This window comes from Streptomyces sp. NPDC050423, assembly GCF_040655445.1.
GTDB lineage: Bacteria > Actinomycetota > Actinomycetes > Streptomycetales > Streptomycetaceae > Streptomyces.
Window position 1 is genome coordinate 56,725 of record NZ_JBFAJY010000013.1, and the last position, 57,671, is coordinate 114,395.

Below are 57,671 nucleotides of genomic sequence, written 5' to 3' on the forward strand. Positions count from 1 at the left end.
ACCATGTTGCCCCAGCGGTCCACGACGTCCACGTGGCAGGTGTCGCCGCGGGTGGCGCCGTCCGCGGCGACGGCCGGTTCACCGACGCGGTCCACGGTCGCCGTCGGCTCCCCGGCACCGTCCTTGGCGACCGTCGGCTCGCCGGTACCGGCGGCCGGTATACCCATCGCGTCGAAGCCGGACTCGCCGGCGGCGACGGCGTGGGCGTGCGCGCTCAGGACGGGGGTGCGTCCGTCGGGGCTGCCCGGTCGCAGCTCGTGCGAGGCCTCGCCGGTGACGAGGGCGCGGCGGGCGGCGTTGTACGGCTCGGAGAGCAGGGTGGCGAGGGGGACCTCGGCGGCGTCGCCGTACCAGGCCTCGCGGTCGGCCATGGCCAGCTTGCAGCCCTCGATGAGCAGGTGCACGTACTCGGCGGAGCCGTACCGGGGCAGTTCGGCGGGGAGCAGCGCGAGCTGTTGGAGGAAGGCGGGGCCCTGGCTCCAGCCGCCGGCCTTGGCGAGTGTCCAGCCGTTCCAGTCGTACGTAGCCGGGGCCTCGTACGACGCGGACCAGCCGGCCAGGTCGGCGGCGGTGAGGGTGCCGGTGTGGCGTTCACCGCTGGTGTCCATGGTGGGGACGGCGGTCTGGCGGACCAGGGCCTCGGCGATGAAGCCCTCGCGCCAGATCGCGCGGGCGGCCTCGATCTGCGCGGTGCGGTCCTGGCCGCCGGTCTCCTCGGCCTCGGCGACGAGCCGGCGCCAGGTCGCGGCGAGGGCCGGGTTACGGAAGAGCTCGCCCGGCTTCGGCGGCATGCCGCCGGGCAGGTACACGGCGGCGGAGGACGGCCACTCGTTCTCGAACAGCTCGCGGACGGTCTCGACGGTCCGGCCGACCCGGTCCACGGGCGCGTGCCCGTCCTCGGCATAGCCGATGGCGTACCGCAGTACCTGGGCGAGTGTCCTGGTGCCGTGGTCGCGCAGCAGCAGCATCCAGGCGTCGAAGGCTCCGGGTACGGCGGCGGCGAGCGGTCCGGTGCCGGGGACCAGGTCGAGGCCGAGCGAGCGGTAGTGGGCGACGGTGGCACCGGCGGGGGCCGGGCCCTGGCCGCACAGCACCTGGACCTCGCCGTCCGCGGGCGCGAGGATCACCGGCACTTCGCCGGCCGGTCCGTTGAGGTGCGGTTCGACGACGTGCAGGACGAATCCGGCGGCGACGGCGGCGTCGTAGGCGTTGCCGCCGTCCTCCAGGACCGCCATCCCGGACTGCGAGGCGAGCCAGTGGGTGGAGGACACCATCCCGAAGGTGCCCTGGAGGGTGGGCCTGGTGGTGAACATACGGGCTCTCACCTCGCTGTTTACGTGCGTCGGACGGTCGAAACTTCACTCAGGATCGAACCTGGGAGTATCTGGGGAGTTCGGACCGAAGCTCTCCTCCGCCCGCTCCCCCAGCAGGCTATCGATTGCCCTGCACCCCTTCTTCCCCGCCTCCGGCATGAAGTGCGCGTAGTGATCGAGCGTGATGGCCGGCGACGAATGCCCCAACCATCCGGCGAGGGTGACGACCGACTCTCCTGCCTCCAGCACGATGGATGCGTACGTGCGCCTCAATGCGTGGAACCCGTCCTTCGGTGCGGCTTGCCACTGCCGAGGTTTCGCCCCCTTGGCACGCGGAGGGATGACACCTGCCTTGGCCGGCGCAGGCTTCCAGATCTCGGTGTTCCACGTGTGGGCGGCGATCGCGTTCCCGTACTTCGTTGTCAGCACGAGGCCGAACTTCTTCCGCTCCCTGTCCGATTCAGGGCCACCCCAGGGAAGCTCGACCTTGTCGCCGGGGTATGCCCTGGCATGCTTCACCAGCTCGTCGGCCACGGAGCGCGGCATGTCTGCAACACGCGTTTTACCACCCTTTGGAAGGGCAAAGCATTTGTGGCCAACTGACACGATCAAGCCGACACCACCCAATCAAGTTCAGTAGCAATCGAGAAAGCACCCGTCGCCCCTGGCCGCACCCCCGGCACCGGCACCGCGCATCACCTACGGCGCGGTATCGCCGCCGAAGCAGCCCAAGACCCGTCAAACCCGGTTACGCCGCCCGCTCGTTTGACAGACCCGTCAGGTGCCGTTTCGGCTGATAATCCTGGTCAGTTCCGTGCTGAAGTTCTTTAGTTCGGGAGAGACTCGTTTGGTACCCCGGACGAGTTTTCGCGCTTTTCTTTCCTGCTCACGCACGCAGGCTTCGGTCGCCATGAAGTGGCCGATCGTCATCGCTTGTTCTGCTGCTTCGAGTGCGGGTTCCTGCCCAAACGGATCCATATACGTCATCTTCGGGATCTCGATATGCGAGCCGTCGGCAAGGCGCAGGATAATTGTGAAGACGTAGACTTGCGGCAGATTTCCCTCGTAGGCCCGTTCCGGGCCGACGGTGAAGGCGACTCGCTCCTGCGCGTGGGGCGGGAAGGTGTACTTCATCTTGCGGACCTGCTTCATCGGGGCGCGGGCCTCGAAGGGAACCTTGATGTCGTACCGGGCCTTCACGCCAGTTCCCCCCGCCCCGTACGGGCAGCCTATTTTAGTGATCGCGCTAAAGCGGAACTCAGCCTGCGACACCAGTGCGGGATTATCTCCGCTATTCCTGAGGATCACGGTGACTAAAGATGATTTCCAGTCAGCTGTCGTCCGATGCTCACCCCCACCGCTAACCACGTCCGCCTGGATACGATCTTCTTTGTCAAGGTCGAAGTCCACCAAATCCACGCCAGGCTCGGGTTCCGGGGTGGGCTCGGGCTGCAAGTCCGGAAGAAGCAAGAACACCAGTCCTAAAATTCCCCCGAGAACACCTACGAAACCGCCGACCACAGCGAGCACACCTTGCGGTCGCTGCAAGAAGGGGCGTTCCTCCTCCGCCGTCGGCTCACCCCCCTCCCCCCGTGATAGTGGCCGATCATCTCCGGCGTCGGCACCCCCAGCGCCCTCCGGCCTGTTCTGGTCTGCTGCCATGTCGCACCCCATCCCCGGACGCTCTGGTCTTGAACCACCCATCACAGTGATCCTTTTTCAACGATCAGATCGGCGATGGTCAAACAGAAGCAAACCTCGGATCCCACCGAGCGGAATTCCCTCGTGATGCCCGAGAGGACGGCCTCGTCTACGAACGCCCTGCCTGGTCCGGGACCACCGCCGACCGGCTGATCGCCGCCGGTGCCGTGTTCCTCGCCAGGTGGCTCCCGCTCGTAGCGCTGCTCGGGCCCTTGGCGGCCAGCGTCGCGGTCGCCGTGCCCGGTGCGTCCCTGACCGTCGTGGTCACCCGCGCTTACGCGAGCACAGACGCTCTTTCCCCAGTGGTCCGCACCAGCGAGGCGTACGCGTGGCTCATCCTGTCGATCGGCGTCGGACAGTCCGCCGGTACCGCCCTGGCCGGGCACCTCGCCGAGCAGCCGCTCGCCAGCGCGGCGCTTCCCGCCGCAGGAGCCGCTGTCGCTCTCGCCGTCCTGTTCGCCGCCCGCCGACGCCTGGAACCCACCGGGCAACTGCCGCGCGGCCGACACCGCCGCCCCCTTCGAGGCTGGCACAAGACGCCCTGATCAGGGCGCACCTCACGACTTTCCAACCCTTCTGAGGAGACCCATCTATGGCCGTTGCTGGTACACCGGGATGTTCCAAGATGCGGAATGCTCCATCCCTCGCTCGTCGTGTCCCCTGCCAAGAATGCTCGGCGGTGCGCGCTCCCCGGCGACGCGAACGGCCCCGTCGCGCTCGATCAAGGCCCGGAGATGGCCCACAGTCTCGACCGAGACGATCACGTCTGTCATCAGGTGTCACTTCCTGCTCGGAGATCCGCCGTTGGCCGTACAGACCCCGATGGCTCGGTCTCTAATGAGCAGAAAGCTGCAGTCGATTCGGCGAGAGGCGTGGTGTATATGGGCGACAGGGCAATTGAGGAGGTTCTCGACGATCGCTACGAGGTCAAGGGGGTCGCGGGTGAGGGCGGAATGGGGCGGGTGCTGCGGGTCCTGCACCGGCAGTGGGGAATCGATCTGGCGGTCAAGACGCCGAAGCCGGAGATGTTTGCGACCGATAAGCAGCGCGAGCGGTTCGTCACCGAGGCCGAGGCGTGGGTCGCGCTCGGGCTGCACCCGAACATCTGCGGGTGCCACTACGTGCGCGTGGTCGATGATGACGTCCCTCACGTCTTCGCCGAATACGTCGGCGGCGGCAGTCTGCACGACTGGATTGCCGACCGCCGTCTGTACGAGGGCGGCCCGGAGGCGGCCGTGGCGCGCATTGTAGACCTGGCGATCCAGATGGCCTGGGGTGTGGGCCATGCGCACGCTGCGGGCTTGGTGCACCGGGACGTCAAACCCGCCAACGTCCTGCTCGACATACAGGACGGCGACATCGTCGCCAAGGTCACCGACTTCGGTCTGGTTCGCATCCGGGCGATCGTCGCCGAGGACGACGGGGACCTTCCACACGGCGTCAGCGCCCCGGTCTCGGCGGGCGAGCGGACACCGGAGTACGCCTCGCCGGAGCAGTTTTCGAACGGGGATGTCGGAAAACAAACGGACGTCTTCAGCCTCGGTGTCACGGTGCTTGAGATGTTCACCGGTGGGCCGCGCTGGGGCCGGGGGCCGCTCGCGAACGACACGATCCGAGAGCGCCACGGGATCGAGTCATACGGGCCGGGCCTGCCGCCGCTGCCGCAGGATCTGGCCGATCTGCTGGAGCGCTGCCTCGCCAAGGACCCCGAGGAGCGGCCGGGGTCGATGGCGGGAGTCGCCCGGGAACTGGCAGAGATCTACCTGCGGGTCACCGGGGAGCGGCACCGGCGCCTGGAGCCGAAGGCCGCCGACCTGCGCGCTGACGAGCTCAGCAACCGGGCGCTGTCCCTGCTCGACCTCGACCGCGACGAGGAGGCCGCCGCCGCGTTCACTGCGGCGCTGACAGCCGACCCGCAGCACGCCGAGGCGACCCTGAACTCGGGGCTGTGGCGTTGGCGCGGCGGCGAGATCACCGACGAAGAGGTGGTCACCGACCTCGACGCCGTCCGCACCGACACCGACGACGACTGGCCGGCGCGGCACGCGCTCGGCCTCGTCCACCTCGAACGGGGCGATCTCGCCACGGCCCGGCCGCTTCTTGAGCGCGTCGACCGCGAGCGGCCCGGGCTGCGGGACGTGGGCGAGGCGCTGGACATGCTCGGCTCCGGAACCGTGCCGTCCGCGGACTGCATCGCGATCAACGAGATCCGCTGGAACCCGACCGCCGACGGGAAACCCGACCCGATGCTCCACATCGACGTGTCCGCGGACGGGCGGACCGCCGTGACCGGCGGGGACGACGAACACGTCCGCGTGTGGGACGTGCCCACGGGCCGGTGCCTGCGTACGCTCCGCGGCCACAAGGCCAAGCTGCGGTCGGTCCGGATCACTCCCGACGGGAGGTACTGCGCCTCGGTGGAGTACAGCACGGTCATGCGCATCTGGGACCTGTCCGACGGCAGGTGCCTGCGGACCATCAGGGCGGCGAGTTCCTTCGACTGGGCGGCGGTCAGTGTGCAGGAGGGCATCGCCGTCGCCACGGAACCGGTCTGGAAGGACGATGTGCACGGCGTCGACCTCGTCGTGTGGGATCTGCGCCGGCGCCAGGTCCGCTGGCGGCTGCACGGCCCGCTGGCGCAGTTCCCGGAAGCCGAGCTCAGCCCCGACGGCCGCTGGGCCCTCGTGGCCGGGTACGAGGACTGCATCGCCCGCCTCTGGGACCTGCGCACGGGGGAGTGCGCGCAGGTGCTGGCCGGGAAAGGCGTGAACCAGCCCGTCCTGTGCTTCGACACCGGCAACGGCGTCGCGGCGATCGCCGACAACCACGATGCCATCGGCATCTGGGATCTGCGGACAGGGCGGCGGGTCCGGACGCTGCGGAGCTCCGTCAAGTCGCTCGCGCTCAGCGCCGACGCCGCGAAACTCCTGGTCGGTGCCCGCGACGGCGCGGTCCGTCTGTGGGACTTGGGGACCGGCAAGTGCCTGCGGACGTTCCGGGGCCACCGAGGCGAGGCGGGCCACGTCCGCTGGGGAGCAGGCGACCGGTTCGCGCTGTCTGCGTCGCTCGACAACACCGTGCGGCTGTGGCGGATGCCAGGCTCCCCCGCCGTTCCGTTCCAGGTGTGCCGGCCCCGCAAGCACGGCGTACTGAACCTGTTGGAAGAGAAAGTCAAGACACTGCTCGAGACCGCGGCGGCCCAGGAGGCGGCGGGCGACCGCGCCGCTGTGCTCGACGCGCTCCGGAAGGCCCGCGAGGTCCCCGGGCACGAGCGCGCTCCCGATGTGATGGCCGCATGGCATGCCCTCAGCCGGTCACTGGTCCACACCGACATTCGTGCGATCTGGCCCGCCCGCAGTTTCGCGGCGCACCGATCGGGCGTCCATTCGCTCGACATCAGTGCGGGCGGAGATGTCATGGCCACCAGCGGCGGCGGTGAGATCCGGCTCTGGGACCCGGGCACCGGAGCGCTCATGCGGACCATCACCTACGAGGGCAGCGAGCGCTTCGGCCCCTCCGCCGGCATCGACAAGGTGCAGCTCAGTGCCGATGGCGGCACCGTCATGGCCTGGGGTCGCAGCGGATTGGCCAAGGCCTGGTCGACCGGCAGTGGCGCGGAACGGTACTCGATGTCCGACGACCGGCTCATCGGCACGGACGCCGTGTCCGAGTCGCTCAGGTGGATGATTCCCATGGGCATGAGTCCCGACGCGGCCCGGTTCACCGCCGACGGGCGCCGCGCGCTCATCGGCGGCGACGGCAACGACCAGCGGTTCCGGCTCTGGGACCTGGAGACGGGTACCCTCCTGCGGAAGCTCGAGGGCCACACGGGAATGCCTCGGGCGGTGTGGCTCGGCCCTGGCGACCGGATCGCCGCCACGGGCGCGAGCGACGCGACGGTCCGTCTGTGGGACCTCCGGACCGGCCGCTGCGATGCCGTACTGCGCGGTCACACGCATTGGGTCATGGCCGTGACGATGAGCGCCGACGGGAGCCTGGTGGCTTCCGCGGGCGGATACGATGATCTATCGATCCGCGTGTGGGACACGGCCACCGGCGCCTGCACCGCGGTGCTCGAAGGCCAGCGCGGCAACGCGCGGAGGATGCGTTTCACCCCGGACGGCCGCTTCCTGCTCTCGAGCCACGACGGCGAGGAGATGCGGCTCTGGGATCTGGCGACCGGCACCTGTTTGCGAACGGTGGAGGCCCAGCCCGGGCAACTGGGCCAGCTCGCTTTGACGGCCGAAGGCGAATACGCGGTCTCGGGAGGAAGCGACGGGCGCGTACGCATGTGGACGCTCGACTGGGAGCTGGCGGAACCGCGGCCCTGACCTGCTCACAGCCCCCAGCGCTCGCGGTACCGGCGCGCGACTTCCTTCGCGTACTCGTTCGGGTACGAGTTCTGGGTGTCCGTGATCTCCAGGACCTCGTCGTCGGCGACGAAGAAGATCCCGCGTCCGATCCTCATCTCGCCGTTGGGGACCGGCGCGTAGACCATCCATCCGCAGTCCACCCGGTCGGCCACGAGGTCCGCAGCCCGGTAATCGGGGTTGTCCAGGTCGTGGGCGAGCATGTAGCGGCGCACGATCGCGATCGCCTGGTGGCGGGGCAACTGCGGCAGGTCGGTGCGGTGCGCGACGCCCGCCATCACCAGCTGGTGGTAGGCGCCGTCCAGGTCGGCGCCCTCGTCGTTTCCGAAGACCTCGGCCAGCATGCCGCGCTCGGCGAATCCCCCTTCGGCGGCTGTGACCAGGCGCAGCGCGGCCGTCTCGGTGTCTCGCGTAACGCGCTGGGCCAGCTTCGACACGATGCCGGCGACCGTTTCGCTGGTCCAGACCCCGGGAATCGCCGTCGCGAGCTCTTCCGCTTTCGGTGATTCGCCCCGCAGCCAGCGCCCGCTCTCCCACCAGTAGCAGAACGACATCAGACCAGCCTTGCCCCGTTCGTCGAGCAGCGCATCGGCGACCCATGTCGGCGCCCCCGCGAACAGCTCGGGGTGCGGCGCGTCGCCGCGATAGGCATCGGCCAGGTTGGGCGCGTCCCAGACGCCGCCGGAGAGGACGGCTCGGCCGCCCGCGAGCATCCACAGTGTCGAGCCGCCGCGTGTCGTGCCCTCGAACCGTGCGTGGGAAGGCTGCATCCGCGGCCCCGATTCGGAACCGGCTGCGACGAACGCTGCCGACAGGACGGCCCAGCGCGCCCAGGTCTCGGTGAGGCCGGGCATTTCCTTCGGCGAGACACCTTGTGCGGACCGTGCGCCGTGCGTGTCGGCCGGCACCGCGGCCTTCCGCGGGCTGCGCGTTTGTCTGCCGCCGTGGCTGACAAGGGCGGACAACCAGGTCGGGAGCTTCTCCGCCGACCAGTCGAAGGCTTCGAGGTCGGCCCGGTAGTCCTCGGGTGCGAACAGGTGCTCGTCGGGGAACGGCTCGTCACCGTAGTCGAAGTCCACTTCGATGCTGCCGTCAACGCGCAGGTCGAGCGTCATGCGCCACCAGGGCCCGCGTGGCAGCCGGACAGTGGTCCGGCGCAGCTCGCGGGCCAGTTGGAGCGCACCGGGGCTCGGCGCGGCGTCGGTGGAGTCTCGGTCGGTCGAGTGGAGGACGCGTGAGGCCTCTGATGCGAGTGTCAAAGCGAACACCGCGGTGATTCGTAGGCAGTCGGACGGAGCTTCGGCAATGAGGCACTCGACGAGGCGCAGGGTCTGCCGGTCCGCAAGGGCGAGGAGCACCGGATCGGCAACGGGCTCGGGGATGAGTACGTGGCTGGGGTCGGCATCGAGCCCTGGGAACGCTTCGTGAAAGGCCTCCGGGAATGAGGCGCCGTCGCCGGTCATAGCGGCCATGTCCTTCGCAGTTTGTCGACCAGGGTGTCGGGGCCGAGGGCACGCTTGAGCTGGAACAGGTAGCCGACGGGCGACTCCTGGGCGATCTCGCGGCGCTTGCGCCGCCATTGGAGGGGCGCGCCGACGATGCAGCCGGCGACCACGGCGGGGACGGTCAACGCAGGGTTGATGCCGACCGCGTTCGCCGCGATTGCGGCCAGCGGCGGGAGGGCCACGGACCTGACGTTGGCCACGGCTCGAGCGGTTTCGAGGCCGGCGCCACGCATGCGGTCGTCCAGATCGTTGAGCCGCGTGCGGACCTCGCGGTCGACTTCGGTGTGCAGGTACTCCTGGTAGAGCCCCGCGTCCCGCACGTCTTCGATGGCGCCGAGCTGCTGGACCTGGTCGGCCACGAACTCCCGGAACCCGTCCAGTTCGGGCCCGAACTCGGCGCGGATTTCGAGGATCTTCTCGATCGGGACGTTCCGCAGGTCTGCCGGGATCACGGTCGCGAACGCCAGGAACGCGAACGCCTCCTCGGGCGCCGGCCGCGCTGCGGAAGCCTCTGCCGGGAGGTTGCCGAGGAGCGCTGCCGCGAGCCGCTCGAAGGTCCAGCCGGACATGGCGGCGTGCGGCAGCGTCTGGTCGGTGATCGGGTGCAGGCAGTTCTCGGTGGCTATCTGCTCGGCCAGCGCGAGCATGTAGACGGTGGCCAGCTGGGGGTGCATCGCCACCCAGATCCCGCCGCGGCCCGGGCGGACGAGCGCGAGCCCCTGGTCGACGGCCGAGTCGAGGAGGTCCCCGCTGATGCGGTCGGCGTGGATGTACCCGAATCGCTGGTTGAGCCAGGTCGGGCTGTCCTCGGTGGACTCCTCCCCGCCCGCCGAAAACCCGCCGCCGCTGCCGAAGCAGGCGTCGGCGATCGGCAGGCCCCAGGTCTCGATCCGGTTGAGGCCGAAGCGGTACCGGAGGGCGGCGCCGTGTTCGTGAAGCAGTTCCAGGAACGGCTCGGCGACTTCGTCGGCGGCCCGACTGGGCGGCTCGAAGTCGAGCAGCCAGCGCGCGGCGTGGAGTTCCCGCGCGGCGGGCGAGTCCTGGAGCGGGTAGCCCGGCGGCCGGATCCGTGCCATCTTGGGCCAGTACAGGGCGGTGTACTTGAGCCAACTGTCGTCGCGGACGTGGATGTGCGGGTAGTAGAGGGCGAACCGGTCCATCAGGTATTCCCTCCGTGCCGCGCCTCGTTGAGGTGCCGGAGAGCATGGGCCGCCTGCTCGTAGTTGCCCGTCAACCGGAAGAGCCTCGCGGCTTTGGTTGCGTAGGGGACCGCCCGCTGGTACTGGCGCAGATGGTCGACCAGGATGCAGGAGATGCTCAGCATCGCCAGGGCCTGTACCGCGGTCTTGCCCGCACTGAGCGCCTTCGCTGCGCTCGCTTCGAAGATCTGGATCGCGCTCTCGTACGCCTTGAGCTGCCACTCGCAGACGCCTGTGAGGATGCGGCACTGCAGTTCCTGTTCAACATCCCCGAGCTCGGTGAAGATCGCCGCCGCCCGAAGGTCGACTCGCAGCGCGTGGGCGAAGTCCTGCCGTTCGCTGAGTCCGAATCCGAGTCGCAGCAGTGCCATCGCCGTCGCCCGGCGTTGCGCTGCGGGACCGCTGATCGCGGCGGCCCGCAGCAGCGGTTCGATCGCGTCGTGGAGGCGGCCTTTGTCGGTCAATGAGGTTCCCAGGCCGAGTGGCGCTTCTTCCTCGGATCGGTTCTGCGGTACCACGGTCCCCCACAGTGATCGGAATCAGTCTCATGACCCTGCCACATATCGGAAGCACTTGGGGTTCAACTTCCTTGTTTTCGGGGCCATCCCGAACGTCGAGGGCGGTGTCCAACGCCCAACCAAAGGGCAGTGCACGGCCACTTCCGCCGGGCTGGTCATCACCTGCCGGGCCGCTTTCGACATCACCGCCGGCACGACGCCCGACGCGCCCGGATCCGCGACTTCAATTGTCCCGGAAAGACCTGAAATTGCCGCTCTCCAGCTTGGCCCCCAGAGCTCACCCGAGCGGGCTATCGAGACAGCCCAACGGCTGACGTGGACCGCCCGGTCGCCGCTCCGGGAATGACCGATCGCCCTCCAGGAGCAGCACTCACGACACCCCGTTATATCGGGGGTTCTTGGTCCATCCCGAACAGGTCGCCTCGCCCTCTTCGACCCGCGGGGCGGCCTCGCAGGGAGGCGCGATGATTCAGATCACTCCAGGCAGGGGCAGCCCTACGAGATCGCCCGCGGAATCCGGGGGATGCCTGGATCGCGCGTGAACGGAAGCGGTTCACGGTCGTCAACGGAGCGGAATCATCCGCCAGGCCATGGAGATCGACCGGATTGTCGACGTCCCCGGTGGGCGACGGGGGGCGTTGTCACGTTGTTGGGTGTGTGGGTGTCTGACCGCGTCGAGGTGTGGCGGGGCCGGGTGCCGGCCTGGGCTCAGGCCGCGGTAAGTCGGCCGGTGACACCGGTGATCTGCTCCCGGGTGGTGAAGCGGATGGTGATTTCGGCTCGGTGTGGATGCGGTCATCAGGTGGCGTCGGGGCCGGAAATGGGGTCAGATGCCGTTGAACGCGGACAGGAACCACTGAGCCCCGCCCACGCTGCGGAAGTCCTTCCAGGATCCCGCACAGCACCCTGCGACTGCCCAGACGCTTACGACCAGGATGCCGCGGATCACGCGGGACAACCGGGAGCAGTGGCTCGATGCGCGCCCACAACTCGTCGTCGATCTCCCACGGCCTGGCAGTGGTCTTCCTCATCTCGACCGGCTCGCCCTCTTCGGCCGGCATCAACGAACCGCCGCCAGGGCAACCGCTTTTCGGCGCACGAGGACCTACCTCCCGCCAAGGGGTGATCAAGGAATATCGCAGACCGCATTTCGCATACAGTCCGCAAGGCAAGAAGGGCACCCACATGGCGGACGGTTTTTACTGACGATCGGCTAACGGCGGGGGCACTCAGGGCTGGCTGACGAGATTGGCCACGTTCGACGAGGAGTTGGAGGGACCGCCGCGCCCGTTGATGACGTGGCGGATCGTTCCGGTGCCGCCGAGCGAGACGGTCACCATGCTCTGGAACCGGATGTTCGGGTTGTCCGGGACCTCGAAGGCGTGCTCGGCCGTCACCGCCGGGTTCGAGCTGAAGAAGCAGTAGCTGCCGAGCCCGTACGCCTGGTGGCTGGTGACCGAGTCCGCGACCTTGTAGGCGGCGTAGCCCTGGGTGGAGCCGTTCATCCAGGACGCCTGGTCCGGCACGTCGTACGGCATCTCGTTCTGGTAGAAGTACGTGCGCCCGCCGTTGCCGTTCCAGATCGTCTGGTGCTTCTGGTAGTGCTCGACGAAGAGTCCGTACATCGTCACGTCGTCTCCGTTGACGACGAGGCCGGTGTCCGCCTTGTTGCTGTTCCAGCCGATGCCGCTGCCGTGATCGCCGCGCCAGATCCACATGTGGTCGCCGATGACGTGGTCGCTGTTGACCACCAGGCTGGTGGTCGCCCGGCCCACGGCGGCGCCGCCGACCCGGAAGAAGACGTCGTGCAGCGAGGTCGGATTCGCCGCGTGCCCGGCCGAGGAGCCGGCCGGGCCGACCTCCATCAGGGTCGGGGAGTTCGTCGTACCGGCGTCGAAGAGGACGCCGGCGACCTTGACCCCGTCGACGTCGGCCACCGTCATCGCGGTGACCCCGTTGTCCGGGATGAACGTGGCGAGGCCGAGCCCCAGGACGACGGTGTCGGGCCTGGTCACCTTCAGCGTCTGGTCGAGGTGGTAGACGCCCGGGGTGACCAGCAGGTTCTTCCCCTCGGCCAGCGCGGCGTTGATCTGCGCGGCCGTGGCTCCCGCCTTCACGACGAAGAACTTGTCCATGCCGATCGAGGTGCCCGCGGCGTTGCCGCCCGCCCAGGTGGTGCCCGAGGCGTTGCTACGGACGGCCGGCACGAACACCTGGTAGGCGCCGCCGCCGTCCACGTACAGGAAGGGCTTCTCCCGGATCACGGGCGCCTGGTTCACCGTGGTGTAGGGCGGGTTGGGGAAGCTGGTGGCCGGGACACCCTGGCTGCCGACGAAGACCATGTTCCAGTTGGAGCCGGTCCAGCTGCCGAGCGTGGAGTTGCGGGTGATCCACTGCTGCTGCGTACCGGACCGCACCTGGCCGTCGATCTTGGTGTCGGCCATGAAGCCGCCGCTGGCCCAGCCGCCGTCGTCCAGGGCCAGATTGCCGCGCACGTGCATGCGCCGGTACGGGGCCGCCTGGGAGACGGCCCAGCGGTCGGTGCCGCCGGTCGGGTTCACCGAGAGGTTCTCGGCGCCGCGCCAGAAGTTCTGGGTGGCGTTCTGCGGCGGGAACCAGTCCGCCTCGGCGTGGACGGCGCCGTTGATCGTCACCGAGTCGGGCGACTGTCCGAGTCCGAGGACCTGGGTGTAGAAGCCCACGTTGACGTCGTTGCTGTACGTACCCGGCTTGAACATCACCGCGTAGCGCTGGTTGCCGAACTGATTGGTCTCCTGCTGCCGGAAGATCGAGTCGAGCCGGCCCTGAATGGTGGCCGACGGCATCGACGGGTCGAAGACCACCACGTTCGGCCCGAGGTCGACATCGCCCGGCGCGACGGCGACCGGTGTGACCTGGAACCGCTGGGCCGCGGTGTTGTTGCAGGTGTACTGGACGAGCTGGACGCTGTCGGCCGTCGAGGCGGCGGGCACGTCCAGGCACTTGCCGCTGTTGCGGTTGACGAAGTGGTAGGCGCCGCCGCCCTCGTCGACCGGCTGCCACTGCTGGTTGGTGCCGCCGCCGTACGTCCAGAGCTGGACGGCGGCGCCGTCGGCGGTGGACACATCGCTGACGTCCACGGCCTGGCCGGCGTCGTTGCGGTTGTTGATGCGCACATAACCGCCGGAGGTCGCGGTCAGGCTCCACTGCTGGGCCGTGGAGTTGTTGCACGTGTACTGCTGGACGGCGGTGCCGTTGACGGTCGCGGCGGACCGGGCGTCCAGGCACTTGCCGCTGCCGCTGTTGACGACGGTGGCCCAGCCGGACGGCAGCGCGGCAGCGGCCGGGGCCGGGGTGGCCGGGACCGCGGCCGGGGCCGGGGTGGCGGCCAGGACCGACCCGGCCAGGGCGCCGGCCGCGAACACCGCGGTCAGCGCCCGCCGTCGGCGGGTCGGCGAGAGGCCGGCTCGGCGGCCCCCGGTAGGCTTTCGGACAGATCTGAGCACGGTTGTCTCCTGTGCGGGTCGGACGGCGCGACGGGCAGTGCGGTCAGAACGGTCAGGCGGCGTACGGGCCGGTCAGCCGGCGTACTGGGCGAACACCTTCGTGAAGTCCCAGGGCTGCTGGGAGACGCCCGAACAGGTGTCCGCGCCGCCTCCGGTGCACGGGCGGTCCCGGTTGACCGACCAGAAGGTGAGCCGGGCCAGATGGCGCTGCTGGGCGTAGGCCAGGATGGTGCGGAAGTCCGCGACCGTCACCGTCTCGTTGTCGTCGGTGATGCCGTTCATCGAGGAGATCCCCGTGTGCCGGTACGCCTGGTCGTCCGTGTATCCGTAGGCGCTCTTGACGACGTTCTTCAGCCCTTCGGCCGCGCTGACGGTGAGGTTGCCCATGTTCTGGCCCGCCCCGCCGAAGTCGAACGGCATGATCGTCCAGCTGTCCACGGTCAGCCCGGAGGCCGACGCCTTGCGGACCATGCTGTCGTCGGGCCCGCTCTGGCCGGTACCGAAGGTGACGTACACCTTGATGCCCGGGTTGTTGGCCTTGACGGTCTTCAGCGCGTCGACCGTGCGCTGCTGCACCGTGGCGCTGGCGTACGCGTCGGCCTCGATGTCGATGTCGATCGCCTTCAGGCCGTAGGCGCTGATCACCTTCTGGTACGCCGCCGCCAGCTCGCCCGCACTGGAGCACGAGCTCTCCAGCTTGTTGCCGCTCCAGCCGCCGAAGGACGGGATGACATCGCCGCCGGCACCCCGGACCGTGTTGATCGTCTGCTGGTCGACACCGCCGGTCAGCGGCCTGCCGCCGTCCCACTGCGGGTTGCAGTAGCCGTTGCTGAGGACGAAGGCGAGCGTGAACCACTTGACGCCGGTGGCGTTCATGACAGTGGTCGGGCTGGGCGGGCTGCCCCAGCCGTTGTAGAGGTACGGCGCGACCGCCATGGCCCCGGGAGTGGCCGGGTCTCCCCCGCCTCCGCCCTCGACGGCGGGCGCGGTCCACTTCTGGTTGGCGGCACCGGTGCAGGTCCAGATCTGGAGCCGGGTGCCGTTGGCCGAACTGTTCCCCGTGGCATCCAGGCACTTGTCCGCCTGCGGGTTCACGATGTCGTGCGCACCACTGACAGCCCACCGCTGGGCCGCCGAGCCGTTGCAGTCCCACAGCTGAACGACGGTCCCGTCCGCCGTACCGCCCGACGCGACGTCAAGACACTTGCCCAGCGCCTTGACCGTCCCGTCGCTGCCCAGGCTCCACTGCTGGGCAGCGGTGCCGTTGCAGTCGTAGAGCTGTACGGGAGTGCCGTTGGCCGTGGCACCCGCGGCGACGTCGACGCACTTGCCGCCGACCCCGGTGATCTGTCCGGTGGCCGTCGCCGCGCCCAGGGCGGGCGAGCCGGTCAGCCCGGCGAGGAGGGCGGCGGCGGCCACGACTCCCAGGGCGCTCCGTACGGCGGGGGCGTGCCCGCGCAGCAGCTCTCGGCGCATCAACTGTTCACCGTCCACTTCTGGTTGGCGGCACCGGTGCAGGTCCAGATCTGGAGCCGGGTGCCGTTGGCCGAACTGTTCCCCGTGACGTCCAGGCACTTGTCCGCCTGCGGGTTCACGATGTCGTGCGCACCACTGACAGCCCACCGCTGGGCCGCCGAGCCGTTGCAGTCCCACAGCTGAACGACGGTCCCGTCCGCCGTACCGCCCGACGCGACGTCAAGACACTTGCCCAGCGCCCTGATCGTCCCGTCGCCGCCGACGCTCCACTTCTGGGCGGCGGTGCCGTTGCAGTCGTAGAGCTGTACGGGAGTGCCGTTGGCACTGCTCGCCGCGGCCACGTCGACGCACTTGCCGGCCAGGCCGGTGATGGTCCCCGAACCGGCCGGGGGCTGGGTGTCGTTGGCGGTGACGCGTACGTGGTCGACGACGAGTTGCTGGGGGAAGGTGGTGTTGTTGTCGGGGTCGCCGGGCCAGTAGCCGCCGACGGCGAGGTTGAGGATGAGGAAGAAGGGCTTGTTGAAGGCCCAGGTGTTGCCGCCGGTGTCGGCGGGGGTGCGGTGCTGGTAGACGTTGCCGTCGACGGACCAGGTGACGGAGTCGGGGGCCCAGTCGATGGCGAAGGTGTGGAAGTCGTCGGCGAAGGCCTGGCCGCCGGGGAGGGTGTATCCGGCGCCGATGCCGGCGGAGCCGGAGTAGCCGGGGCCGTGCAGGGTGCCGTGGACGGTGGAGGGCTCGAAGCCGACGTTCTCCATGATGTCGATCTCGCCGGAGTTGGGCCAGCCGACCTGTCCGATGTCGTCGCCGAGCATCCAGAACGCGGGCCACATGCCCTGTCCGCGCGGGACCTTCATCCGGGCCTCGACGTGACCGTAGGCCTGGGTGAACTTCCCCGAGGTGTTCAGCCGGGCCGAGGTGTACTGACAGGTGCCGTACCAGCACTGGTAGTTGTTCGGGTTCTCCTTGCGCGCGGTGATGACCAGATGGCCCTGGCCGTCCAGCGCGGCGTTGTTGTTGCCCGCCGTGTAGTACTGCCGCTCGTGATTGTTGACGTTGTCACCGGTCTCGATCTGCCATCTGGAGCCGTTGACCGCCGAGCCGGCCGAACCGTCGAACTCCTCGTCGAACGTCATGGTGGCCGAGGCCGCGGCGCCCGAGAGGGCGGGTGACCGCGCCGGGGCGCCGCCGCCCACGAGGGCGGACGTGACCAGGGCGAGGGTCAGAGCCGAGAGTGCGGAGCGCAGCAGACGCCGCGACAAGCGTGGGGAGTCCATGACTCTCCCTTCCGGTGCATGAGGGGGAAGAGAGCCTGACATGAGATGACATGACAGACCAGGGCGCATTGGGGCATGCCGAAGCTGCGCCGACCGGGGCGGGGTGCCGTTCAGGAAGTGGGGCGAGTGCGGGTGGGGATGCAGGCACGTGCTGTGGAATTGCTGTGGGGGCACGGTGGGACTGCTGTGCACGGACACTTAATTCACTACGTGATTTAAGAAGTGAACCAATGGACTGTCAAGACCCTGGTCTGTACCAGTGCACGCCCGCGCCCTCACCCCGTCCGGCTTGGGCCGACATGCCTCAGGTGTCCATGCCGTCACTCCCGGCGAAGTGACGACGGGCGCCGCGCGGACAAGAGTCAAAGGCGCCACGCCCGATCCGGGGCCGCGACCATCGGCCTCATGACGTCTGTTTCGTCACGGACCCGCCACCCCTTGCCCCTTGCCGCCCATCAGGCCGGGCCGCCGGCGTGCCGCACATGCAAGTGGCCGTCCCTCGGAAAGGAGGGCGGCTGGGCCGGAAGGACCTGGCGAAACTCGTACCGGGCCTTCTCCGCGACGCGGCACGAGGCGAGATTGTCCACCTGGTGGAGCAGCCTGACGCTTTGCAGGCCTTCGGCCGCGAAGGCCTGCAAGGCCCAGCCGGTGAGGGCCTCCAGCGCACGAGGAGCCACTCCGCGCCCCCGGGCGTGCGCCGCCGTCCAGTAGCCGACCTCTGCGGACTCCCGGCCGTAACCGGCCTCCTTGAGGGCCACGCTGCCCACCAGCCGGCCCTCGCCGGGGCCGGGCTGATCCTCGTGGACGGCGAAGCCCAGCCGTTCGCCGGTGACCCAGCCGCGCCGCTGAAGCTCCAGCCACCCCCGCACCTCCTCAGGGGTCTCCAAGGGGCCGCCCGCCCCACGGCGCAGCGCGGGATCGCGGAACGCCTCGGTCAGCGGCTCGATGTCCCCGTCGACCCAGGGGCGCAGCAGGAGCGCGGGGGCGGACGGCGTCGCGTCCACCCGCAAGGTGATGTTCATCAAAGTCCTCCCGGGACGGCCCACTTGCTCGTCCCCCATTCGATGAGCTGTGCCTCGTACGGTCACACGGTCGCGGCGTCGGCGGAACGCGGCGCGCGGGCCGTCGCCGTCGAACCCCCTCGGCCACCCACACCGGAAGCGCCCCCAGCGATTCTCCGCAGCGCGTCGCGCCAGGGCGACACATGACCATGAAAATAAGGTTAGGCTTACCTAACTTGAATCCGTTTCGCAGGGAGCCCCCTTGAACACCGACGCCGACGCAGACACCACCCCGACCGGGCCGACCGACGCGGAGCAGGTCCGCACGGTACTGTCCCGCGCGACCTCACTGTCCCTCACCACGACCGGACAGGCGTACGACCTGATCGGACTGCACTCGGTCAACACCAAGGGGCAGGTCACCCTCCACCCCCGCCCGGACAGCCGCCTGACCCAGGAAGCCGCCGACGCGCCCCTGCGCAGCCTTGCCGCCCTGCTGGAGTTCACCGACATCGCCCCCACCCCGCTGCGCGACCGCGTCCGCGCCAGGGTGACGCTCTCCGGCCGGCTGACACCGGCGGGCGGCGGCGCACTGCGGCTCGACGCGGCGCGGGTCTCCCTGCGGACCCCGGCGGGTGCGACGGACGTCGGTCTGGACGGGGTCGCCCTCGCCGAGCCCGACCCGCTGGCGGTCGAGGAGGCCGCCATGCTGACCCATCTGGCCGACTCCCACGAGGAGTTGATGGCCGACCTGCTCGGACTCGCGGGTTCCCGTCTGCCGCGCGGCATGATCCGGTCACTCCCCCTCGCCCTGGACCGCCACGGCATCACCCTGCGCTGCGAGTACGAATCCGGCCACTGCGACCTCCAGTTGCTCTTCCCGGCACTCGCGCACGACGCCACCGACGCCGGCGAGCAGATCCGGCGGCTCCTCACCGCACCCCGAAGCTGCCCACACCAGCACCACCCTTCACACCCGTGACAGCCCTGACAGCCCTGACAGCCGTCAACTTAGGTTAGGCTTCACTAAGTTTCATTGAATCCTCGCGCCACGGCCGGATCACCGGATCATCAGGGGAGGGGCCGGTCATGGGCCTGCCAGTCATCGAGTCCTACGAGATGCCCGACGGTACGGCCCTCCCCCGTTCCTGGCCCTCCTGGACCATCGACCCCGGGCGGGCCGCTCTGCTCGTCCACGACATGCAGAACCACTTCGTGCGGGCGTTCCCGGCCGGGCGCTCCCCGGTCGTCCAACTGGTCGAGAACATCGCCACGTTGCGGGAACTCGCCGGAACGCTCGGCATCCCGGTCGTCTTCAGCGCCGAGCCCGCCGCCCAGTCGCCCGGCGGGCGGGGGCTCGTCGCCGACGTGTGGGGTCCCGGCATCGGCGACGGACCCGGGGATTCCGCCGTCATCGAGGCCCTGGCGCCCCGGCCCGGCGAGCACGTGCTGCCCAAATGTGCGCCCCATCGCCTTTCTGCACAGCCATCTCGGCCGGCTGCTGCGCTCGACGGGCCGCGATCAGCTGATCGTGTGCGGCGTGCACTGGGCGTCCTGCTGACGGCCGCGGACGCCTTCATGAACGATATTCAGCCCTTCGTCGTCGCGGATGCCGTGGCCGACTTCTCCGCCGAGGAGCACTCCATGGCGCTTCGCTGGGCGGCTCGCAGTGCGGTGGTCCGCACGACGGACGGCCTGCTGCGCGATCTGCTGCTCGGCCGGGTCCACCACGACGCGTGACGGCGTCCCCCTCAGGCCTCAGGAGAGACGGAACAAGATGACCGTACGGGTCGCGACGGCCGGAGCCGGCGTCCATGAACAGTCACCGCGGCTCGGGAGCGAGACACAGCCGCGCCCCCGCACGGGTCCCGCCGCGCCCAAGGAGCTGCGGAGCCGGGTCGTGGTGGTCAAGTTCGGCGGCAACGCCATGGTGGACGCATCGCTCCAGGAGGCGTTCGCCCGCGACGTCGTGGAGCTGTGGCACGCCGGCCTGTCCCCGGTGGTCGTGCATGGCGGGGGCCCGCAGATCAGCGCGATGCTCGACCGCCTCGGACTGGAAGTCCGCTTCGAGGGCGGTCTGCGGGTGACCACCGAGGAGACCCTCGACGTGGTGCGGATGGTGCTGACCGGGCGGGTCCAGCGCGAACTGGTCGGTGCCATCAACGCACATGGCCCCTTCGCCGTGGGCCTGTCGGGCGAGGACGCCCACACCATGACGGCGGTGCGCAGGTCCGGCCGGGTGAACGGGCTGCCGGTGGACATCGGCCTGGTCGGTGACATCGTGAACGTGGCGCCGGACACCGTCCGTTCACTGCTGGAGCTGGGGCGCATCCCGGTGGTGTCACCCCTCGCACGCGGCACGGAGGGGGAGGTCTACAACGTCAACGCCGATCTCGCCGCTTCGGCCCTGGCGGTCGCGCTCGGCGCCGAGCGGCTGGTGATGCTCACCGATGTCGAGGGACTGTACGCGGACTGGCCGCACAGCACCGAGGTCGTCGAGCGCCTGACGGCGGCGGAGCTGGGCGGTCTGCTGCCGGGGCTGGCGAGCGGGATGCTCCCGAAGATGGAGGGCTGCCTGCGGGCGGTCCGCGCCGGGGTGGGACGGGCACACGTACTGGACGGCCGCGTGCCGCACGCCGTACTGCGTGCCGTCCTGGACGGGAGGAGCCCCGGGACCACCGTCCTCCCGGACGCCTGACGCACACATGGCGGCGGGTCCCGGGGCCCGCCACCCGTCGTCACAGCGTGCGGGCCAGAACACGCGCACCCCGCCGGGGATCCAGGGTGCGCGCCCAGGCGCGCGGAGCCGCAGCCGGACGGACGGGGGCGAAGCCGTGGCGGAGGAAGAGGCGCCCGCTGCCGGTCGTCGCGGTGAACAGGGCCCCCAGCGACTGCGCCCGCGCCCCGGCGAGTGCCGCGCCCAGCAGCCGTGCGCCCAGACCGCCGCCCTGCCGCTGCCGGGCGACACAGAAGTTGTACAGGACCCCCGCGGCCGCCGGGCCGTGATCATCCGTGTCGGGGTGGACGCGCAGCGCGAGGCAGCCCCGCAGGGCGCCATCGGGCTCCTCGGAGACCAGGAAGTCGGCAGCTCGGGCCGCGTAGACCTCGAAGGGCCGCCCGCGCAGCGCACCCGAGCGGACGAACGGCTCGGAGAGTGCGACGAGTGCGACGGCGTCCCCGGGGCCCGCCCGGCGCAACCGGAGCGCGTCGGGAAGGGGCGCGTCCGGGGTAGGCGTCAGCGCGGCGGCGGGGTGCGGCGTGGCGGTGATCAAGGCAGTCCTTCCTCGGGTTCCACCGTGTGCGAAGGGCGGCCGGATCGCCGCACACCCCGGTGAACCATGAAAGCTAGGTTAGCCTCGCCTAAGTTGATTTACCAAGTCGACGCTCCGGTGCCGGTGTTGCTCCGGCGCCGGAGCCCTCAGCGCACGCTGCGGCCGGTCTCGGCCATCAGGGATTCGACGGGGGCGCCGGGGCCCTCCCGCCGGGTCGTGCGGTCCTCGGGAACGTACCGCTGCGGCGCGGCAGGCACCATCAGGGGCGTGCCGGTCTCGGGGTCGTCGATGATCCGGCAGGGCAGCCCGAACACGTCCTCGACCAGTGCGGCGGTCATGACGGTGGCCGGGGCGCCCTCGGCCGCGATCGTGCCGCCCGGCCGCATCACGATGAGGTGGGTGGCGTAACGGCACGCCTGGTTGAGGTCGTGCAGCACCGCCACCACGGTGTGCCCCTTGCGGGCGTGCAAGTCGGCGCAGAGATCCAGCACTTCGACCTGGTGGGCGATGTCGAGGAAGGTGGTGGGCTCGTCCAGGAGCAGGATCGGGGTCTGCTGCGCCAGCACCATGGAGAGCCAGACCCGCTGACGCTGACCGCCGGAGAGGTCGTCGACCGGGCGGTCGGCGAGATCCAGCACACCGGTCTGCCGCATCGCCTCCAGAACGGCCGCCTCGTCGTCGGCGGACCACTGCTTCAGCATTCCCTGGTGCGGATAGCGGCCGCGCGCCACCAGGTCCCCCACGGTGATGCCGCCGGGCGCGGTCGAGGACTGCGGGAGCAGGCCCAGCCGGCGGGCGACCTCGCGCGAGCGGTAGGTGGCGATGCCCGCGCCGTCGAGATACACCTGTCCGGAGCGGGGTTTGAGCATCCGTGCGAGCGCCTTGAGGAGAGTGGACTTCCCGCAGGCGTTCGGCCCGATGATGACGGTGAAGGAGCGGTCGGGGATCTCCACGCCGAGCGAACTGACCACGGTCCGCTGCTCGTAGGAGAGCGTCAGGTCCTCGGCCCGCAGTCGCGCGACCGCCGCCGGGGATGTCCCGTTCATACAAGTCCCCTCCGCCGTCGCGGAGTCCGCGCTCGGACCGGTCGTCTCGGACACGCGTGTCGTGCGTGGCGTCTTTCGGGTCATGCGCGGCTCTTTCGCGACTCGGTGATCAGCAGCCAGATGAGGTACAGCCCGCCGATGGTCCCGGTCGCCGTGCCGACCGGGAGCAGCGAGGGGGCGAAGAGGCGCTGCGCCAGCAGGTCGCTCGCGGCCAGCAGCAGGGCGCCCATGAGCGCGGCGGGGACCAGCGCGGGGCCCGATGCCCGGGTCAGCCGCCGGGCGAGCTGGGGCGCCGCCAGCGCGATGAACCAGATGGGCCCGGTCACCGCCGTGGCGAAGGCGGCGAGAGCGACGCTGATGACGAGCAGCAGCGCCCGGGTGCGCGCCACGTCGACGCCGAGCGCCATGGCCGTGACGTCACCCATCTCCACCATGGAGAGCCGGCGGGAGAGGAAGAAGGCGGGCGGGAGCAGGACGAGGACGGCGATCGCGATGGTGTTCGCCTGCTGCCAGCCCCGGTTGGTGAGACTGCCGATCAGCCACGCCTGCGCCTCCAGTGCCTCCTGCCAGGTCGCCCGGGTGATCAGGTACGAGTTGACGGCGAGCAGCAGTGCGCTGACACCGATGCCGACGACGACCAGCCGGAAGCCCTGAAGTCCTCTGCCCAGCATGAGGAGGTACATGGCGGCGGCGGTGGCGAGGCCGCCGATCAGCGCGCCCACCGCGATCTGGGTCATGCTGCCGTGCAGCACGATGATGACGAGGAGCGCCCCGACGGCCGAGCCGTTGGTGAAGCCGATGATGTCCGGGCTGCCGAGGGAGTTGCCGGTCAGGCTCTGCAGGACGGCTCCGCTGACGGCGAGGGCCGCGCCCACGCACATCGCGGTCAACAGGCGTGGCATACGCAGAGTGTTGACGATGAAGTCGGCGCCGCCGGAGCCGTGGCCGAACACGGCCCGCACGACCTCACCGACGGAGAGTTCGAAGTCGCCGGTGGTGAGGGTGACGAGCGCGACCGCGACGAGGGCGACGAGCATCACGGCCGTCACCACGAGGACGCGCCCCTGGACCCGGACGGACAGCCCGCCCGGCCGGGTGCGCAGCACCAGTCCGCTGACGACCCGCGGCTCCCCGGTGTCCGTACCGGTGCCGGACGGTCCCTTCTCCCGTACGGCGCTCACAGCATGACCAGCTTTCGGCGGCGGCACAGGGCGATGAACAGCGGCGCCCCGAGGAACGCGGTGATGATCCCCACCTGGACCTCGCCCGGCGCCCCCAGCACCCGGCCCAGGACGTCCGCGCCGATCAGCAGGACCGGGGCGAGCAGCATCGAGTACGTCAGCACCCAGCGCTGGTCGGGGCCGACGACGAACCGGGCGACGTGCGGCACCGCGAGGCCGACGAAGCCGATCGGTCCGGCGGCGGCGGTGGCGGCGCCGCACAGCAGCATGACGGCGACGGCGCCCAGCACCCGGGTGCGGCCGACGTTCAGGCCCAGGGCCCGGCCGAGCTGGTCGCCCATCGCGAGGGCGTTGAGCGAGGGGGCGAGGCCGAGGGCGATCAGGAGGCCCACCGCGATGAACGGCAGGATGACGTGGATGACGTCGTAGTACCGGCCGGCCAGGGAACCCACCGTCCAGAAGCGGTACTGGTCGAAGGCGCGCGGATTGAGCAGCAGCACCGCCGAGTTGAAGGCGTACAGGACCGCGGTCATCGCCGCCCCGGCCACGACCAGCCGGTCGGGGGTGGCCAGGGTGCGGCCCGATGAGCCCAGGAGGTAGACGGCGACCGAGGCGACGGCCGCGCCGATGAAGGCGAACCACACATAGCCGAGGACCGAGCCCACCCCGAGGAAGGCGATGGCCACGACGACTCCGGCGGAGGCGCCCAGGCTGATGCCGAGGATTCCCGGGTCGGCGAGCGGGTTGCGGGTCAGTGCCTGCATCAGCGCACCGGACAGGCCGAGGGCCATGCCCACGAGCAGTCCCAGGAGCGTCCGCGGAATGCGGTAGTCATGGATGATGATCGAGGTCTCGGAGCCGTCGGGGTGCCAGAGCACGCTCCAGGTGGCGGTGAACGGGATACCGCGGGTGCCCACCCACACGCTGAGCAGTCCGACCAGGACGAGGGCGCCCAGCGCAGCGAGGAGCCCCAGGGCCCGCAGGGTGTTCGCGGTCCGGGCGGGCGGCGGGGCATCGGGGGCGACGGCCCGGTCCTCGGGAGCCGTCCGGGTTTCGACCGACAACGACAACTCCCCCTGACGGCGGTTCGGGTGCACCGCGAGCGATAGGGCGCCGGAATGTGACGCAGAGACCCCGGGATGCAACTTAGGTGAGGCTAACCGAACAGTGCCGCACGGTCAACGAGCGTCCCCCGCCCGCGAAATGGCGCACACCGCCGTGACCGGGGGCATCGCGGGCGACAGCACATCGCGACCACTCATTTAGAGTAGCCTTACCTAACTTTCTCAGACTCTTCGCGGAGGCCCGCATGCCAGGTGGAGGACCGACCGGGGGGAACGTCCTCCGCAGGGCGATCAGGGGGCAGCGGCGGCGAGTCGCCACCGCGTCCCTGCTCGGCGCGGTGCACCAGGGGTGTGAGGCCCTGGTCCCCGTCGTCATCGGCGCGGCCATCGACACGGCGGTGGCCACCGGCTCCTCCCACGCGCTACTGCGCTGGCTCCTGGTGCTCGCGGGGCTGTTCCTGGTGCTGTCGAACTGCTACCGGACCAGCGCCCGGCTCGCCGAGGGGGCGGGCGAACGCGCCGCGCACCGGCTCCGGATGGAGCTCGGCGCCCGGGTGCTCGACCCGCGCGGCGGCGCCGACGCGAACCGGCTGCCCGGCGCGCTCACCAGCATCGCCACCAACGACGCCCGCCGGGTGGGCTCGGTGGCGACGGTCCTGGCGTACGGGGTCGCGGCGACCTCGGCGCTGGTGATCAGCTCGGTGGCGCTGCTGAGGATCTCCGTCCCGCTCGGACTCCTCGTCCTGCTGGGCATCCCCCCGCTGCTGTGGCTCGGGCACCGCATCAGCCGGCCGCTCGAACGACGCAGCGAGACCGAACAGGAACGGGCCGCGCACGCCTCGGGCGTCGCCGCCGACCTGGTCGCCGGACTCCGTGTCCTCAAGGGCATGGGCGCCGAGTCGGCCGCCGTCGCCCGCTACCGCACCACCAGCCAGGACTCGCTCGCCGCGGCGCTGCGGGCGGCCCGCAGCCGGGCCGGTCACGAGGGCGCCGTCCTCTCGCTGACGGGCGTCTTCATCGCGGTCATCGGCATCGTGGGCGCCTACCTCGCCATGCGCGGCAGCATCAGCATCGGCGACCTGGTGGCGGCGGTGGGCCTGGCCCAGTTCCTCCTCGGCCCGTTCCAGCTGCTCACCTACGTCAACGCCGAGTTCGCCCAGGGCCGCGCCTCCGCACGCCGGATCGCCGAGGTGCTGGACTCGCCCGCGGCCGTCGAGGGCGGCGAGTCCGCGGTGTCCGACGGCGCCACCGGACATCTGCGCCTCAGCGGGGTCCGGCTCGGCTCGCTGCGCGGGGTCGATCTCGACATCCGGCCGGGCGAACTGATCGGAGTGGTCACCGGGGATCCGTCCGCGGCGGCCGATCTGCTGCTCTGCCTGGCCAGGGAGCGGGACCCCGCCGACGGACTGATCGAGCTCGACGGCGTACCACTGACCGCACTCGGCCCCGACGGGCTGCGCCGCGCCGTCCTGGTCGCCCACCACGACGCCGACCTGTTCGAGACCAGCCTGCTGGACAACGTACGGGCCGGCGCCCACGACGACGCGGCCCCGGTCGACGAGGCCCTCGCCGCTTCGGCGGCAGACGAGGTCGCCCGGCTGCTGCCCGACGGCGGCGACACCGTCCTCGCCGAACGCGGCCGGTCCCTCTCCGGCGGCCAGCGACAGCGCGTCGCACTCGCCCGCGCCCTCGCCGCCGACAGCGCGGTACTCGTGCTGCACGACCCGACCACCGCCGTGGACACCGTCACCGAGTCCCGGATCGCCGCCCGGCTGCGGGAGATCCGCCACGGGCGCACCACCGTGCTGATCACGACCAGCCCGGCCCTCCTCGCGGTCACCGACCGGGTGGTGGTCCTCGACGAGGGCACGGTCACCGCGGACGGCCACCACAGCGAACTCGTCGCGGGTGACGAGCGGTACCGGGCGGCGGTGCTCGCATGACGTCCACGTACGAGGACCGCGCGCAAGACACGGACACGCACGCGGAGGAAGAGGGGGAAGCGGTCATGAGCACACCCGGCGGGGACCGTGAGCTGCTGCCGACGGCGAGCGCCGCGGAGAGCCTCACGGCGCTGCGCGTCATGCTGCGCGGCCACCGGCGGCTGACCGCGGCCGCCGTCACCGTGCTGGTCGCCGGGACCGGAATCGGTCTGCTGACCGCTCCCCTGCTCGGCCACATCGTGGACCTGGTGGTGGAGCGGCGGGGTTCGCGGGCGCTGACGGTGCCCCTGGTGCTGCTCATCGTGGTGGCCCTGGTGCGCGGCGGCGCCGCCGCGGTCGGCAGCACGCTCGTGGCCCGGCTCGGCGAGACCGTACTCGCCGCGGTGCGCGAGCAGTTCATCGAACGGGCGCTGCGGCTGCCGCTGGAGCGCGTCGAGGCGGCCGGTTCGGGCGATCTGGTCTCCCGGGTCACCAGCGATGTCTCCATGATCGCGAAGTCGGTGCGCCAGGCACTGCCCGAGTTCACCCGCTCCGCGTTGACCATCGTGCTGACCTTCGTCGGACTCGCCGTGCTGGACTGGCGGTTCCTGGTGGCGGCGCTGCTGGCGACGCCGGTGCAGGTGCTGTCCGTGCGCTGGTACCTGCGCCGGGCCGCTCCGGTGTACGCCGAGCACCGCGTCGCGACCGGCGCGCTCCAGCACCAGTTGCTCGACAGCGTCGGCGGGGTGCGTACCGTACGGGCCTTCCGGCTGAACCGCGCGCACACCGCCCTGCTGGAGCAGCGCTCCGCGTCGGCACGGAACCTCGCGCTGGACGGCATCCACATCGTCACCGGCTTCTTCTCGCGGCTGAACCTGGCCGAGTACATCGGCCTGGCGGCCATGCTCGGCGCGGGCTTCCTGCTGGTGGACAACGGCTCGGTGAGCATCGGTACGGCCACCGCCGCCGCGCTGTACTTCCACAGCCTCTTCAACCCCGTCAACGCCACGCTGTTCCTCATCGACGACGCGCAGTCGGCGGGCGCCAGCTTCGCCCGGCTGGTCGGACTGTCCGAGCTGCCCGCCGAGCGGACCGCGCCGGGCGGCCGTGCTCCGGCGGACGGTTCGGTGAAGGTGAGCGCGCTCAGCTACGCCTACGGCGCCGGGGCTCCCGTGCTGCGGAAGGTCGATCTGAAGGTGCGCGGCGGGGAACGGGTGGCCCTGGTGGGTGCCAGCGGCGCCGGCAAGACGACGCTGGCCAAGGTCATCGCGGGCGTCCACGAGCCGCACGGCGGGACCGTCGCGCTGGGCGGGGTCGACGCGGCCGAGCTGGGCGCCGCGGGGGTGCGGCGCGCGGTGACGCTGATCAGCCAGGAGGTGCACGTGTTCGCGGGCCCGCTGGCCGAGGACCTGCGCCTCGCCCGCCCCGGGGCCACCGACGAGGAGGTGCGCGCGGCGCTGTCCCGGGTCGGCGCCCTGGAGTGGGCCCAGGCGCTGGCCGACGGACTGGACACGGTCGTGGGCGAGGGCGGACACCGGCTGACGGTGACCCAGGCGCAGCATCTCGCGCTGGCCCGGCTCGTCCTCGCGGACCCGCCGATCGCGATCCTCGACGAGGCCACCGCCGACGCGGGCAGCGCCGGCGCGCGGGTTCTGGAGGAGGCGGCCCTGCGGGCACTGGAGGGGCGTACGGGCCTGGTGGTCGCGCACCGGCTCCCCCAGGCGGCGACCGCCGACCGCGTCGTCGTCCTCGACGAGGGCCGGATCGTGGAGACCGGCAGCCATGACGAACTCGTCGCGGCGGGCGGCCGGTACGCGGCGCTCTGGGAGGCGTGGTCCGACAGCCGCCAGGAGCCGGCGGACGTGCGGTAGCCACGCGGACGTTCGGGTGCTCCGTACGGTCGCGAGCGGCACCGCCTTCCTCAGGGGATGAACGCGATGTCGGGGTAGCGCGGGGACGGCCCGGACAGCAGATGGCCGTCCCTGCCCCGCAGATGGAGGTCGAAGAACGCGCGCAGGTAGGCGCGTTGGGCGGCGACGGCCCGGCCGGCGTCGATCGTCCCGATGGAGTTGGTGAGGGCGGCGACCGCCTCCGGCGGCAGCGGGAGCGCCCTTTCCAGCTGTTGCGCCAGCGGGGACATGTCCGTGTAGGTGAGGTGTGCGGAGTCGCGCAGCCGCAGTTCGAGCCGCCAGCCGCGCAGGTGCGACCAGAAAGCCGTCCAGGACGGGTCGTTGTGGCGCCCGTGGGTGGCATTGCCCATCAGCAGGAACGGGCGGTCGAGCCCGGTGTCCTTGACCGTCCCGTTGACGCTGCCGTCCAGGTCGACGCCGGCGAGGATGCGGCGGTCCCGTGCCATGGCCCCCGCCGCAGTGTCGCCGCCGATCGAGTGCCCGAACATCCCGGTCCTGGACAGATCGAGGGAACCCCGCAGGCGGTGGGGCAGCCGGCGGCCCTCGGCGTCGGGGTTCCTGCCCGCGTTCAGCCGTTCCAGTTCGTCCAGGACGAACCGGGTGTCGTCCTGGCGGACCCGCAACGCATCGAGCGGGTCCGGGTCCGGGCCCACCTCCACCCTGCCGCCGGGGAACTCCACGATCGAGGCCTCATGGGTGTGGTCGATCGTCACCACCGCGTACCCGTGCGCGGCCAGGTCCTCGACCAGCGAGGTGCCCATGGCTCGCATCGTGTTGAGGCCCGGGGAGAAGAGCACCACGGGATGGCCGTGGCGGCGCACCTCCACGGGGGCGTCCTGCCGGGCATGCGTCACCGGGAAGCCGACGTTGTCCATCGGCGTCCGGAGGTCCTGGCCGACCTTTCGCCTGTACAGCGCCGTCGCCGCCGGCGGGAGCCAGGGGGCGCGCCGGTGGCCGTGGGTGTCCGACGCCGGGTACCACACGCTGATCATCAGTTCGCGGGGCGAGGCGGGTGAGACCCACGGGTCCCGGCGCGAACGGTCGATCAGATGCAGCGAGGTGGTTCCGATCCGCCGCGGACCGGTCGGCACCGGCAGGGTGAGCCGCACCCGGCTCGTCCCGGGCCCGGCGGCCGAAGCTGCTCCGGCCGGGCGACCGGCCGCCCGTGCCGTCCCCGCGGTGGCGAGCACGAGACCCGCCGTCCCGGCCGCGGCAAGCACCGACCGGCGCGATATGTCCCCCATCCGGATTCCTCACCTGCGCTCGACGACTGGTTGACCCGTCCACCGAAGATGGCACCCCCGCGGCGACGGCGACAAGCCGCGCGGGCGATTTCAGGGTAGGTACAGGGGCATCCCCGACCCCGCCTCCGGGCACGGGTCAGCACACCGGACGCGCACGCACCGCCGCCCCCCGGTGAGACCGAGGGGCGGCGGTGTACCTGCCGGTCAGCCCTGGAGGGCGACGAGGCTCGCCGGTCGCAGGTCCGTCCAGTTCGCCTCCACATGGGCAAGGCACGCCTCACGGGTGTCGGCGCCGAAGACGGTCCGCCAGCCGGCCGGCACCTCGGCGAAGGCGGGCCACAGCGAGTGCTGGTTCTCGTCGTTGACCAGGACCAGGAAGCTGCCCTGCGGGTCCTCGAACGGGTTGGTCGTCATGCGTTGTCACTCCTCTTGGACGGTGCGGTGAACAGCCCGGACAGCGGCTGTTCCGGATGAGTCACCACGCGGTGCAGCAACTCCATGTATTCATCGGCCAGTTGCCCGGCCCTGTCGGAGCCCAGCAGATCGGTGTCGTGGATCAGCCCGCAGTGCACCGGGCCGTCGCCGCGCGGCTCGTAGAAGCTGAGGGTCAGCTCGGCCCGGGTGACGCCGGTCGGTACGGCGGCGAGCGAGCCGATGCCGCCCTCCAGCTGCCGCGCGTCGGCCTGTTCGTGGTGGATCACCATGACCTGCGGGCCCCGGGGAGGCAGTCCGGTGGCCCGCACGACCGCGTCGAACGGGACGTCCTGCCGGTCGAGAGCGCTCAGTGTCGTCTCCCGTACCCGGGTCAGCAGTTCCGCGAAGCTCGGGTCACCCGCCGTGTCGGTGCGCAGCACCACCGTGTTGAAGAAGCAGCCGACCAGATCGGCGAGCTGGTCGTCGGCGCGTCCCGCCACCATCGTGCCGATCGGCAGATCGGTGCCCGCGCCGTACCCGGTGAGCAGCGCCGCGAGGGCCGCGTGGAGCACCATGAACATGCTGGTGCCGGTGGCCCCCGCGAGCCGGTCCACGGCGGCGTGCAGCTCCTCGTCGAGGACGAACCCGACGTGGTCCCCGGGCCGGGTGGCCGTGTCCGGGGCGGCCCGGTCCGGGCCGTCGGCCGGCAGGGCGAGGCGCCCCGGCAGTCCGTCGAGCGTCCGGCGCCAGTAGGCGAGTTGCTGCCCGCCCCTGCTGTCCGGGTCGGTGAGGTCGCCCAGGGTCTCGTGCGCCCATTGGGCGTAGTCGGCGTAGCCGACCGGCAGCGGCTCCCAGCCGGGCGCGAGGCCCCGGGCGCGTGCCGTGTGGGCGGTGACCAGGTCGCGGAGGAGCGGGACCACGGACCACTCGTCGACGGCGAGGTAGTGCAGGGTCAGCAGCAGTGCCTGGCCGCCGTCGGGGCCCGTGAGCAGATGCGCCCTGATGGGGGCCTCCGCGGCCGGATCCGTTGCCAGGCCCGCGAGTTCGGCAAGGCGGGCATCCAGGCCGGCGCACGTTTCCGTGGTCAGGACGGGGGCCTCGGCGGGCCGGTGGTACAGGATGCCGTCCCGTTCGGTGAACGCGGTGCGCAGCGGCTCGTGCCGGGCCACCACGTCGGCGAGCGCGGCGGCGAGTACCTCGGCGTCGAGCCCGCCCGTGGAACGCAGCGCCAGCGCGTGGTCGACACCCCGTCCGCCGCGGCAGGACTGCCACTGCCAGTCCTGGACGGGCGCCGCCCGCGGCGGCTCGGCCCGCCGCTCGACCGGACGCAGCGCGGGGCGGGCGGCGGCCGCGCCCTCCAGCGCGGCGGCGACACCGGCGACCGTCAGCGCGTCGAAGACGTCCCTGATGCTCAGTTCGACGCCGAACTCGGCGCGGATACGGCCCAGCAGCCGCATCGACGCCATGGAGTGGCCACCGAGCGCGAAGAAGCTGTCGTGCACACCGACGTCGTCGAGCTTGAGGATCTCGCGGAACAGTGCGGCGATCCTGGTCTGGGTCGCGGTGGCCGGCCGGGTGTCGCCCGTCATCGCCGACCAGTCGGGGACGGGCAGTGCGGCGCGGTCCAGCTTGCCGTTGGGCGTGAGCGGCAGCGGGCCGTCCAGCGGCACCACCAGGGCCGGAACCATGTACTCGGGGAGCAGCCCGGCCAGGTGTGCGCGCAGCTGCCGCGGGTCCGGTGCGCCGGACTCGGGCAGCGCGTAGGCGATCAGCCGGACGATGTCGCCGTCCCGGTCGGGGACCACCGCGGCCTGGGCGACGCCGGGGTGTCCGGCGAGTGCCGCCTCGATCTCGCCCAGCTCGATACGGAAGCCCCGCACCTTCACCTGAGTGTCGGCCCGGCCGAGGAAGTCGAGGTTGCCGTCCCGGCGCCGGCGGGCGCGGTCGCCGGTCCGGTACATCCGGCTGCCCGGCGCCCCGAACGGGTCAGCGACGAATCGCTCCGAGGTGAGGGCCTCCTTGCCGAGGTAGCCGCGGGCGAGCCCGCGCCCGGCGACGTACAGCTCGCCCACCACACCGGGTGGCACGGGCCTCAGTCGCTCGTCGAGCACATAGGCGCGGGTGTTGGGGTCGGGCCGGCCGATGGGCACCCGGCCGGCCGGGCTGCCGCCGTGCTCGCGGGCGCGCCACAGCGTCGAGTTGACCGTCGCCTCGGTGAGCCCGTAGGCGCAGATCAGGTCGGCGGTGGCGCCGAAGCGGTCGAACAGGTCCGGCGGCACCGTCTCGGTGCCCACCAGGACGGTCGATCCCCCGGGCAGTTCGCAGCCGGGCGGGAGCGCCGACACCAGGGACGGCGGCAGGATCATGTGGGTGATCCGCTGGTCCGCGAGGAAGTCGGTCAGTTCCGGTCCCGCGACCCGTGCCTCGTCGGTGATGAGGACGAGGCGGCCGCCGTGGCACAGCGCCATGGAGAGCTCGAAGACGAAGACGTCGAAGCCGGTGGAGGCGAACTGGAGCACCCGGCTGTCGCGTCGCAGGTTCATCCGGTCGACGGCGGTGGCCACGAGGGAGGAGATTCCCTCGTGGGGCACGATCACGCCCTTGGGGCGGCCGGTCGAACCGGAGGTGTAGATCACGTAGGCGGCCTGGTCCAGGCCGGCGGGCCCGTCAAGCACGGCGGGCGCGTCGGTCCGGGGCGGCGCGTCCAGTGCCGCGGCGGTGTCCGGCGCGTCCAGCAGGACCACCGGGACGCCCGTCACCCCGGGGATCTTCCCCGCGACCGGTTCGGTGCCGACGACCAGGGCCGCCCCCGAGTCCTCGATCATGTAGGCGAGCCGGTCCCCGGGGTGGACCAGGTCGAGCGGCAGGAACGCGGCGCCCAGCTTCAGCACGGCGAGCACGGTGGCGACCATGTCCACGGACCGGGGCACGGCCACCCCGACCACGCTCTCGGCCCCCACTCCGTGCGCGGCGAGCAGCCCGGCGATACGGCGGGCGCGGTCGTCGAGCTGGGTGTACGTCACCGAGCGGGAGCGGTCCACCACGGCGACGGCGTGGGGCCGCTCGGTGAGCCGCCGCGCGAACATCGCGGGCAGGCTCTCCTCGTCGACCTCCCGGTCGGTGGAGCCGAAGCCCTCCAGGACGGTCCGCAGCTCCGGTCCGGAGAGGATCTCGGCCCGGGACAGCGGCTGTCCGGGCGCGGCGACGAGTGCGGCGACCAGGATACGCAGCCGCTCGCCGAGCGCCTCGGCGGTCTCCCGGTCGAACAGCTCGGTGGCGAACTCCAGCCGGCAGCCGAGCGATCCGGCGCCGCCGTCGGCCGCGATGTGCTCGGTGAAGCTGAACACCAGGTCGAACTTGGCGGAGCGGATCCGGAACGGCACGTACTCCGCCCGCAGTCCCGGCAGTTCCAGTTCCCCGCCGGTGCGGGCGTGGTAGCCGACCATCACCTGGAAGAGCGGGTTGCGGGAGAGCGAGCGCGTCGGGTTGAGGGCCTCGACGACCGACTCGAAGGGGACGTCCGCGTGGGAGAACGCCGCCAGGTCGGTTTCGCGGACCCGGCCCAGGAGTTCGGTGAAGCTGGGGTCGCCGCTGATGTCGGTGCGCAGGACGAGGGTGTTGACGAAGAACCCGACGAGTTCGTCCAGCGCCTCGTCGCCGCGTCCCGCGATGGGGGAACCGATCGGGATGTCCGTCCCGGCGCCCATCCGGTGGAGCAGCGCGGCCACGGCCGCGTGCACCACCATGAACATGCTCGCGCCGGACTCCCGGGCGAGCCTCTTCAGCCCTTCGTGGACCGGGGTGTCGAAGGCGATGTCGAGTTCGGCTCCGGAGAACGCCGGGCGGGCGGGCCTGGGCCGGTCGGTTGGCAGCTCCAGCTCTTCCGGGGCTCCGGCCAGGGCCGTACGCCAGTGGTCCAGCTGCCGGGCGGCCAGGCTGGTCCCGTCGGCGGGGTCGCCGAGCAGCCGGTCCTGCCACAGGGCGTAGTCGGCGTACTGGACGGGCAGCGGCTCCCAGTCGGGGGCCGTGCCGTCGAGGCGCGCCGCGTAGGCGGTGGCCAGGTCCCGCAGGAACGGCCGGTCCGACCACTCGTCGGTGCTGATGTGGTGCAGCAGCAGCACGACGACGTGGTCCTCGGGCGACAGTTCCACGACCGTGGCGCGCAGCAGCAGTTCGGTGGCGAGGTCGAACGGCCGGTTGACGGCCGTGTCGATGATGCCGGGCACTTCCGCCTCGGTGGCCCGCAGGCACTCCACCACGGGGTGCGCCTGCTCCGCGGGCAGCACCCGCTGGCACACCTGGCCGTCGGGGGTGGCGAAGAAGACAGTGCGCAGGGCCTCGTGACGTGTCGTCACATCGACGAGTGCGCCGCGCCAGGCCGCCAGGTCCAGCGGGCCGCGCAACCGCAGGGCCAGCGAGAAGTTGTACGCGGCCGAGGTGCACTCGATCTGCTGGATGACCCACAGCCGCTGCTGGGCGTGGGACAGCGGCAGCCGGTCCGGCCGGTCGCCGGCGGTCAGCGCCGGACGGGCCGCGCCGCCGGCACGGGCGGCACGGGCCACCAGTTCGGCGACGGTCGGCGCCTCGAAGAGATCCCGGATCGCCAGCTCCGCGTCGAGCGCGGTGCGGGCCCGGCTGACCAGCCGGGTGGCCAGCAGCGAGTGCCCGCCCAGATCGAAGAAGTCGCTGTCGATGCCGACGCTGCCCGCGGGCAGTCCGAGCACCTCGGCGAACAGGGCGCAGAGCGTCTCCTCCCGCGGGTTACGGGGAGCGCGGCCGGTGTCCGTACCGGCGAGGTCGGGTGCGGGCAGCGCCCTGACGTCCAGCTTGCCGTTGACGGTCAGGGGCAGCGTTTCGAGGGTGACCAGCGCGGCGGGCACCATGTAGTCCGGCAGTCCGGCCTTCAGATGGTCGCGCAGCCGCCGGGTCAGCGCGTCGCCGGTCCCGGCGCCCTCCTGCGGCACCACATAGCCGACCAGGCGCTTGGTGCCCGCCCGTTCCGACACGACGACCGCCGCGTGCGCGACCTCGGGGTGCGCGGACAGGGCCGTGGAGATCTCGCCCAGCTCGATGCGGTAGCCGCGGATCTTGACCTGGTCGTCGGTGCGGCCGAGGAAGTCGATGAGGCCGTCGGGGCGTTGGCGTACCAGGTCGCCGGTGCGGTACATGCGCTCGCCCGGTTCGCCGAACGGGTCGGCGACGAACCGCTCGGCCGTCAGCGCGGCCCGGTCGTGGTAGCCGCGGGCCAGGCCCGTACCGGCGATGTACAACTCGCCGGGGTTGCCGGGCGGGACGGGGCGCAGCATCGGGTCCAGGACATGGGCGCGGGTACCGCGGATCGGCACGCCGACCGTGGAGGTCGCGCTGTCGGCGGTGGACCCGCCGAGCGTGTTGATCGTGTACTCGGTCGGCCCGTAGAGGTTGTACCCGTAGGTGTCCTCGGTGCGGCGCAGCCGGGTCCAGACCGTGTCGGGGACGGCCTCGCCGCCGAGCAGGACCAGTGCGGGCCGGTGCTTTCCGGCGGCCTCGTCGCGGTCGAGCAGGCCCTCCTCGATGAGCAGCTGGGCGTAGGTGGGCGTCACGTTGACCACGTCGATGCGGTGGCTGTCGCAGTACGCGACCAGCGCCTCGGCGTCGCGGCGGAGCTCTTCGCCGCAGACGTGGACCTCGTGGCCCTCGACGAGCCAGAGCAGTTCCTCCCAGGACATGTCGAAGGCGAAGGACACGGTGTGCGCGATGCGCAGCCGCCGTCCGCCGGCCGAGGCGATGGCCGGGTCGAAGATCTCCTTCTGGTGGTTGAACTGCATGTTCGTCAGTCCGCGGTACGGGGTGACGACGCCCTTGGGACGGCCGGTCGAACCCGAGGTGTAGATGACGTACGCGGGGTGGTCCAGGCGGCCCGGCACGCCGTGCGCGAACGCGGGCCGTTCGGCGTCGGTGATCTCGCCGCTCGCGAGCGCGGCCAGCTCGGCGGCCACGGCCGCGTCGTCCAGCAGGAGTTCGGGGGCCACGGGCCCCTCGTCGTCCCGCAGGGACGGGGCGACGGCGGTGGTGGACACCAGGCACAGCGGTCCGGTGTCGCGCGCCATCAGGCGGAGCCGGTCGGCGGGGTGGTCGAGGTCGAGGGGCAGATAGGCGGCGCCGGTGCGCAGTACGGCGAAGAGTGCGGCCACCATCTCGATCGAGCGCGGCAGGGCGAGCGCCACCACCTTCTCCGGGCCGGCTCCCCGGGCGAGCAGCAGCCGGGCGAGCCTGTTGATACGGGCGTCCAGCTCGGCGTAGGTGAGGGCCCGCTCGCCGAAGACGAGCGCGACGGCGTCCGGGGTGCGGGCGACCTGGGCGGCGAGCAGATCGGCGACGGTCTCGTCGGGCACCGGCTCGCGGCCGGTGCGCCGCGCGGCGGCCATGGCGGTCCGCTCGGCGGGCAGCAGCAGGTCGACACCAGCGGTCCGGGCCCCGGCCGGGTCTTCGCTGTCGAGGCCTTCGGCGAGCCGGCCGAGCACGGCCGTGAACCGGTCGAGGATGGTGGTCGCGGCCTCGGCGTCGAACAGGTCCGGCCTGGCCGCCAGGGTGATCCGCAGCCGGCTGCCGGGGGTGACGATCAGGGTGAGCGGGAAGTGGGTGCCGTCCACGTTGGACATGGCGGTGACGCCGTGCCGCCACCGCAGTTCGGCCGCCCGGTCCTCGCCGTCGGCCGAGCGCAGGACGAACAGGGTGTCGAAGAGCCGGCGGTGGCCCGTCTCCTGTTGCAGGGCGCCCAGTCCGACGTACTCGTACGGCATGACGGCCGCGCGCTCGGACTGCATCCGGCGCATCAGGCCGAGCAGCGGCTCGTCCGGGGTGAACGCGACGCGCGCCGGGATGGTGTTGAGGAACATCCCGATGATTCCGGCCGCGTCCGGGACGTCCGCGGGCCGCCCGGCGACGGCCGTGCCGAAGGCGACGTCGGCGCGGCCGGTCATCGCCGAGAGGACCAGCCCCCAGGCCGCGTTGAGCACGGTGTTCAGGGTGAGCCCGTGCCTGCGGGCCGTGGCGCGCAGCAGTTCGCCGGCCCGCGCCGTCAGCACGGTGTCGTGGTCGGCCGGGATGACCGGGCCGGTGTCGCGACCGGACGGGGCGAGCAGGGTCGGCTCGTCGAAGCCGGAGAGCGACCGGCGCCAGGCGGCGAGCGCGGCCCCGGTGTCCTGCTCGTCCAGCCAGCCGAGGTAGTCGCGGTACGAGCCGGGGACCGGAAGCCCGGTGTCGTCGCCCGCGCGCTCGTACAGGGTGAACAGCTCCTCCAGGAAGAGCCACGCGGACCAGCCGTCCCACAGGATGAGGTGATGGGTGATCACGAGCCGGTCCCGGCCGTCACCGAGCCGGATGAGCAACAGCCTGCACAGCGGGGGCGAGGACAGGTCGAAGCGCTGCCTCCGGTCGGCGGCCAGCAGTTCCCCGGTCCGGCTGTGCTGCTGGGCGGCGGACAGTCCGGAGAGGTCCTCCTCGACGAGCGGGATCTCGGCCCCGTCCACGATGAACTGGACCGGGCTGGGCAGTCCGTCGGCGGTGAATCCGGCCCTCAGACCGGTGTTGCGGGCCAGCAGCGCCCGGCAGGCGGCGCGCAGCCGGTCCGGGTCGACGCGCCGGTCGAAGTCCAGGGTCTCCTGGGAGAGGTAGACGTCGAGCGCCTCGCCCGAGTCGTAGGTGGCGTGGAAGTACATGCCCTCCTGGAGGGGGGAGAGCGGCCAGATGTCGGCGACCGGGAGTCCGGCGGTGGCGGCGACGCGGCCGGTCTCCTCCGGTGAGAGCACCAGACCGCCCAGCGGGACGGCCGGCTCCGGCTCCGGCGGGGTGCCCGCGGCGGTCAATTGGACGAGCAGGGCCCGCAGGGCGGGGTCGACGTCGGCACCGGACCGCTCCTGAAGGGCCAGCACGGCCTGGAGGGCGGCAGCCGCCTGCCCGGCCTCGGCAGCGGGCACGGTCACGGCGTCGGGGGTGGCGGGGACGAGCGTGGTGGCGGCCGGTTCGGGGCCGGAGGGGACGAAGGGGCCGGACGGATCGGGGGCGGCGGTCTGCGCGGCGGCGGCCAGCGCGGCCGGGGTCCGGCACTCGAACACGTCGCGGGGGCCGATCGTCAGGCCCCGCGCACGGGCCCGGGTGGCGACCGTGATCGAGCTGAGGCTGTCGCCGCCGAGGACGAAGAAGTCGTCGTCGGCGCCGGTCCCGGGTAGGCCCAGCACCTCGGCGAAGATCTCGCACAGGGCGCTCTCGCGCGCGTCGCGGGGGGCCCGGCCGCCGGTGCGGGCGGCGGGTGCCGCGGACGGCAGGGCGTTCTGGTCGAGCTTGCCGCTCGGGGCCAGCGGCAGTTCGTCCAGGGCCAGGACGGTGCCCGGCACCATGGGCGCGGGCAGCACGTCCGCGAGCGCCGCGCGCAGGGCCTCGGTGTCCAGGACCGCGCCGGCGCCGGGCACGGCGTAGCCGGCGAGTGCGCCGTCGCGGACGATCACCGCGGCACGGGCCACGCCCGGCAGGCCGGCCAGAGCCGCCTCGATCTCGCCGAGTTCGATGCGGTTGCCCCGGATCTTGACCTGCCGGTCGGTGCGGCCGAGGTACTCGACTGCGCCGTCAGTGCGGCGCCGCACCAGGTCACCGGTGCGGTACATGCGCTCGCCCGGTCCGCCGAACGGGTCGGCGACGAAGCGTTCGGCGGTCGTACCCGGCCGGTCGTGGTAGCCCCGCGCCAACTGCACACCGGCGAGGTAGAGCTCCCCCGGCACCCCGTCGGGCACCTGGCGCAGGAACGGGTCCAGCACGTGCAGCCGGGTGTTCCACACCGGGCGGCCGATGGCGACGGCGGGTCGCGCGTCGCCCTCGTGGTCGTGGTCGTAGTCGTAGGAGGTCACGTCCACCGCGGCCTCGGTGGGCCCGTAGAGGTTGTGCAGCGGCACGGGGGGCCGCCCGGAACGGGACGTCAGCTCCGACCAGTCCCCGGCCTGGGCACCAGTGAGGGCCTCGCCGCTGCTGAACACCCGCCGCAGGCTCGCCGCCCAGTCCGGGTGGTCGGTGGCGGACTCCAGGGCCTGGGTGAACGCGGCCAGCATGGACGGCACGAAGTGCAGCGTGGTGATCCGCCGCTCCCGGATCAGCCCGGCGAGGTAGCCGGGGTCGCGGTGGCCGCCGGGGCGGGCGAGGACGACGGTCGCGCCCTCCACCAGGGGCCAGAAGAACTCCCACACGGAGACGTCGAAGGCGGCCGGGGTCTTCTGCAGGACCCGGTCGTCCGCACCGAGTCCGTACTCCCCCTGCATCCACGCGAGCCGGTTGACGACGGCCCGGTGGGTGACGGCGACGCCCTTGGGGCGCCCGGTGGAGCCGGAGGTGTAGATCAGATAGGCCGGGTGGTCGGGACCGGCCGCCCGCACGGGCACATCGGGGACATCCGTGGTGCCGGGGTCGTCCGGGTCGACGACGAGGAGGAGGTCGAGGTCCGGTACGCCGGGCAGCCGCCCGGCCGCCTCGGCGGTGGTCACGACCGTACGCGTGCCGGAGTCACCGAGCACGAACACGACGCGCTCGGCGGGGTAGTCGAGGTCGACCGGCAGATAGGCGGCGCCGGTCTTGAGGACGCCCAGCAGCGCGACCATCAGTTCGGCCGACCGGGGCACGGCCACCGCGACGTAACGCTCCGGCCCGGCGCCGCGCGACCGCAGCCGGCGGGCCAGTGCCTCGGCCCGCCGGTCGAGCTCCGCGTAGGTCAGCGTGGTGTCCTCGAAGACGACGGCGGGGGCATCGGGGGTACGTGCCGCCTGCGCGGCGAACAGCGAGGCGAGCGTGGCCTCGGGGACGGGCCGCGAGGTGGCGTTCAGCTCGGCGAGGTGTGCGTGTTCCCGCCCGGACAGCAGCCCGGTCCGGGCCACGGTGCGGCCGGGCCCGGACACCAGGGTGCGCAGCAGTGCGGTGAACCGGTTGGCGAGTACGGCCACCGTGACCTGGTCGAAACGGGCGGCGTCGTGCTTGAACCGCAGCAGCATCCCGGCGCCGCCCGGCTCGACGACGAGCGCGAGCGGGTAGTGCACGGCGTCGCGGACCTCGTTGCCGGTGATGCGCAGCGCGTCGGGTCCCCGGTCGGCGGACAGCTCGGCGGCCGGGTGGTTCTCGAACACCACGAGTGTGTCGAAGAGTTCGCCGCCACCCGCGATCCGCTGGATGTCGGCCAGGCCGAGGTGCTGGTGGTCCAGGAGCGCCGTGTGCTCGTCCTGGACGCGGCGCAGGAATTCGGTGAGCGGCTCCTCCGGGCGCAGGCCCACTCGGGCGGGGACGGTGTTGATGAACAGGCCCACCGCGGCGTCCAGGCCCGCGACCTCGGTGGTCCGGCCGGACACGGTGGTGCCGAAGACGATGTCGCGGCTGCCGGTGAGCGCGCCGAGCAGCAGCGCCCACGCGCCGTGCACGACCGTGCTCAGGGTGAGGCCGTGGGCGCGGGCGTACGCGGTGAGGGCCGCGGTGAGCTCCTCGGGGAGCCGGGTGTCGACCTGTTGCGGCCTGGCCGGGGCCCGCTCGTCGTCGGCCGCCGTGGAGAGGGCGGAGAGCCGGGTCGGCCCGTCCAGGCCGGACAGCGCCCGGCGCCACGCGTCCCGTGCGGTGTCCCGGTCCCGGGTGGCCAGCCATGCCAGGTACGGGCGGGGGGAGGCCGGTGCGGGGAGTTCCTCGCCCCGGTAGGCGGCGGTGAGTTCGCGCAGCAGTACGGAGACCGACCAGCCGTCGGCGACGATGTGGTGCAGGGTGAGCAGCAGCCGGTGCCGGTGGCCGTCCCGGACCAGGGTGGCGCGCAGCAGCGGTGGCCGGGCCAGGTCGAAGCGCTCGGCGCGGTCGGCCCGGAGCACCTCATCGAGGCTGGTCCCGGCGGTGTCGGCCTCCCGCCAGGGCAGGGTGACCTGGCCGGCGAGGCGCTGGACGACCTCGCCGCCGGGGAGCTGGCGGAACGAGGCGCGCAGCAACGGGTGCCGGTCCAGCAGCAGTTGCAGGGCTCCGCGCAGCCGGTCCGGGTCGGCGAACCCGTCGAGCTCCAGCACTTCCTGGACGAGGTAGAGGTCCGCGGAGCCCGCGTCGAACGCGGCGTGGAAGAAGAAGCCCTCCTGGAGCGGGGAGACGGGCAGGGCGTCCTCGTCCAGGACGTCCGCCGCGGCCGGGGCCCGCGTCGTTCCGGCGGCGCGGGCCAGGGCCTCGACGGTGCGGAGCCGGAACACCTCGCGCGGACTGATGGTGAGACCGGCGTCGCGGGCCCGGTTCACCAGCTGGATCGCGACGATGCTGTCGCCGCCCAGCTCGAAGAAGCTGCTCCGGACGCCCACGGACGGCAGGCCGAGCAGCTCGGCGAAGAGCGCGGCGAGCACGGTCCCGGCCGGTCCGGTGGGTGCGTCGGTGCCGCTGACGGCCGTCCACCGGGGCTCGGGCAGGGCGCGGCTGTCGAGCTTGCCGTTGGGCGTGAGCGGGAGGGGGCCGTCCAGGACGACGACGGCGGTGGGCACCATGTGGTCCGGCAGCGCACCGGCGACCTGGGCACGTGCGGCGGTGACGGCCGCCCCGGTGGCGGCCGCGTCGTCGCCGTCCCCGACCAGATAGGCGACGAGGCGCTTGACGCCCCGGTGGTCGTCACGGACGAGGACGGCGGCCTGGGCGATCCCGGGGCCGGCCATGAAGGCGCTCTCGATCTCGCCGGGTTCGATCCGGTGGCCGCGGATCTTGAGCTGGCCGTCGGCGCGGCCCAGGAACTCCAGGTTGCCGTCGGCGGCCCAGCGGACCCGGTCGCCGGTGCGGTACATCCGGGTGCCGGGCTCCCCGTACGGGTCCGCGACGAAGCGCTCCGAGGTCAGGGCGGGACGGCCCAGGTAGCCGCGGGCGAGGCCGCGCCCGGCGACGTAGAGCTCCCCCTCGACGCCCACCGGCACCGGGCGCAGTGCCGCGTCCAGGACGTAGGTGCGGGTGTTGGGGTCGGGCCGGCCGATGGGTGTGGGGCCGGGCCGGCCGGAACGGGCGAGCCACAGCGTGGAGTTGACGCTCGCCTCGGTCAGTCCGTACGCGACGACGACCTGGAGCCGGCCGGACCAGCGGGCGATCAGCTCGCTCGGGACCGCTTCGGTGCCGACGACGAGGACGGCGCCCTCGGGCAGCTCGCACTCCTGCGGCAGCGCCGAGACGAGCGACGGGGGCAGGATCATGTGGGTGGCGCGGTGGTGTGCGATGTAGTCGGTGAGGGCGGGGCCCGCGACCCGCCGCTCGGCGGGTACGACGATGATCCGGCCGCCGGCGCACAGCGACATGATCAGGTCCCAGACCGTCACGTCGAAGCCGACGGAGGCGAACTGCACGACGCGGCTGTCGGAGGTGACACCGATCCGGTCGGTGGCCGTGGCGAGGAGGCTGCCGACGCCGTCGTGGGTGACGATCACGCCCTTGGGGCGGCCGGTGGAGCCCGAGGTGTAGATGACGTAGGCGGCCTGGTCCAGGGCGACCGGGGTGCCGGGGTCGGTGTCGTCCTGCGCGGCGAGGGCGGCGGCGGTGGCCGGTGCGTCGAGCAGGAGGTGGCCGGCGTCCGTCGCCGGGAGGTGGTCCGTGAGTTCCCGGACGGTGAGCACGGTGGCGGCCCCCGCGTCGGCCAGCATGTAGGCGGTCCGGTCCCGGGGGTGGTCGGCGTCCAGCGGGAGGTAGGCGGCTCCGGCCTTCATCACGGCGAGCAGTGCCACCACGAGTTCCGGGGAGCGCGGGAGGGCCACGGCGACGACGTCGGCGGCGCGCACGCCGCGGGAGGTGAGGAGCCGGGCGAGCCGGTTGGCGGCGGCATTGAGCCCGGCGTAGGTGAGTTCACGGTCCTCGCACACGAGCGCGACGGCCCCGGGCGAGCGGCGCACCTGTGCCTCGAAGGCGGCGGGCCAGGACAGTTCGGCCACCTCGCGCGGAGAAGTCGCGAACTCACCGAGCAGCCGGTCCCGTTCGGCGCCGGAGGTGAGCTCGATCCGGCCCACGGGCCGGTCGGGGTCCTCGGTGAGGGCGCGCAGCACGGTGAGGAAGCGGCGTTCATGGTCGCGGAGGGTCTGCGCGTCGCAGAGGTCCGCGTCCGCGTCGAGGTGGACGGCGATGCCTCGGCCGCCGCGGGTCTCGGCGAATGCGAAGGCGAGGTCGCTGACCGGGCCGAGCCACTCCGGGCGGAGTTCGGCGTCCAGCCCGTCGAAGCCGAATCCCTCGCCCCTGGGCAGGATGTTGACGGTGGGGCCGACGAGTTCCGCGCCGCCGTCGACCAGTCCGAGGTCCCTGGCCAGTTCCTCGGCGCGGTGGCGCCCGTGCGCGACCGCTTCGGAGATCTCCTGGCGCACGCCGTCGACGAGGGCCGCGCCCGTGGTGCCGGGGCGGACGGTCAGCCGCAGCGGGACGATGTTGGAGACCATGCCGGGGACGACGGCCGACACGGCGTCCTGGCGTGCGGCGACCGGCAGGCCGAGGACCAGGTCCTGTTCGCCCGTGACCCGGTGCAGATAGGCGGCGACGGCGGCGACCAGCAGCCGGGACGGCCGGACGGCCGCGTTACCGGCGGCGGTGCGCAGCCGCTCGGCGTCCTGCGGGGTGAGTTCGACGGTGCGCCGCAGCCGCCGCGCCATCAGGGACGGGGCGCGTTCGACGAGGCGTACGGGTTCGGGCCGGCCGGCCAGGTGCTCCCGCCACCAGGCGCGGTCCTGCTCGTGCTGTGCGCAGGCGCGGTGGTCCCGGTCGGCGTCCACGAGCCGGGTGAGGGACCAGTCGGGGCGGGCGGGGGCCCGGGTGCCCAGGGTGTACAGCTCGCCCGCCCGGCGGGTGATCAGCGTGACGCCCATGCCGTCGAGAACGATGTGGTGGTAGCGCTGGTACCAGCGGACCCGGTCGTCCGCGAGCCGCAGCAGCGCCTGGGCGAAGAGCGGTGCCCGGCCGAGGTCCACGGGCCGTTCGCGTTCGGCGGCCGTCCAGTCGGCGGCGGCCGCCTCGGGGTCCGGGGCGTCGCGCAGGTCGACGACGGGCACCTCGGCCAGGACGGCTGCGGGGGTCTGGCGCGGGCCGCCGTCCCCGGGGGTGAACTCGACGTGCAGGCAGTCGGCTTCCCCGACGGCCTGCCGGACGGCGGCGGTGAGCCGGCCGAGGTCGGTGGCACCGTACAGGTCCAGGGCGAAGACGATGTTGTAGGCGGAGCTGTCGGGCTCGATCTGCTGGGCTGACCAGATACCGGCCTGCCCACCGGTCACGGGGGTTCCGGCAGTGGATGTCCGGTCCGACTCGGCGTCAAACATCGTACGAAATGGCCTTTCCCTGATGATGTACGGCAAGGAGAGGACGTCCCGTCCGACGGTGTGCCGGGCCGGCACGCCGTCGGACGAGCACCCCTGTGCGGTCGGGCTGAGGTGGGGCGGTGCGCTACTTGACGGCCGTCAGCAGCGGCACGATCTCGTCGATCGCGTAGGGGATCGAGAGGACCGTGTTGAAGGAGAACGCTGCACCGATGTCCGGGCCCTGGTAGGGCACGAACAGGTCGCGCTTGTCCTTGCTGACCTTGAGGTTCCTGTAGAGCGGCTCGGCCTTGATCCGGTCGTCGGCGTCGGTGCTGGAGGTCACCCAGACCAGCCGGTCGACGTCGAGCACGTTCAGCTTCTCGGCGCTGAGTTCGGCGGCGTTCCAGCCTGGCTTGGCCAGCTTGTCGATCTCGGGCTTCAGCTTGAAGCCCAGCTCGGAGAAGAAGATCGTCTTCGGGTCGGTCTTCGTGAACGCCGAGTACTTCCCCGCCTCGAAGCTGTCCGCCACGGCGAGCGTCTTGGTGGCGAACTCGGGGTGCTCGTCACGGACCTTCTCGAAGTCGGCGTCAATGCCGGTGATCAGCTTCTCGGCCTGTGCCTTCTTCCCGAGCGACGTGCCGATCTGCCGGGTCATCACCTGCCACGAGGCCCCGTAGTCGGGCAGACCCTTGGGCTGGGCGACGACCTTGGTGAACTTGGAGAGGGTGTCGTACTGCTCCTTCTTCATCCCCGAGTACTGGGCGATGACCAGGTCCGGCTTGAGCGCGGCGATCTTCTCCATGTTGTACTCGTCGCGCTCGCCGACGATGTCCGGCTGGTCGGACCCCCACTTGTCCTTGGTCCAGGGCCACTTGCCGTACGGCTTCTCCTTGAACCAGTCCACCGAGCCGACGGGCTTGACGCCGAGCGCGAGGACCGCGTCCTGGTCCGAGAGGCCCAGGGTGACGATCCGCTCGGGCTCCGCCTCGATCGTCGTGCTGCCGTACTTGTGCTGGACCGTCACCGGGAAGGCGCCGGACTTCCCGCCCGCCTCGGCCGAGGCACTGGACCCGGCCTTGTCGTCGCCGCCCCCACAGGCGGCCAGAGCGACGGCGGCGACGGCCGCGACTGCCACTCGGGGAGCGAATCCGACGAACCGCGTCAGCGCGGGGCGTGTACCAGTGGACACGGATGTTCCTTTCAAGGGGGTTTTCACGTGCGTGCCGGGCCCGCGGCGTACAGGGGTACGACCGGCGGGCGGGGCGGTATGTGGGGGGCGGACCGATGACGGACCAAAAAATGGGAGTGGCTAAGGCGTGGCGACGCCGTCGGCGAGCGGGCGGGGCATTTCCGGGGCGTGCTTCAGGCCGCGCTCGACGATCGAGTCAAGGATCTCGCCGACCCTGATCGCGGTGTTGGAGAGCAGGGACGAGGTGATGCCGTGGGTGTGCTCGGTACCGCCCTGGAGGTAGATGCCGCAGCGCAGTTCGTCGTCCGTGGCGATGCGGTAGTCGCGCTCGACGCGGACGCGGCCCTCCTCGTCGCGGTGGCAGTGCCGCGCGACGTCTCCGAGGAGGCCGAGGGGCTCGACGGGGCTGTACCCGGTGGCGAGGACCACGACATCGGCCTCCAGCGTGCTCTCCTCACCGGTGACCAGGGACGTGACGGTGGCCCGGACCTTGTCACCGGTCTCCTCGACGCCGGTCAGCCGGGAGATGTTGACGAAGCGCAGCCGTTCGGTGCCGAGCACCTTCTCCTGGTACGCCTGGCGGTACAGGTCGTCGATCAGATCGATGTCCACCACGGAGTAGTTGGTGTTGCCGTGGTAGCCCATCAGCTTGCGCTTGATGTCGTCCGGGGCGGTGAAGTACTCGTCGACTGCCTCCGGGTCGAAGATCCGGTTGGCGAAGCTGCTGTCGTCGGCCGGGCTGTAGCCGTAGCGGGAGAAGACGGCACAGACCTCGGCCCGCGGGAAGCGGCGGTGGAGGTACGCGACGTTCTCGGCGGCGCTCTGGCCGGCGCCGACCACGACGAACCGGGTGGGGTCGGTGCCCTCCAGGGCGTCGACCTTGGCCAGCAGATCGGAGTTGTGCCAGACCCGGTCCGTGCGCTCGACGCCCTGCGGCATCAACGGGCGCAGCCCGGTGCCGACGACGAGGTTGCGGGCGCGGTGGACCACCGTCTCGGTACCCGCGCGGGCCGTCACATCGACGTACTCCACGACTCCGTCACGCAGGACGGGCTCGACGGAGATCACCTCGTGGCCGTACGAGACCATGTCGTCGACCTTCGCCGCGGCCCACTCGAAGTAGTCGTGGAACTCCACACGGAGCGGGAAGAGGTTCTTGCCGTTGACGAAGTCGATCAGCCGGCCCCTGCTCTGGAGATAGCGCAGGAACGTGTACTCGCTGGACGGATCCCGCAGCGTCACCAGGTCCTTGAGGAACGACACCTGCATCGTCGCGTCATCGATCAGCATGCCGCGGTGCCAGCCGAAGGCGGGCTGGCGCTCGAAGAAGTGCGCCGTGACCGCCTCCTGCCTGCCGACTCGCGCGTTGTGCTCGCTGAGCGCGATCGCCATGGCCACATTGGACGGCCCGAAGCCGATTCCCATGAGGTCGTGGATCAGAGGTGCGTCGCCAGGATCAACCTGTGACATGTCACTCCCATCGTGCGGGACAGCCGCCTGTCAGGCGTGGACGAAAAGAACGGGACGCGGGCCCACCGAGAGCGGCAGCCAGTCGAACTTAGGTAAAGCTAACCTGACTTTCACGGCCCTGTCGACCAGACAAAACCGGACCAATGGCCAATCGCTCTACCCAACACACCTGAAATCAGGGCCCGTTGCGTGATTAGGTAAGGCTTGCTTTACTTGGTGCCGATCAGTCGCTCACCTGAGGAGGAACCCATGCGGGTCGCCATGTTCGGTTACCAGACCTGGGGCCACCGCACCCTGCAAGCCCTCCTGGACTCCGAACACGACGTGGTGACGGTCGTGACGCACCCCAAGAGCGAGCACGCGTACGAGAAGATCTGGAGCGATTCGGTCGCGGACCTGGCCGAGGAACACGGCGTCCCGGTGATCATCCGCAACCGGCCCGACGACGAGGAGCTGTTCCGGCTGCTCCAGGAGGCCGCCCCGGACATCATCGTCGCCAACAACTGGCGCACCTGGATCCCGCCGCGCGTCTACGGCCTGCCCCCGCACGGCACCCTGAACGTCCATGACTCGCTGCTGCCCAAGTACGCCGGCTTCTCGCCGCTGATCTGGGCACTGATCAACGGCGAGAGCGAGGTCGGCGTCACGGCCCACATGATGGACGAGGTGCTCGACGCCGGTGACATCGTCGACCAGCGTGCGGTGAAGGTGGAGCCCGCCGACACCTCCGTGGACCTGTTCCACAAGACCGTCGAGCTGATCGCCCCGGTCACCATCGGTGCGCTGGACCTGATCGCCTCCGGGCAGACCGAGTTCACCCGGCAGGACCGCTCACAGGCGACGTTCTTCCACAAGCGCGCCGAGGAGGACATCCGCATCAACTGGGACTGGCCCGCCGACGCGCTGGAGCGCCTGGTCCGCGCCCAGACGTCGCCGTACCCGAACGCCTTCACCTTCCACCGCGGCAATCGGCTGGAGGTGATGTCCGCCGTCGTGTCCGAGGGCCGCTACGGCGGAACACCCGGCCGCGTCTTCTACCGCGAGGGCGAGGGAGTCGTGATCGTCGCCGGCGCCGACGCCCGCACCGGCCTCAACCACGGCCTCGCCCTCACCCGGGTGCGGACCGAGGACGGCCGGGAGCTGCCCGCGACCGAGTACTTCACCTCGATGGGCGGATACCTCACCGGCCACCCCTGAGCAACGGGAGACCCCGGCCGGCGCACCGCCGTCCGGGGCCCGGCGTGCCCCGGGGACGGCCCGCACGGGATGGCTGACGGAGAAGCACGCTATCCGTGCGGCCGTCCGTCCCCGCCGCAGCCAGCCTGCATGCGTCGCTCGACTCCTGAACTCACAGGGCCGGCTGCAGCCCTTCGAAGCGCACCGTCCAGCGCCGGTCTGCCGGAAAGCCCGGCGCGTGCCGGTCCGGTGCGCCGTCCCAGCCGGCCGCCATGAACGCGATGGCGTACAGCAGCGCGGCGTTGCTCGGGAAGTACGGGAACGGCCCGCCGGTCGCCAGGCCCGCGTCGTCGAACTGGAAACCGGCGGCCGGGTGCAGCAGGAAGTCCACGGCGTCGTCGGGGCGTCCGAGCCGCGCGGCGCACATGGCGAGCATCGGGAAGTCCCATCCCCAGGTCCGGTCGAACTGCCAGCCGGTGAAGACCTTCTCGGCGGTGCGGGCCATCGTGGGGACGTCGACGCCGTCGCCCGGCAGCCAGCCGAACGCGCCGATCAGGGCCGGGTGCTCGTAGTTCCACCGTGTCCACATGTCCTGGACGCCTTCATGCAGGACGTACGTGCCGCCCTGCACCGGCAGCGGCGCGAGCCCGTCGTGGACACGCTGCCACGCCTGGTCCCTGTGCAGGCCGAGCCGTTCACGCCACTGCTGCGCGACCCGCAGGCCGAACCGCCAGTAGGCGAGCTCGAACGTCGGGTTCCGCGTGGTCTTGGGATCGGTGTTCTCCGAGACGATGTGCATGGGCGGGCCGAGGATGTAGCGACGCGTGTCCTTGTCCCAGAAGGCCCAGGAGGAGAGAAAGTCGGCGGTGTCGAAGACGATGTCGCGCCACTTCTGCAACGTGCTCGCGTCGGGATGCGCCCGGTAGTCCATCTCGGCCAGGAAGATCGGGTGCGGCTGTTGCCACATCAGCAGGGCGTGGATGACGTGCGGTGACTCACGCCCGTCGGCCGTCGTGCACTTCGGCCAGCGCGCTCCGCGGAAGCCCTGGGACTCCGCGCGTTCGCGCGCCGACCGGTGGAAGCGTTCATAGACGTCCAGGCTGCGGTCCAGCACCGGCCAGCGGTTCCACAGCGCCCAGTGCGCACCGTGCCACCAGTACATCTCCATGTGGAACTTACCGTTCCAGCCGTTGTTGACCAGCCCGGACTCCTGCGGCGGCAGCGAGCCCGCCTCGTTCGCGCGCATCAGGTACTGGGAGAGCACCACACGGCGCTCCAGTTCCGTCCAGCGCGGGTCGGTGCTCGCGGAGAGGTCGATCGCTCCGCCGGAGAGCCAGTACTGCCGCCAGGCCCGTGTGCTCGCCGCGAAGGTCGCGCTCGATGTCGGCACCGACCCGGACGGCGTGGGCGTGAACGTGCAGGTGAACCTCAGCCGATCGGCATGGTGGTCGCCGGCGAGCCGGTAGCGATGCCGGTTGGCCGCTGCTCCGATCGACAGGTCCTGGTCGTCGGGGACGACGATGTCGTGGTCCTGTCCCGCGTACGTGTAGCCGAGCACCAGGCGCTTGGCCAGGCCGGGCGCCGGGTCGCCGAGGTTCAGGTAGTTGACGAGGAGGAGGAGCGAATTGTCCGCGACCAGTCGTGCGAGCTTGCCGGTGACGTCGGCCCAATGACCGTCGGCTCCGTACCGCGCAGTACGGATGACGAGTTCCCCGGAGGCGGAGTCCGGGCCGGTGAACACCCCACGGCCTTCCCAGGCGAGCGCGGCGTGGTACTCGGTGGAGTCCATGCGGTGAGTGATGTCGGCGCGGTTGCGCCCGCGCACCGTCACCGTCGTCTCGTGGGCGTCGGGGGCACCGTAGGTGCCGACATACGCGGCGAACTCCTGCTCATCGGCGTAGGGGAAGTCGAGAAAGACCGCCAACCGCTCGGCAGCGACGAGCGGCGAGTCGATTTCCACAGCAACCGTGTCGTGATCGGGATGGCAGCTGGTGCGGACGTGCACCGGTTCACCGGCGATCTCGAACCGGCTGTCGACGACGCCGGTCCACAGGTCGAGTTCCTGGTGGATTCCCGTGATGTCGCCGGCGACGGCCGCGCGGCCGTCGGGCATGGCCAGCTCAAGACCGATACGTCCGAGGTTGATGCGAGCCGGGTTGGCGTAGAGCCACGACGACAGGTCGGGCTGGTCCGGATTCGGGATGGGGTAGTCGACGGCGCGGCCGTGCGTGTCCCAGGCCTGGCCGCGGAAGTCCGACGGCTCCTGGCCGGGCGGCAGCGGGAAGCTGTGCCACCCCCAGTCGGACATGGTGTTGAAGGGGACGAACGTCTGCAGCCCGGTGACGTCGACACCGAATGCGAACCCGCCGTTGCCGACCTGCAGCGGGCTCTGCGTGTCGAGTTTCCCGCGCACGACTCGATGGCGGGCCACGACGGACTGCCGGTCGATCGGACGCACCGACGTGGCATCGGCCGGTGTCCGAGCCGCGGCGGCGGGCTCCGAAATGACGCTGACAGCCGCTGCGGCCGCCGAGCCGGACAGGAACGTTCTACGCGTGACCATGCGGTGCTCCCTGACTGTGAGATGGAATGGCCACCCGTCTCGGCCAAGTGGGCGAGATACCGGTGGTTGTTTCTGTGCTCACCACGGGACCTGATGTGGCATCAATGGATGGGCGGGTGTCCCGGTCCGCCCCTCACGCACTCGGCAGGAGACTGGTCGGCCAGTCAGCTGACCAGTGCTCGTCGTGCTCGTTCACCGGCATCGAACACTGGACCGCTCACCGAGATGACGGGGCGTCGTTGATTCGATTCAAACCTGCGACAGGCTAAGCCAGTTGTCTCGATTCAGGCAATGCGCAGGAAGCAAGTCATCTGAGCCGCCCCCCGGCGTGCAACCTCACCCGGCCGCGACTGACGCCATTGAACGTTTCAATCTCTCCGTGATCTCCACCTGGTCCGGACGTGGCCGCCGGCCGGCCCCAGGCCTTCACAGGCCGTGGGCGGTGTACCGATTCCGGTGCAGTCTGTTTACAGACTCCGTTCCGACCGGTAAGCAAGCACCAGCACTGTGCGAATTCGTCCGGTGCTGTTGGTAGTTGGTCGGTTCCGATACGGAGGACTGAATGAGACGACGAAACCTGCGCGCCGGTCCCATGGCGCTGACGGCCGCGGCAGTCAGCGCCGCGCTTGCCCTGGGTTCGGCCGGCCAGGCGAGCGCATTGGCTGACAACGTTGTCGACTCGCATTCCGGTCCTTCGGCCACATCATGGACCGTGCAGCGCGGCGGACCCACCGCAGTCGTCGCCCTCGACCGGACCGACGGCTCGCTCGACTTCTCCGTCAAGCGGAACGGACGGACGGTCCTCGAACCGGCGCCCGTCGGTGTGGTCACCGATCAGGCGGATCTGACCTCGCGACTTCACCTGCTGCACCGTGCCGACCGGGTGGTCAACGAGAAGTACACGACGACCGTCGGCAAGCAGCTCCGGCGGTCCGTCCACATGAACGAGTCACGCTTCGCCTTCGAGGGGGAGAACGGCGCACGCCTCGATCTGGTGGTCCGGGCCGCCGACGACGGCGTGGCATACCGCTATGTGCTACCCGGCAAGGACGGCGTGACCATCGAGCACGAGGCCTCCGCCTTCCAGCCCCCGGCCTCCTCGCCGGCCTGGCTCAGCGCCTACGCCGCCCCTCACGAGCAGCCTTACGACCGGACCACCGCGGCCTCCGCGGGCAGCGGCGAGTACGGCTACCCGGCGCTCTTCCAGGTGGGCGACCAGAACGTCGTACTCGCCGAGTCGGACCTCGACGGCCGGTACTCCGGCAGCCGTCTGGTACACGAACAGGGCACTGGACGCTACGAGTTGGCGCTGGCCGACAAGGAGGTCCACTCGGACGGACCGCTCACCACTCCATGGCGCACCGCCGTCATCGGCGATCTCGCGTCCGTCACCGAGTCCACCCTCATCGACGACCTGGCGCCGCCGTCCCGGATCCGCGACACCTCCTGGATCAAACCCGGGAAGGTCGCCTGGTCCTGGCTGGCCGGGTTCAGCGAGGCGCAGCGCAGCCTGGAGACGCAGGAGAAGTTCGTGGACTACGCAGCGGCGCACGGGTGGCAGTACGCCCTCGTCGACGACGGCTGGAAGACCACGGACTGGATGCCCCAGCTCATGGACTACGCGAAACGACGCGGAGTGAAGATCCTGCTGTGGATGCCCTGGACGGACCTCGACACCGCCGCCGAGCGGGACACGCAGCTGAACAAGGTCAAGAAGTGGGGCGCCGCCGGCCTCAAGATCGATTTCATGGACTCCGACACCCGTGAGCGTTATCAGTGGTACGACGAGATACTCAAGGCCACGGCCGAGCGCGAACTCGTCGTCGACTTCCACGGCTCCACGATCCCGAACGGCATCCAGCGCACCTGGCCGCAGGTGATGACGATGGAGGCGGTGCACGGCGCCGAGCAGGGCGACGTCCGGGCCGACAACATCGCGACGCTGCCGTTCACCCGTAACATCGTCGGGTCGATGGACTTCACCCCGATGGGTTTCCAGTTCGGTCAGCGCAACACATCCGATGCGGCGGAACTGGCCCTGTCCGTCATCTTCGAGTCGGGTCTGCAGAACTTCGCGGGCAGCATCGAGGAGTACCGGGCCCGCCCCGAACTGGCCCGCTTCCTGGAACAGGTGCCGACGGTCTGGGACGAGACGAAGCTGCTGAAGGGCAGCGCACCCGGCCGGAGCGCCGGCTTCGCACGGCGCAGTGGCGACCGATGGTTCCTGGGTGAGATGGCCGCAGGTGCGGCTCGTACCCACCGAGTGCCGCTGGACTTCCTGAGCGGCGGGAAGTGGCGCGTCGATGTGGTCCGCGACGGCTCGGACGGCCTGGTCCGGGAGAGCCGACTGCTCACTCGCCACGACACCCTGAAGGTACCGGGGGTGGAGAACGGCGGATTCACCGCGATCGTCTGCCGTGCCGTGCCCGGCCGGTCCCGTTGCGACGAGCCCGTACGCCGTGTCCCCTCGGGCACGCTGACCGTGGACCCGCGGCAGACCGCGGCGGATCCGGGCACGGAGGTGACGCTCGACGGCAGCTTCACGATCGACGAGTCCGGTCCGGTCACCGATGTGACGCTCAGCGCGAAGGCCCCGGAGGGCTGGAGCATCGAGGGGCCGGGGGCGACCGCAGCCGAGCTGGCCACCGGTCAGCCGCTGACCGCGGGCTGGCGGATCACTGTGCCGGAGCATCCCGCCTACGGCTGGACGGAAATACCGGTGACCGTCGCCTACCGGGACCCGGCCGCGGGCGCAACGGCCCCGGAGCTGAGTCTGCGGACGCAAGCCCGGGTCTTCGTGTCACCGCCCGGCATCGACTACGTCAGTGATCTCCCCTTCTCGGCCCAGAGCAACGGCTGGGGACCGGTCGAGCGGGACACGTCCAACGGCGAGTCGTCCAAGGGCGACGGGGGCCCGCTGCGCATCGGCGACCGGACGTACGACAAGGGGCTCGGCGCGCACGCGCCCTCCGAGGTGACGGTCGACCTGGGGGGTATCTATGACCGTTTCAGCGCCGACGTCGGCATCGACGAGGAGAAGCCGGACAAGGGTTCCGCAGTCTTCGAAGTCATCGGCGACGGGAAGGTGCTGGGCACGAGCGAGGTCATGGGCCCGAACGACGCCGCCCATGTCTTCGACATCGACGTCACCGGCGTGCAGCGGCTGACCCTGCGCGTGACGGACGGCGGCGACGGCAACGACTCGGACCACGCGGACTGGGCCGACGCACGGCTGCACATCGCCGCCGGCACCGACCGCCGGTAACCGGGCGGGCCCGGCGAAGGTCGCTGAGCAAAGCCGCAGGTGGCGGCGGACGAGTCGGGCTGCATGCGGGTTCTGTTCGGCCCGCGGGCATACGGCGGGCCGGACGGTCGCGCTTCCGCTGCCGCTCCAGCGGCATCGGGCGCTTCCTTTCCGCTCCCCGCGAGCGAGCATGAGTGTGATGCGAAGTATGTGCGCGTCCATCCGCGACCGTGATGTTCGGCCTCACCTCCGAAGGTGTCGCCGTCGCCGTGCGCCGGCGCACGCCACCGACCCGGTGGCCGTTCGTCCCCGAGGGAGGTGACCGGATGTGCCGCGGCGGCACCCGTTCCCGCCGACAGTGGCGCGCGACGAGGACCCGGGGGACGCTGAGCGGGGGGGGGCTGGACCAGAGCGAGGAGGAGCACATGGCTGACGGGCAGATACCTGGCATCGATCCGGGCGTCCCGCCGAGCGGTGAGGGCTGCGATGAGTGCCTGGCGGGCGCCGACCCCGGCTGGTGGTTCCACCTGCGCCGCTGCGCTGCCTGTGGGCACATCGGCTGCTGCGACTCCTCCCCGGCGCAGCACGCCACACGGCACGCCCGTGAGTCCGGGCACGCCTTCCTGACCAGCTTCGAACCGGGCGAGGACTGGTTCTGGAACACCGGGACCCAGGAGTACTGCGACGGCCCCGGCCTGGCCCCGCCCAGTTCCCACCCGGCCGCCCAGCCCACCCCCGGCCCCGCGGGCAGGGTGCCCGAGAACTGGGAACGGCTGCTGCACTGACCCCTGTCCGTCGTCGGCTGTCGCCTTCGGCCTGACCCCATCGACACGCTGGGAGGCTTTTCCGTGAGCGAACGTCGCAATGCGTGGCCGCCGCTGATTTATGAGGATCTGGCGCCCCTGGTCGGATACGTCAACCGGTTGGTACAGCTCGCAGGTAAGTACACCCTCGACGAGCCCTTCGAAGTCGGCTGGGGAAACGTCGTCCTCGACGTCACTCCACGCGGGCTCAGGACACCGACGTTGCGGCAGCGAGGGGTGACCTTCTCGGTGCACTACCGCCTGCTCGACGGCGACGTGGTCATCGAGGCCGACGCGGGCTCGCGGACGGTGCCCTTGTCAAAGGGATCAGTCGCCACGTTCTATGCGGCGTTCTGTGACGCGGCGGCCGAGCTGGGCATACACCGGCCGCGTACCTTGCTGATCTGCGAGATTCCAGATTGCGCGCCGACTTTCGAGGATGATCACGTCGAACGCAGCTGGGATCCCGGCGCGGCTCTGCTGATGTGGGAAGCGTTGAACCTCGCCGCCGACGGGCTCGAAACGTGGCAGGCGCCCTTCCTGGGGCACCGTCCCCGGGTCGGTGTGATGTGGGGCGGCTTCGACCTGTCCGCCACGCGGCATCGGATGCAGCCCACTGAGCCACCACCCGATCGTCCGACGTTTATGCGGAACGCCCAGCTCGAAGGATATGTGGCGGTGGGATTTTCCTTCGGGGACGCCACCGCGCCCGGCGTCGGTATGTACGCCTACATATGGCCTCGGCCGGACGGTCTCGAGGGCCGGTCCTGGGGTGTCGACGGCGCGGTCTGGAACGCCGATGCCGGTCTGGTTCTTCTGCCGTGGGACAAACTCAGGAAGGCCACCGACCCGCATCAGGCCATCGTGGCGTTTGGTGACGCCGTCTACGACGCCGCTGTCGAGCTGGCAGGCTGGCCGTCCGACCTCATCGGGCCCCGCGTCAACGGTTGGTACATGAGCAGGACACCGCCGGAGGCCGTTCGGGCCCAGCACCACTGACCTTGTGAGCCCTGTTCGCACCACGGGGAGTGGGACTTCTGCCGCAACGGCAAGTACACGAGCGCGGTATCACTGGTTGGCGCGGCTACGACGGTTCCCCACGCTGGTGCATCGAGCTGGAGTACGCGATCCGGGTGGGCCCGCTGAAGCCGGTCGTACTCGCCAAGCCGAAGCCGAGACGGAAAGGGTGCGTGGGCCGCAGTTCAGCCGCTCATGCTCCGGCCGGGCACGCTCTCAGCCACGGTGCCGCGAGTCACCCTTCCGGATGCGGACATCCGCAGCCTCCCGCAGGATGGCAGAGGCACTCAACGTCCGCGGGGTAAACGTCCTGGCACCAACCTTCGGAGGCTGACTCACCATGGCAGAACCGGAGCAGCGCAGCATCACTTTGGCCGTGACCGCGGTGCCGGCGGTACCCGCATGCCGTACGCGCTGGGTGCTGTGAGCCGGATCGCGCAGGGGCAGTCGTCGTCGCACGTGGAGCGGGCCTCGGATGTGTGCCTCAAGAAGCGGCGGCCGCTCGTGCGGTGCGTGCGTGAGACCCCGTTCAACTTGATCCACCTACGGAACATGACGCAGGTGACGGAAGCCGGGGCGGTCGTGTACCCGATGATCCCGACGTACGGCATCAGGACCGGATACGCGGACGGGCTGATCGGTCGGGCCGCCGGCATCGCGCTCAAGGAGCGCCGACGCCTCGTGCTGGTGCCGCGCGAGACCCCACTGAGCGAAATCCACCTGGAGAACCTGCTCGCCCTGTCGCGGATGGGCGCGGTGACGCTATCGCCGATGCCCGCCTTTTACACCATCCCCCCCTCGACCGGCGACCTCGTCGAGCACACCGGCACCCGGATCCTGGACCAGTTCGCGCTGCCGGCGCCGCACGCACGGCGCTGGAAGGGGCCGGCCGCCGCGCGCGCCGACCTGAATGCCCTTTCCGCAACCGGAGGACTGACCGGTCGGGCGGCTTCACCGGCTCGGACGGTACCGCTCCCGGCACCGCACGACCCAGGCGGGGCCGCATTCCACCGATGACCCGGCCCCGGCACCCACGCCCTCAACTCAACGGAAGAAGAGCCAACCATGGAGATCACGATCGTCGGTGCGGGCAACATGGCCCGCGGCATCGCCACCCGCGCCCTCGCGGGCGGCCACCGGGTCCGCCTCGTGGACAGCACCCGGGCCAAGGCGGACGCCCTCGCCGCCGATCTCGGCGCGGGCGCGAGCGGCGCGGACTTCGACGCGCTGGACGGCGCGGACGTCGTCGTGCTCGCCCTGCCGTTCGAGGGGGCGAAGGCCGTGGCCCGCGAGCACGCGCAGGCCCTCGCGGAGAAGGTCGTCGTGGACATCTGCAACCCCGTCGACTTCTCCACCTTCGACTCACTCGTCACCCCGCCCGGCGTGGCCGCCGTCACCCTGGTCGCGGCCGAGGCGCCACGGGCCCGCTTCGTCAAGGCGTTCAACACGACCTTTGCCGGCACGCTGGTGGCGGGTGAGGTGGGCGGGCAGCCCCTGGATGTGTTCCTCGCGGCGGACGACGACGCTGCGAAGGCGACCGTCACCGAACTCGTCAAGAGCGGCGGCCTGCACCCCATCGACGCCGGACCGCTGCGCCGCGCCCTGGAACTGGAGGCGTTCCAATTCCTGCACATGACACTGCAGGACCGGCTCGGCCTGAACTGGTCCAGCGCGATCAAGATCATTTCCCAATCCTGAGGTGCCCCCATCATGTCTGATATGTTCGAACGGGCAGCCTCTGTAAGGGACTTGGGCTCAGCCCGGCCATGATGTTCGAGAACGGGATGGGCTACCCGGGCGTCGGCATCGTGGTCGGCCTGCTGGCCAGCCGCGCACGCGTCGGCATCATGCCGGAGTCGGAGTCGCACCAGCTCACCCAGCGCATGGCCGAAGCCGTGCCCAACCCGATCGGGCCGGTCTTCGTCACCGCCGAGGCGGCTCCCTGCCAGGAGGTCGTGCACAAGGCCGGCGACGACGGCTTCGACCTCCGGACGCTGCTGCCTGCGCCCACCAACACCGACGAGGACGCGGGCCCGTACTTCTG

At 71.1% G+C, this 57,671-nt stretch carries 35 protein-coding genes and 1 pseudogene (2 of these 36 only partly in view); 15 read left to right on the forward strand and 21 right to left on the reverse strand.

Features of this window, described 5'->3' with window-relative positions:
• The 3 genes from AB0I52_RS12500 to AB0I52_RS12510 form a co-directional block, all read right to left on the reverse strand.
• On the reverse strand, positions 1–1,313 hold the 5' portion of the coding sequence (locus AB0I52_RS12500) for a gamma-glutamyltransferase (protein WP_363071639.1). It extends 553 nt beyond the left edge of the window; only the first 1,313 of its 1,866 coding nucleotides appear in the window; it begins with the start codon at positions 1,311–1,313; its stop codon lies off the left edge, out of view.
• Positions 1,314–1,358: 45 nt separating this feature from the next.
• Positions 1,359–1,847 carry a hypothetical protein gene (locus AB0I52_RS12505; RefSeq protein ID WP_363071641.1) on the reverse strand — a complete coding sequence of 163 codons (489 nt, stop codon included), beginning with the start codon at positions 1,845–1,847 and terminating at the stop codon, positions 1,359–1,361.
• Between the two features lie 243 nt (positions 1,848–2,090).
• Positions 2,091–2,975, reverse strand: coding sequence for a hypothetical protein (locus AB0I52_RS12510; protein WP_363071643.1), 885 nt, complete (start codon positions 2,973–2,975; stop codon positions 2,091–2,093).
• A 251-nt stretch (positions 2,976–3,226) separates the two neighbouring features.
• On the opposite strand from AB0I52_RS12510, the gene AB0I52_RS12515 reads away from it, so the two are divergent.
• On the forward strand, positions 3,227–3,559 hold the full coding sequence (locus tag AB0I52_RS12515) for a hypothetical protein (protein ID WP_363071645.1): 333 nt from the start codon (positions 3,227–3,229) through the stop codon (positions 3,557–3,559).
• 336 nt (positions 3,560–3,895) lie between these two features.
• Positions 3,896–7,345, forward strand: a complete 3,450-nt coding sequence (locus AB0I52_RS12520) for a serine/threonine-protein kinase (protein ID WP_363071647.1) — start codon at positions 3,896–3,898, stop codon at positions 7,343–7,345.
• Positions 7,346–7,350: 5 nt separating this feature from the next.
• Here AB0I52_RS12520 and AB0I52_RS12525 read toward each other — a convergent pair whose 3' ends face one another.
• From AB0I52_RS12525 to AB0I52_RS12540, 4 genes and pseudogenes are all read right to left on the reverse strand, one after another.
• Positions 7,351–8,847 carry a hypothetical protein gene (locus AB0I52_RS12525; RefSeq protein WP_363071649.1) on the reverse strand — a complete coding sequence of 499 codons (1,497 nt, stop codon included), beginning with the start codon at positions 8,845–8,847 and terminating at the stop codon, positions 7,351–7,353.
• Positions 8,844–10,049, reverse strand: a complete 1,206-nt coding sequence (locus AB0I52_RS12530) for a DUF6236 family protein (protein WP_363071651.1) — start codon at positions 10,047–10,049, stop codon at positions 8,844–8,846. Before AB0I52_RS12530 ends, AB0I52_RS12525 begins: the two co-directional genes overlap by 4 nt.
• The gene (locus AB0I52_RS12535; protein WP_363071653.1) at positions 10,049–10,606 is read right to left on the reverse strand and encodes a hypothetical protein; all 558 of its coding nucleotides are present in this window, start codon (positions 10,604–10,606) and stop codon (positions 10,049–10,051) included. Before AB0I52_RS12535 ends, AB0I52_RS12530 begins: the two co-directional genes overlap by 1 nt.
• 887 nt (positions 10,607–11,493) lie before the next feature.
• Positions 11,494–11,637: pseudogene (locus tag AB0I52_RS12540) on the reverse strand (IS5/IS1182 family transposase); the annotation flags it as partial.
• Here AB0I52_RS12540 and AB0I52_RS12545 point away from each other — a divergent pair.
• The gene (locus AB0I52_RS12545; RefSeq protein ID WP_363071788.1) at positions 11,582–11,812 is read left to right on the forward strand and encodes a hypothetical protein; all 231 of its coding nucleotides are present in this window, start codon (positions 11,582–11,584) and stop codon (positions 11,810–11,812) included. The pseudogene AB0I52_RS12540 and the gene AB0I52_RS12545 sit on opposite strands and share 56 nt — an antisense overlap.
• 23 nt (positions 11,813–11,835) lie before the next feature.
• Here AB0I52_RS12545 and AB0I52_RS12550 read toward each other — a convergent pair whose 3' ends face one another.
• The 4 genes from AB0I52_RS12550 to AB0I52_RS12565 all read right to left on the reverse strand — a co-directional run bounded on the left by AB0I52_RS12550 (position 11,836) and on the right by AB0I52_RS12565 (position 17,863).
• Positions 11,836–13,977, reverse strand: coding sequence for an RICIN domain-containing protein (locus AB0I52_RS12550; RefSeq protein ID WP_363071784.1), 2,142 nt, complete (start codon positions 13,975–13,977; stop codon positions 11,836–11,838).
• 186 nt (positions 13,978–14,163) lie between these two features.
• Positions 14,164–15,567, reverse strand: a complete 1,404-nt coding sequence (locus tag AB0I52_RS12555) for an RICIN domain-containing protein (RefSeq protein ID WP_363071655.1) — start codon at positions 15,565–15,567, stop codon at positions 14,164–14,166.
• Entirely contained in the window at positions 15,567–16,841 is a 1,275-nt protein-coding gene (locus AB0I52_RS12560; RefSeq protein ID WP_363071657.1) for a family 16 glycosylhydrolase, read from the reverse strand. The genes AB0I52_RS12555 and AB0I52_RS12560 overlap by 1 nt, the downstream gene beginning before the upstream one ends.
• 455 nt (positions 16,842–17,296) lie before the next feature.
• A complete protein-coding gene (locus tag AB0I52_RS12565) occupies positions 17,297–17,863 on the reverse strand; it encodes a GNAT family N-acetyltransferase (protein WP_363071659.1) in 567 nt (188 codons plus the stop codon).
• Positions 17,864–18,104: 241 nt separating this feature from the next.
• Here AB0I52_RS12565 and AB0I52_RS12570 point away from each other — a divergent pair, with 241 nt between their 5' ends.
• The 3 genes from AB0I52_RS12570 (at position 18,105) to argB (ending at position 20,540) form a co-directional block, all read left to right on the forward strand.
• Positions 18,105–18,824: a DUF2470 domain-containing protein gene (locus AB0I52_RS12570; RefSeq protein WP_363071661.1), complete on the forward strand. Its 720-nt coding sequence runs from the start codon at positions 18,105–18,107 to the stop codon at positions 18,822–18,824.
• Between the two features lie 107 nt (positions 18,825–18,931).
• Positions 18,932–19,582 carry an isochorismatase family protein gene (locus tag AB0I52_RS12575; protein ID WP_363071663.1) on the forward strand — a complete coding sequence of 217 codons (651 nt, stop codon included), beginning with the start codon at positions 18,932–18,934 and terminating at the stop codon, positions 19,580–19,582.
• Positions 19,583–19,619: 37 nt separating this feature from the next.
• A complete protein-coding gene (gene argB / locus AB0I52_RS12580; protein WP_363071665.1) occupies positions 19,620–20,540 on the forward strand; it encodes an acetylglutamate kinase in 921 nt (306 codons plus the stop codon).
• A 40-nt stretch (positions 20,541–20,580) separates the two neighbouring features.
• Here argB and AB0I52_RS12585 read toward each other — a convergent pair whose 3' ends face one another.
• The 4 genes from AB0I52_RS12585 to AB0I52_RS12600 form a co-directional block, all read right to left on the reverse strand.
• A complete protein-coding gene (locus tag AB0I52_RS12585) occupies positions 20,581–21,081 on the reverse strand; it encodes a GNAT family N-acetyltransferase (protein WP_363071786.1) in 501 nt (166 codons plus the stop codon).
• A 179-nt stretch (positions 21,082–21,260) separates the two neighbouring features.
• Positions 21,261–22,160, reverse strand: a complete 900-nt coding sequence (locus AB0I52_RS12590) for an ABC transporter ATP-binding protein (RefSeq protein WP_363071667.1) — start codon at positions 22,158–22,160, stop codon at positions 21,261–21,263.
• A gap of 80 nt (positions 22,161–22,240) precedes the next feature.
• Positions 22,241–23,341, reverse strand: coding sequence for an iron chelate uptake ABC transporter family permease subunit (locus AB0I52_RS12595; RefSeq protein ID WP_363071669.1), 1,101 nt, complete (start codon positions 23,339–23,341; stop codon positions 22,241–22,243).
• A complete protein-coding gene (locus AB0I52_RS12600; protein WP_363071671.1) occupies positions 23,338–24,405 on the reverse strand; it encodes an iron chelate uptake ABC transporter family permease subunit in 1,068 nt (355 codons plus the stop codon). Before AB0I52_RS12600 ends, AB0I52_RS12595 begins: the two co-directional genes overlap by 4 nt.
• 245 nt (positions 24,406–24,650) lie before the next feature.
• On the opposite strand from AB0I52_RS12600, the gene AB0I52_RS12605 reads away from it, so the two are divergent.
• Together AB0I52_RS12605 and AB0I52_RS12610 are read left to right on the forward strand one after the other, a co-directional pair.
• On the forward strand, positions 24,651–26,348 hold the full coding sequence (locus AB0I52_RS12605) for an ABC transporter ATP-binding protein (protein ID WP_363071673.1): 1,698 nt from the start codon (positions 24,651–24,653) through the stop codon (positions 26,346–26,348).
• 65 nt (positions 26,349–26,413) lie between these two features.
• Entirely contained in the window at positions 26,414–28,198 is a 1,785-nt protein-coding gene (locus AB0I52_RS12610; RefSeq protein ID WP_363071675.1) for an ABC transporter ATP-binding protein, read from the forward strand.
• A gap of 50 nt (positions 28,199–28,248) precedes the next feature.
• On the opposite strand, the gene AB0I52_RS12615 is transcribed toward AB0I52_RS12610, so the two are convergent.
• The 5 genes from AB0I52_RS12615 to AB0I52_RS12635 all read right to left on the reverse strand — a co-directional run bounded on the left by AB0I52_RS12615 (position 28,249) and on the right by AB0I52_RS12635 (position 46,824).
• Positions 28,249–29,481 carry a lipase gene (locus AB0I52_RS12615; protein ID WP_363071677.1) on the reverse strand — a complete coding sequence of 411 codons (1,233 nt, stop codon included), beginning with the start codon at positions 29,479–29,481 and terminating at the stop codon, positions 28,249–28,251.
• A gap of 204 nt (positions 29,482–29,685) precedes the next feature.
• Positions 29,686–29,895 carry an MbtH family protein gene (locus AB0I52_RS12620; RefSeq protein WP_024493728.1) on the reverse strand — a complete coding sequence of 70 codons (210 nt, stop codon included), beginning with the start codon at positions 29,893–29,895 and terminating at the stop codon, positions 29,686–29,688.
• Positions 29,892–44,141, reverse strand: coding sequence for an amino acid adenylation domain-containing protein (locus tag AB0I52_RS12625; RefSeq protein ID WP_363071679.1), 14,250 nt, complete (start codon positions 44,139–44,141; stop codon positions 29,892–29,894). Before AB0I52_RS12625 ends, AB0I52_RS12620 begins: the two co-directional genes overlap by 4 nt.
• Positions 44,142–44,310: 169 nt before the next feature.
• Positions 44,311–45,354, reverse strand: a complete 1,044-nt coding sequence (locus tag AB0I52_RS12630; protein ID WP_363071681.1) for an iron-siderophore ABC transporter substrate-binding protein — start codon at positions 45,352–45,354, stop codon at positions 44,311–44,313.
• 120 nt (positions 45,355–45,474) lie between these two features.
• The gene (locus AB0I52_RS12635; RefSeq protein ID WP_363071683.1) at positions 45,475–46,824 is read right to left on the reverse strand and encodes a lysine N(6)-hydroxylase/L-ornithine N(5)-oxygenase family protein; all 1,350 of its coding nucleotides are present in this window, start codon (positions 46,822–46,824) and stop codon (positions 45,475–45,477) included.
• A gap of 249 nt (positions 46,825–47,073) precedes the next feature.
• On the opposite strand from AB0I52_RS12635, the gene AB0I52_RS12640 reads away from it, so the two are divergent.
• Positions 47,074–48,021 carry a methionyl-tRNA formyltransferase gene (locus tag AB0I52_RS12640; RefSeq protein WP_363071685.1) on the forward strand — a complete coding sequence of 316 codons (948 nt, stop codon included), beginning with the start codon at positions 47,074–47,076 and terminating at the stop codon, positions 48,019–48,021.
• 151 nt (positions 48,022–48,172) lie between these two features.
• On the opposite strand, the gene AB0I52_RS12645 is transcribed toward AB0I52_RS12640, so the two are convergent.
• The gene (locus AB0I52_RS12645) at positions 48,173–50,563 is read right to left on the reverse strand and encodes a DUF3395 domain-containing protein (protein WP_363071687.1); all 2,391 of its coding nucleotides are present in this window, start codon (positions 50,561–50,563) and stop codon (positions 48,173–48,175) included.
• 562 nt (positions 50,564–51,125) lie between these two features.
• Between AB0I52_RS12645 and AB0I52_RS12650 the strand changes: the two genes are divergently transcribed.
• The 6 genes from AB0I52_RS12650 to AB0I52_RS12675 form a co-directional block, all read left to right on the forward strand.
• Positions 51,126–53,828 (forward strand): glycoside hydrolase family 97 catalytic domain-containing protein, encoded by a 2,703-nt coding sequence (locus AB0I52_RS12650; protein WP_363071689.1) that lies wholly within the window; start codon positions 51,126–51,128, stop codon positions 53,826–53,828.
• 404 nt (positions 53,829–54,232) lie between these two features.
• On the forward strand, positions 54,233–54,592 hold the full coding sequence (locus tag AB0I52_RS12655) for a UBP-type zinc finger domain-containing protein (RefSeq protein WP_363071691.1): 360 nt from the start codon (positions 54,233–54,235) through the stop codon (positions 54,590–54,592).
• Positions 54,593–54,655: 63 nt separating this feature from the next.
• On the forward strand, positions 54,656–55,609 hold the full coding sequence (locus tag AB0I52_RS12660; RefSeq protein WP_363071693.1) for a DUF5996 family protein: 954 nt from the start codon (positions 54,656–54,658) through the stop codon (positions 55,607–55,609).
• Positions 55,610–56,029: 420 nt separating this feature from the next.
• The gene (locus AB0I52_RS12665) at positions 56,030–56,644 is read left to right on the forward strand and encodes a UbiX family flavin prenyltransferase (protein ID WP_363071695.1); all 615 of its coding nucleotides are present in this window, start codon (positions 56,030–56,032) and stop codon (positions 56,642–56,644) included.
• A gap of 48 nt (positions 56,645–56,692) precedes the next feature.
• Positions 56,693–57,325 carry a prephenate dehydrogenase/arogenate dehydrogenase family protein gene (locus tag AB0I52_RS12670; RefSeq protein WP_363071697.1) on the forward strand — a complete coding sequence of 211 codons (633 nt, stop codon included), beginning with the start codon at positions 56,693–56,695 and terminating at the stop codon, positions 57,323–57,325.
• Between the two features lie 68 nt (positions 57,326–57,393).
• Positions 57,394–57,671 carry the 5' portion of a UbiD family decarboxylase domain-containing protein gene (locus AB0I52_RS12675; protein WP_363071699.1) on the forward strand. The gene runs 52 nt beyond the window's last position, so the window shows 278 of its 330 coding nt (coding positions 1–278); it begins with the start codon at positions 57,394–57,396; the stop codon falls past the right edge of the window.

Coding starts and splice junctions, on each gene's coding strand:
- AB0I52_RS12670 (WP_363071697.1), top strand. CDS start 56,693: ATGGAGATCACGATCGTCGGTGCGGGCAACATGGCCCGCGGCATCGCC.
- AB0I52_RS12560 (WP_363071657.1), bottom strand. CDS start 16,841: ATGGACTCCCCACGCTTGTCGCGGCGTCTGCTGCGCTCCGCACTCTCG.
- AB0I52_RS12530 (WP_363071651.1), bottom strand. CDS start 10,049: ATGGACCGGTTCGCCCTCTACTACCCGCACATCCACGTCCGCGACGAC.
- AB0I52_RS12650 (WP_363071689.1), top strand. CDS start 51,126: ATGAGACGACGAAACCTGCGCGCCGGTCCCATGGCGCTGACGGCCGCG.
- AB0I52_RS12635 (WP_363071683.1), bottom strand. CDS start 46,824: ATGTCACAGGTTGATCCTGGCGACGCACCTCTGATCCACGACCTCATG.
- AB0I52_RS12605 (WP_363071673.1), top strand. CDS start 24,651: ATGCCAGGTGGAGGACCGACCGGGGGGAACGTCCTCCGCAGGGCGATC.
- AB0I52_RS12640 (WP_363071685.1), top strand. CDS start 47,074: ATGCGGGTCGCCATGTTCGGTTACCAGACCTGGGGCCACCGCACCCTG.
- AB0I52_RS12575 (WP_363071663.1), top strand. CDS start 18,932: ATGGGCCTGCCAGTCATCGAGTCCTACGAGATGCCCGACGGTACGGCC.
- AB0I52_RS12615 (WP_363071677.1), bottom strand. CDS start 29,481: ATGGGGGACATATCGCGCCGGTCGGTGCTTGCCGCGGCCGGGACGGCG.
- AB0I52_RS12620 (WP_024493728.1), bottom strand. CDS start 29,895: ATGACGACCAACCCGTTCGAGGACCCGCAGGGCAGCTTCCTGGTCCTG.
- AB0I52_RS12590 (WP_363071667.1), bottom strand. CDS start 22,160: ATGAACGGGACATCCCCGGCGGCGGTCGCGCGACTGCGGGCCGAGGAC.
- AB0I52_RS12665 (WP_363071695.1), top strand. CDS start 56,030: ATGCCGTACGCGCTGGGTGCTGTGAGCCGGATCGCGCAGGGGCAGTCG.
- AB0I52_RS12520 (WP_363071647.1), top strand. CDS start 3,896: ATGGGCGACAGGGCAATTGAGGAGGTTCTCGACGATCGCTACGAGGTC.
- argB (WP_363071665.1), top strand. CDS start 19,620: ATGACCGTACGGGTCGCGACGGCCGGAGCCGGCGTCCATGAACAGTCA.
- AB0I52_RS12545 (WP_363071788.1), top strand. CDS start 11,582: ATGCGCGCCCACAACTCGTCGTCGATCTCCCACGGCCTGGCAGTGGTC.
- AB0I52_RS12525 (WP_363071649.1), bottom strand. CDS start 8,847: ATGACCGGCGACGGCGCCTCATTCCCGGAGGCCTTTCACGAAGCGTTC.
- AB0I52_RS12655 (WP_363071691.1), top strand. CDS start 54,233: ATGGCTGACGGGCAGATACCTGGCATCGATCCGGGCGTCCCGCCGAGC.
- AB0I52_RS12555 (WP_363071655.1), bottom strand. CDS start 15,567: ATGCGCCGAGAGCTGCTGCGCGGGCACGCCCCCGCCGTACGGAGCGCC.
- AB0I52_RS12510 (WP_363071643.1), bottom strand. CDS start 2,975: ATGGCAGCAGACCAGAACAGGCCGGAGGGCGCTGGGGGTGCCGACGCC.
- AB0I52_RS12645 (WP_363071687.1), bottom strand. CDS start 50,563: ATGGTCACGCGTAGAACGTTCCTGTCCGGCTCGGCGGCCGCAGCGGCT.
- AB0I52_RS12610 (WP_363071675.1), top strand. CDS start 26,414: ATGAGCACACCCGGCGGGGACCGTGAGCTGCTGCCGACGGCGAGCGCC.
- AB0I52_RS12565 (WP_363071659.1), bottom strand. CDS start 17,863: ATGAACATCACCTTGCGGGTGGACGCGACGCCGTCCGCCCCCGCGCTC.